Genomic DNA, 57671 nt, shown 5'->3' with positions numbered 1-57671 from the left:
GCAAACATAAGATCCGCGGATCCAAGCGCCAGAACGACAAGGAACAAGGGGGTGATCGATGTGTGGCGGTTATGGCGGTAGAAGAAACGGTCTCCAATGTATCCATCGGTCACGGGAAGAATGCGCCGGACAAACCGGACAAACGCATTCTCTTGAATTTCCTCAACTTCTTCCTCTTCATCAGATGCGCCTTCGCGCGCCTGCGAATATGCCGTCCACAGTAGCCACGCGCCGAAGAAGAAGAACATCCAGGTAAAACGGTTGACTAAGGTAACACCGACGATGATGAAAAATGCTCTAAATATCAGGGCAAGGATGATTCCTGCAAGAAGTGCTTTCTGCTGAAACTCCCTTGGCACTTTGAAGGACGCCATGATGATGACGAAGACAAAAAGGTTATCCAGCGAAAGTGACCACTCCATCATGTAGCCGCTATAGAACTGGATCGCGTAGCTTGCTCCGTAGATCGCCCAAATCGCCAGGCCAAACAGCACTGCAAGAGCAACGTAACCCAGTGTCCACGCTGTTGCTTCTTTCATAGAAGGGGCATGAGGCTTACGCACGTGTCCAATGATGTCAGTGGAAATTAGGGCGATAACAGCGACGGCCAAGCCGATCCAGCCGAGGATATGTACGTCCACGAATGACCTTTCAGGCAGAGACTTGAGGTCTCTTCCCACCCAAAATTGGGCAGCAACACCGGGTATCTGGGAGATACCGCGTTGACGATGGTGCTCTTTTTGGGATTACTCCCCTCGCGACTAGCGTAACAAACGATTCCTCTCACATTCTCTGTCAGATCACAACTCGTTAAGAGCTTCACACGCAAGTGCTTTAAACTCAACAGAGTGAGTGTTCAAAATCGTGCAGCCCAAGTGTCCCGACTGCGTCGTCTGAAGGAGACCCTTTTCGGGTCGACCCAGGCACCTTTTGAACTGTCAGTCGTCCAATCCTGTGCTTTCGATACAACAAATCTCGCGCATACTGCCGGTGTTTCCAGACTTGCCGAATTGGGACGTCGCGAGGTTCGCGAACTCACACCACAGATATTGTCGTCAACCGATGATTTTTACTCTGAAGTACGTGATGCTTTAGAGCACCGGGCTTTGATCTGGTTGATTGGCCCTATTGACACTGAGCGGCTGAAAGAACTCGCAGGTCCATTGTTCGGCCTGTTCGTGAACGTCGGTGCAGAACACTCCCAGACGCAGACTGTCTTCGGGCTACGGGTCAGCGACGTTGTTCATCAGCTACTTCCCGATGCAAGCTTCAGGGCGGCATTAGAAGGAATGAATGCAACACGAACTCCGCACGGCCTCGCCCATAAAATTGAGGCAGCGGGGGTAAAGGTTTTCAAACGTTCCCTGATCACGCGAGTTCTCAAAGACCCACGTTTCTGGGTTTACGCGGTGGTCTTCGTGTACTCATCACTTCGAGCACTTCCAGTCGTCTTTGTCCCACAATTCCACGGCTCTGTGTTGGTCTTGTGGGCAATCGACGTACTGACCGCAATCCCGTATACCTGGGGAATTCTCGCGATGCTGACGGCGTCGAGACCATTGGAACGTTACACCGGGGCAATTGTCGCATTAGCAACGTTCATGGCGCCCTACGTATATTTCTGGGTACACGGACGCGGATACCCCGGCTCAGTCATCATCATCGTAGGCCTGATGATTGCGGCCTCTCTTGCTACTGAGGTTTGGCGCGGGATTCAGAACACGCGTCTTGTCAAGCGTTACTCCGCGTCACGAAATTCTTGAGGAATTCCCTGAATCGAACGCACAGCGCTCACAACAAGAATCCAGATCCCCGCAACCCACCAAATACCTGTAAGGATAAACGGGCGCAGGGGTGCATATGCGACAAGTATGGCCGTTGCTGCAACCCATACCAGTGCTGCGACGATGTTAAGAATACGCAAACGACCGACCCTGAAGGGGTGGACAAAAGCAATCGGAGCAACCGTAAGGATTGCCAAAATTACGGTCGCAATAAAGTTAAAAAGAGCTCCGGTTTGGAAAATCCACATAATGGCTGCAACCACGTTCCATGCCGCCGGAAAACCCATAAAGTAGTGATCTGGTGTCTTCAAGGAAACATTGCAGTAACAGAATATTGAGGAGAGACAGACAATTAAAGCGGCTGCGATGCCTAGCCCGCGGGATCCGAACGGCAGATAGAAGACCATAAACAGTGCCGGAATAAAGGTCCAGGTCAGGTAATCGACAATATTGTCCAAGGTCGCTCCGTCAAAACCGGGAGCGTATTCAGTGACGCGAACAGCGCGCGCGAAACTGCCGTCAACTGCATCAACAAGAAGCGCGATTCCCAGCCACATCCACATCTGGCGAATATGTCCCTCGTACAGAGCAATTGTCGCCAAAGACGCCCACAGCACACCGGTTAGTGTGAAGAGGTGAGCAGACCAAGCAAGGGCGCGTTTGGAAAAAGGAACGGGACGCGCTTGCGTATGCGCCATCGTAGACACAGTCGACTCCCAGCATTGAGAACTTAGAACAGCACTATCTTAGTGCCTTTACTCAAAGGCACTCACCACTTTCCACAAAGATTAGTTTGCGGCTTTCATCGCACGAAGCTCTTTCTTGAGTTCAGCGAGCTCATCGCGTAGGCGAGCAGCAAGCTCAAACTGGAGGTTCTCTGCAGCTTCCATCATTCGAGAACTCAACTGGGCAATAAGATCCTCAAGGTCATTTTGCGCCATATTGGCAAGTTCTTCCCGGCTCCTCGGCACATCCTCTATAGCCTCCGAGGCCATCGCATCTGCGCGAATGTCTGTAGCCGGCCGCTCGCGGCGGTATCCGCCTTCGAGAAGTTCTGCAGTATCAACCTCTTCGCGAGCCAGCATGTCTGTGACGTCCGCGATCTTCTTACGCAGTGGTTTGGGATCAATCCCGTGCTCACGGTTATAGGCCAGCTGGATCTCGCGGCGTCGCTCGGTTTCGTCGATTGCTGCGCGCATCGAATCAGTGATGTTATCGCCATACATGTGCACTTCACCCGAAACGTTACGCGCGGCTCGCCCAATGGTCTGAATGAGCGATCGGGTTGAGCGTAGGAAGCCTTCTTTATCGGCATCCAAAATTGACACCAGTGAAACTTCAGGCAGGTCCAATCCCTCACGAAGCAGATTAATTCCTACCAAAACATCAAAGACTCCAAGGCGAAGTTCACGAAGTAACTCAACGCGCCTTAAGGTGTCGACATCAGAGTGCAGGTATTCGACCTTCACTCCCCTCTCACCCAAGTAGGTTGTCAGATCTTCAGCCATCTTCTTGGTGAGAGTCGTGACCAAAACACGCTCGTCACGTTGAGTACGCTCACGAATTTGTTCGAGCAAGTCATCAACCTGCCCTTGAGTTGGTTTAACAATAACTTGCGGATCCACGAGGCCAGTCGGCCGAATGATCTGTTCGACTACACCGTCAGAACGATCCAGCTCATACTGCCCGGGTGTTGCTGAAAGATAGACAGTTTGACCAATGCGCTGCGTAAACTCATCCCATTTCAGTGGACGATTATCCATTGCCGAAGGGAGGCGGAAACCGTAATCAACCAGAGTGCGCTTACGTGACATATCGCCTTCAAACATCGCTCCAATTTGCGGAACCGTCACGTGGGATTCATCAATCACTAGAACAAAATCATCGGGGAAATAATCGAGCAGCGTATTCGGAGGTGTTCCCGGGCCGCGCCCATCAATATGGCGTGAATAGTTCTCGACTCCGGCACACGTGCCTATTTCCTTAAGCATTTCGAGGTCGTAGGTTGTTCGCATCCGAAGACGCTGAGCTTCAAGCAGTTTTCCTTGGGATTCAAACCACTCGAGGCGTTCTTCGAGCTCTTTCTCGATGGAAGCGATCGCGCGTTTCATTCGTTCTTCGCCAGCAACGTAGTGCGAGGCCGGGAAGAGGTAGATATGATCAACTTCCTCGATGACATTGCCCGTCACGGGATGGAGTACTGCCAAGGAATCGATTTCATCACCGAACATTTCAATCCGGATTGCCAGTTCCTCATACACCGGAATGATCTCAATCGTGTCTCCACGAACCCTAAAAGTTCCGCGGGTAAATCCAATATCGTTTCGCGTGTACTGCATACCGATGAAGGCGCGCAGGAGATCGTCACGCTCAATACACATTCCGCGGCTCAGCTCTATCATCCGCGCAACGTACTCTTCGGGTGTACCCAAACCATAAATGCATGAGACAGAGGAAACAACAACCGTATCTCGACGAGTTAAAAGAGAGTTTGTTGCACTGTGGCGCAGCCTCTCGACTTCATCGTTGATCGACGAGTCCTTTTCAATGAAGGTATCGGTTTGAGGAACGTAGGCTTCAGGCTGGTAGTAGTCGTAATAAGACACGAAGTACTCAACAGCATTATTAGGCAGCAGCTGACGAAACTCCGCTGCCAGCTGCGCTGCCAAAGTTTTATTGGGCTCAAGCACCAAGGCCGGACGTTGAACTTCTTCGATCAGCCAAGCAGTCGTTGCGCTCTTACCGGTTCCTGTCGCACCGAGAAGAACAATGTCTTGTTCACCCGCGCGCAGGCGTTCTGCTAGCTCATGAATCGCCTTCGGTTGGTCACCGGATGGCGTGTATTCAGAAATAACCTCAAAGGGGTGTTCCGCACGAATGATAGGGCTTTGGCTCACCCTTTAACGCTACGTCATTTCACACACGAACGCGCCGTGAACGGGTACTTCAGTAAGTGTCGGTAACTCATTTACCTGAGCCACGCACCTCTTAGGTACACGTTCACGGCGCAAATCGCAGTAAGCGGCTTACTACCAAGGGGATCCTGGCGATTACTCCTTCACACGACGCTGCGAGGCAATCATCGCGACACCGCCAACAGCAAGCAGTCCAGCGAGAACCAACGACCAGAAGGAGCCACCTGTTTGAGCCAAAGCACGTGCAATCGCAGGCTTTTGCTCGTTTGTCTGTGCAGTGGATGCAACAGATGCAGCGTCTCCTACAGTCAAAGTATTACCAACGCTCTCAGCTTCTGTGGCACGATCACGTACCTGGTCCTGTGGATCTTCAGAGATCTGCGATGACGAATCGCTTGGAGCAGAAGACTCCGAAGTGCTCGGGGAAGCCGAAACATCATTACTCGGGATCGAGACAGCACTGGTCGGCTCCGTTGCTACCGGGCTCGGCTCCGTCTCAGTCGAACGACGAACTCGCCTGCGAGAATTGATAGTTGAGTCGGAAGTTGGCTTGGGTGCCTCGGTTGTCGTGGGCGGAGCAACGGGCTGAGGTGCGACAACATTAGTGTTCGGAACCGGTGTTGTTGCAACAGGATCCGGGGTACTTTCAGTTGGTACAACCGGCCGAGGCGCGGCAACTGTTGGTTGCGCTGTCGGTGCTACGGGCGCTTCAGAAGTGGCGCTAGGAACGACCGGTTTTGGTGTAGCAACAGGAACTTTGGGCGTTGAGGCTACAGGAGTCTCAACTGTCGCGCTAGGAGTAACCGGAGAGGGAGCCTGAGTAGTTGCCTCCGGTGTCGGTGCCGGTGTCGTCACTTCGGGTGCACTTGTCGTAGGAGTCGGTTCAGGAACGGTTGTTACCGGCCCCTTCTTCCATACACGCACGTAGTCGACAAGCATGTCAGAGCCATTTCCCTTGTAGGCATCGATGTACTTCGTTGCATCCGTATAGGTTTTATCGCCCTTGTCGGACTCAAGGAACGTGCCACCAACCATCTGGTTCAGGCGCAAGATCATACCGTTTGCGTCATTCACGAAGGGGTTGCTCCCCTTCACCTTGTCATAAGTAACGGTATGCGCCTTACGTCCGTCCAGATAGAAGGTAATCGCCTTACCGTTTTTCTCAACGCCATAGGTGTGGAACTGGCTTTGTGACGAGCCGTCGCCACCCAGCTGTCCCATATGTTGTTCGGTTTTCTGTGGGTTGCCGACGCGAGGTGTATGGACATTGGCCTGGAGGAAGTGTGGATCCCAGCCCTTTGCCTCAACTACGTCAATCTCGCCGTGTGCGGGGAAGCTCGTTGGAGCTGTACCCGTCATCCAGAACGCTGGCCATGATGCGACCGCTGTGGGAAGTTTGATTCGAGCTTCAGCGTAGAAATCGCCGTAGGCAGCCCACTTCACTCCCTTGTTATCGCGAGTTTGAACCATCGCAGAGGTAAATGGAGCCTTGTAAGAATCAGTCTGTCCATTAGAGGTTCGTTTGCATTCGCGGTCAACGGTGACCATGGAATGCGTATTACGATCCCACTTCTGCGTCTTTGGCTCATAACGTGCGGTCAGGTGAAGAACACCACCTGAAACGCTGACATTTTCCTTGGCATCGGAGTATTGCGCCTGAGAGTGAGCATTGGGATCGAAGCAACCTAGTGCCAAACCCCATTTCGAAGTGTCAAGCTCGCTCCCGTTAAATTCATCCTGAAAGGTCAGAGTGTTGTATCCCAGAGCACGCACTTCATCAGGTCCGGGCACTTCATCACCAGCCCACGCAAGCGAGAGACCGCCCAAAGTCATTCCTGCGCCAAGGGTCAGTGCACCAAGAGCGCGCACCGCCCTGTTTCCAACAAAAGTACGCTTCGTCTTCAACTGCGCCATTTATCCTCATCTCTGCGGTAAATGTCGGCTGGCCTGTTCGCTATCCGATGCAGAAGCTCTTTGTTGGCCCCACAAGGAAGACGGCTGTCATTGCCGCAAGCGGCTTTGACAATATCCGACTTCAAGCACCCCAGTCACAACCGGTCTAGTTTCTCGTTCACATCAATATTTACGTATCAAACTGGTTGTTTCTGGATGTTTTCCGGATTATTAATTGAGCGTTACCCGTTGAATTCATGTGAAAGCTGAAGAAATACTGAAGAAGTATGAATAACTACTGCACACATGTCAACCAGCACGAATAGAGCTGCTTGGAAACATTAGCAAGGTCTTCTTGATTTCCGAGGTTCTCAACCCAGATACTTGCTAATTTCCGCCGTTCGTTATCCGAAATTTGCGAGCGTATGCGAGCTCGAGCATCTTCTTCACTCAGACCTCGAGATATTAGCCGATTAACACGCAATTCCTCTGGTGCGCTGACCATAATCACTACATCAAAGAGTGAGGCATCTTCACAGGTCGTCAGAAGTGGGACATCATAGAGCGCACAACCCCCTTGGGGGGCAGATTTCAGTTGTTCCCAAGCAAGAGCTGAAATCGCAGGGTGCGTGAGCAAGTTCAGCAGCGAAGTCGATTCAGGTGAAGAGAAGGCTCTCTGCGCAAGAAGACGCCGGTCAAGTGAGCCATCTGGGAATGCAAGGTCGGCACCAAAGTTAGCCAAGACGGCCTCGTACACGGGGTGGGAAGGCGAAAGAACTTCGCGAGCCAGTTGGTCAGCGTCGACGACAAAGACTCCGAGTCCACGCAACACGTGAGAAATCGTGGACTTTCCCGCGCCGATTCCTCCACTGAGTGCAAGAAAAAGTGCCGGTCCTTGAGTACGCGCCTGCGGTATCGAGCGAAGAAGATAGGCGCTCGCGCCTCCGGATTGAATGACTGTCTTCACATCTGAAGACTAGAACAGTGAACACAGCTTGGCACAACAGGCACGAAGTGAAAGAATCGCGATAGAAAAATTACTTCTACGGCTAGAAGCAGAATAGTGACTAATACAGCAACAACGCAGGCGAAGCGTCCTCAAGGAATGGGACTGCTGATCGCAACCTCCCTCACCTTGTTTTCAATGTTTTTTGGTGCGGGAAACTTGATCTTCCCGCCCATCATGGGCGCCAATTCCGGATCACACTTTAACCCAGCCATGATCGGTTTCCTGATCGGTGGTGTGGCTCTTCCCGTCATTGCGATTGTCGCAATCGCATTGTCAGGAACTGATCTTCGGGATCTTTCTGGACGAGGTGGAAAGGCATTCGGAATCACCTTCTCATGCATGGTCTATCTGTCAATCGGCGCCTTCTACGCACTTCCACGTACGGGTGCTGTTTCCTTCTCGACCGCAATTGCACCGATTATCCATTCGACTTCATTCATGAGCTCGATGATCTTTAATGCATTCTTTTTCGGACTTGCACTGTTTCTTTCGTGGAATCCTCATCAAATCGTCAACCACCTCGGTAAAATCCTGACGCCTATCCTTCTGGTCCTCCTTGTACTTTTGGTTTTCCTGTCGCTGGCAAAACTTCCACCCTCTGATGTCGCTCCCGTCGGACAGTACGTCCACGCGCCATTAACAGCTGGCTTGCTCGACGGTTATATGACCATGGATTCGATTGCTGCACTTGCATTCGGCATCATCGTCGTCGCTTCATTTGACCAAGGAGAAGGGGGAATTAGCGGCGCAAAGCTCATCCGTCGAACCAGCGCGGCAGGCCTTATTGCGGGTATTTTGCTTGGTTTGGTCTACGTCGGTCTAGGTTTGATCGGACACGTAATTCCTGGCGGGCAAGACTACACCGATGGAGCCGCACTCCTTGCCGACGCTTCTCACATAACGATGGGAACAGCTGGACAGCTTGTATTTGGGCTCATCGTGCTTACCGCATGTATGACGACTGCTGTCGGCTTACTCGCCGCAACTTCAGAATTCTTTGAAAGGCTGCTCCCTAAGATCACCTACAAAATGTGGCTTGTCGGCTTCACGATTATCTCCTTCGTGCTCGCATCCGCTGGGCTCTCGACGGTTCTGAAGGTTGCGGTTCCAATCATTACTTTCCTCTACCCCATCGCCATTAGCATCATTTTCATTACGATCCTCACCCATCCCCTTCACTACTCAATGCAGGTTCGCTGGACCTTCCGTCTTGGTGTGTGGGTTGCAAGTATCTGGTCACTTCTCACGACCGTGGTGTCCTTTGGGGTACTGGACTTCGTTGCGCCATTGATGGCTTGGAGTCCTGGTCAAGACCTTCAAATCGGTTGGATATTACCGACCGTCACCGTAGCCTTGATCGGCTTCGTCATCGATCTGGTCTTTTCCAAACGAATCCATGCCTAGCATTTATTGCCTATGACGATGGCCCGTCTCGCAGCAGACGGGCCATCACTCTTAGCCTCGATAAGTGACGGGATGATTGCTTAGACCTAAGAGGCACGTCAGGGTGCAAAATCCAACTTATTCGATATCGACTCCGACCATTTTGTCGGAACACGAATGAGAAAAACCTGAGGCCCCGGTTTTCACCGGGGCCTCAAAACTGACTATGAGCGCTTAGACGACGCTGTGATTCAGTTGTTGGTCAGCTTCTCACGAAGTGCTGCAAGTGCCTCATCGGAGGCGAGGGTGCCTTCGGAGTCGACCGGGGTCGAGTACGAAGCCTGCTCTTCGACTGCGGGAGCTGCTTCGGCGTCCTCTTCAAGGGCCTTTGCAACCTGAGCCTTGTGGGCTTCCCAGCGAGCCTGAGCCTGTGCGTACTGAGCTTCCCAAGCCTCACGCTGAGCTTCGTAGCCTTCCTTCCATTCCTGGGTTTCAGGATCGAAGCCTTCGGGGTACTTGTAGTTGCCCTCTTCGTCGTACTCGGCAGCCATACCGTAGAGCGAAGGATCGAACTCTTCAGAGTTGGGATCAACACGCTCGTTAGCCTGCTTCAGGGACAGCGAGATACGACGACGCTCGAGGTCGATATCGATGACCTTGACGAAGACCTCGTCGCCAACCTTGACGACCTGCTCGGGCAGCTCGACGTGACGCTGAGCAAGTTCGGAGATGTGAACCAGGCCTTCAATTCCGTCTTCAACACGCACGAACGCGCCGAAGGGAACGAGTTTGGTGACCTTACCGGGCACGACCTGGCCAATGGCGTGGGTACGTGCGAAGGTCTGCCACGGATCTTCCTGGGTCGCCTTCAGCGACAGCGACACGCGCTCGCGGTCCATGTCGACATCCAGCACCTCGACGGTGACTTCCTGGCCAACCTCGACGACCTCTGAGGGGTGGTCGATGTGCTTCCAAGACAGCTCGGAGACGTGAACCAGGCCGTCGACCCCACCGAGGTCAACGAAGGCACCGAAGTTAACGATGGAGGACACGACACCGCTGCGAACCTGGCCCTTCTGGAGGGTGTGCAGGAAGTTGGTGCGAACCTCGGACTGAGTCTGTTCAAGCCATGCGCGGCGGGACAGAACAACGTTGTTACGGTTCTTATCCAGCTCAATGATCTTGGCTTCAATCTCACGACCAATGTAAGGAGCAAGATCGCGAACGCGACGCATCTCAACGAGGGATGCAGGAAGGAAGCCACGCAGACCGATATCCAAGATCAGGCCGCCCTTGACGACCTCGATGACGGTACCGGTAACAACGCCGTCTTCTTCCTTGACCTTCTCGATCTGTCCCCATGCGCGCTCGTACTGTGCACGCTTCTTGGACAGGAGCAGGCGACCTTCCTTGTCCTCCTTCTGGAGAACCAGGGCCTCGATCTGATCACCAACGGCAACCACATCATCCGGGTTGACATCGTGCTTGATGGAAAGCTCGCGAGAGAGGATGACACCCTCGGTCTTGTAGCCAATGTCAAGAAGGACCTCATCGTGGTCAACCTTGACGACAGTGCCCTCGACGATGTCGCCATCGTTGAAGTACTTGATGGTCTCGTCAATAGCGGCGAGCAGGTCCTCACGGGACCCAATGTCGTTCACTGCAACCTGGGGTGTAGAAACTGCCGGCTGCGAGTTGGTGCTGGTCATGTAGTTGTGTTCTCCGAAACGGACGTATTACTAGATATGGACAATTGCGGCTGCACAGTGCAAATGGCTATTGCACGTAGCAGTACCTTGAGCATTCTAACAGAATAGGGCTAAAAGTCCACCTCTCCTAGTGCGCAGCATCCTTCCATGTCTTACCAACACCAATCGCGACTTCTAGCGGCACCCTCAACTTCATCACGCCTTCCATTCCATCATGGACAAGTTGACGAAGTTGTTCTTCCTCACTTGGGGCAATCTCAAACAGTAATTCGTCATGGATTTGAACGAGCATCCTCGATGAAAGATCACTGTGGTCAAGACGATTTTGGACATCGAGCATCGCCATTTTGACGATGTCCGCCGCACTTCCTTGGATTGGAGCATTCAATGCTGCACGTTCAGCCATTTCACGGCGCGTCCTATTTGCCGAGTGAAGATCAGGCAGATATCTCCGACGTCCGCAGATAGTCTGAGTCCATCCATCCTTACGCGCTTGATCAACAAGGCTTTCAAGGTAGTCAAGAACTCCGCCGAAACGCTCGAAATAGCGATCACGCAAAGCCGAGGCCTCGTGAACCGGAATCTGCAGCTGCGCTGAAAGACCATAAGCTGACAGGCCATAGGCCAAACCGTATGAAGTTGCCTTAATACGCGAGCGTTCTTCTGAGGTCACATCTGCCGGATCTACACCGAAGACCATGGCTGCCATGGTGCGGTGAAGGTCCTCCCCAGAATTAAAGGCCTCGATCAGGCCTTGATCCTGCGATAGATGCGCCATGATGCGCATTTCGATCTGCGAGTAATCAGCGCTCATCAGGTCAACATAGGGCCGCTTCGCGACAAAACCAGCGCGGATACGCAAGCCATCAGCAGAACGCGCCGGAATGTTCTGTAGGTTTGGGTCCGAAGAGGCAAGACGTCCCGTAGCAGCTGCAGTCTGAGAGAAAGTGGTGTGTATGCGTTGGTCATCCCCAATGCATGCGTTGAGTCCATCAACCATCTGCTTGAGCTTAATCCGGTCACGGTGTACCAGAAGATGGCGCAGAAATTCATTCCCCGTACGCTCAAACAGATCCGTCAATGCTTCAGCATTAGTCGTGTATCCGGTCTTTGTCTTCTTTGTTTTTGGCAGGTCGAGCTCATCAAAGAGAACCGTCTGAAGTTGTTTAGGAGATGAGAGGTTTACTTCATGTCCCAAGACCTCCCATGCGCTGCGTTGTGCAGACTCAACATCTGAGGCCAACTCGTACGAGAGCGAGCGGAGGAATTCCTCATCAACACCGATTCCATATTGTTCCATCTGCGCTAACAGTCGAGCGATTGGCTGTTCCAGTTGTTCAAGGAGACGAGCTTGCTCGCTCTCTTCCAACTTCGAGATAAGGATCGCAGCAAGCGGGTGCATACGCCCTGCAGCCACTCCAAGTTCGTGTGCTCGCTCCTCAGTAATCCCCATGTCAAAGAGCGTTGTCTCACTCTTCTTCTCTTCTTCATCAATACCCAAGTAACGAGAGAACAACTGGGAAAGCTTGTAACCACGGTGCTCAGAATTCACTAAATATGCAGCGAGAAGAAGGTCGCAGTAAGGATTTCCAAGTTCCCACCCCCGCGCTCGCAACGCATGGATGCTGCCTTTGAAGTCGTAGACAATGAGCCCATCTTCTGAAATAAGCGATGTGAGTTGAGCATCCTGCTGAGCTGTAAGCAGTGTCGGATCAATGACAAGCGCCTCATCAGCAGTAGCAAAAGTAAGGGTGTTTACCTCCGCGCCATTAACTTTTAGTACACCGTCAACAAAGAGGGACAGGCTCCCAGGATGGTCCTGACGCCACTGACTGAGCTTGGTCCGATCATCTGCAACCGTCACTGATACTTCGCGCACCGCAACTTCAGATTGAGAAACACTCTGTTCCTCGCTTTGCTCCACTTTCCCAAGGCCGATACTGGCGACTGTAAGGATCTTAGAGCGGAGCGAACGAAATTCCAGCGCATCACAGAGAGCCGCAAGCGACTGCCGATCTGTCACGTTACGACGCAAATCGTCCAATTCACATTCGAGATCCATATCGGTCAGAAGGTGATTGAGTCGGCGGTTTCGACGAACATCTTCGACGTGCTCACGAAGGGCCTCTCCCCGCTTTCCTGTCACTTGATCAGCATTCTCTAAGAGATTATCGAGGCCATCGAAGCGGTTAACCCATTGAGCCGCAGTCTTGGGGCCAACCCCCGGGACGCCCGGAAGATTGTCCGAGGCCTCGCCGACCAAAGCAGCAATTTCTGGGTATCGGTACGGAGGAACACCATATTTATCCTCAATACGCTCCGGAGTCATCTCACGAAGATCCCCCGGGGTTAATCCGGGATAAAGCACTGTGACAGTATCGGTAACTGTCTGGAAGCTATCCCGGTCTCCGGAAACGACGAAAACGCGCATGTCTGCCTGCGCGCCTCGATGAGCCAGAGTTGCAAGAAAATCGTCCGCTTCGAAGCCCTCGCGAGAGAGCGAGCGAATACCCATTGCACTGAGAAGATCCCTGATTAGCTCAATCTGTCCTTTGAACTCCTCGGGGGTTGCATCACGAGTTCCCTTATATTCGGGATATTCCTCAGTCCTGAAGGAATGCCGGGAAACATCAAAGGCGACCGCAACATGGCTCGGTTGGTATTTCTCGAGAATCTTAATCAGCATCGAGGCGAAGCCATATACCGCATTCGTATGCTGTCCTTGCGCAGTCACAAATTTCTCTACCGGTAGGGCATAGAATGCACGAAAGGCCATTGAATGACCATCGATAACAAGCAGGGTCTCCTTCATAGAAGACACACTACGGCGAGAGGGCACGATGCACACCTCGAATGGCGAAATTGGTCTGCCTAAAAGCTGGCAAGACACACTGATGAATCGGATGGGCATGCGTATTCTTTCGCAGAGCCCGGAGCGCACCGTTATCGAGATGCCAATTTCTGGTAACACCCAGCCCCAGGGCCTTCTTCATGGTGGTGCCAGTGCGGCCTTGGCTGAAACCGCCGCTTCACATTCTGCGATTCTCCACGCCCACAGGCTTATGGGAGACAATGCAGTTGCAGTTGGCGTCGAACTCAATATTTCTCATTTAAAAGCTGGCCGAGGATCATTGATCCGAGCGACGGCTGAGGCACTCCATCTCGGACGAAGCTCAACAGTTCATACAGTCCGTATTACGGACGAAGATCAGCAACTCATCGCCGTTGCGCACGTATCCAACCGGATTCTCAACAAGTAAAAAGGGCGCGGGTAATACCCGCGCCCACTCGTCGATCGAAAGTTCTTAACCTTCAACCTGGTTAATAACCGCGTCTGCAACTTCACGCATGGACAGGCGACGGTCCATCGAGGTCTTTTGGATCCAACGGAACGCATCGGGTTCCGTCATTCCCATGTTCTTCATGAGAAGGCCCTTAGCACGGTCAACACGCTTACGGGTTTCAAAACGATCAGCTAGGTCGGCAACCTCTTCTTCAAGGGATTCAATCTCTTGATGACGGGAAAGCGCAATCTCCACAGCTGGGATCAGATCGGCTGGCGTAAAGGGCTTTACGACATACGCCATTGCTCCAGCATCACGAGCACGCTCAACTAGTTCTGTCTGACTGAAGGCAGTGAGCATGACAACCGCACAAGAAAGCTCCGCAAGGATCTTCTCCGCAGCAGTGATGCCATCCATCTTCGGCATCTTGACGTCCATAACACAAAGGTCAGGCTCCAACTCAAGGGCAAGCTTTACGGCTTCTTCACCGTTCGAAGCTTCACCAACAATTTCAAAGCCTGCACCGCTTAGCGTCTCAACGATATCCAGGCGGATTAATCCTTCATCCTCCGCAACAAGCACCCGTCGCGGCTCAGTAGCTTCTTCACTCATGTCGTCTTCCTTGTCCGATAGTTTGTCACAAGCGCTGGTTATATCTTATCCTTATTAGCGCACTTGTGTGCTGCCCCGATAGCCCAACTGGCAGAGGCGGTCGGCTCAAACCCGGCTTGTTGTGGGTTCGAATCCCACTCGGGGTACCAGGACGTCTAGATCTGACACTTTGCGGCTTAAAAGTTTCCAAAACTTTTAAGCCGCTTTTTCTTTGAGCTTATGCCGTTTTACACTGTGGAAATTGCAACAAAATAGACAGTTTATGAATCAACTCCGCCAACCAACATGGTTGACGGAGTTGCTTTAGAGAGACAAATCACATCTCAGGCAGCGGGGATAAGTTCCAAACCCAAGAAGCGTGCAGCTCGATCACGCATTTCAGGATGCGCCAAATTATCGAGCGCCTCTTGAATTCGCTGATCGTTCCAGTCTGAATACCAGGGGCGAACGGCATCGCTGAGTTGAGCCACTGGCAGATTCAGAGCTTGCTGGCGACCGTAAGCCGCACGGACCGAGATTTTCGTATTGAGTTGATTCATTTCTTCCTCCTCTTCATTCTTCATCTGTATCTACGGATATGCGCTCAAGGTGCGCAGGCAACCGCATGTAGATACGTTCAAGGCAAAAGCCTTATATGTCATCCAACGTGGATGAACAGATAGGTATTCCACAATGATCAGAATGTGTCTAATTATCCTGCCCCATGAGGCCGTACTCGATCATTCGCACATAGGCTTTACGACCATCTTCTGTTAGATGCTGTCCATCATCATAGAAATAGTCATCATGCCCCTCACTGAACTTATACCAATCGAGAATACCGACCTGGGGATACTTCTCAGCAAGCTTGTACATCAACGCATTATTCTCATCCTGGAAAGGATGGGGTGCTCGCACGGTAACGAAGAAGATTGGTCTCTCCCCCGCCGCCTCGATGAGCGGGACCGCAGACTCCACAGAGGTGATCGGCCCATTGCCACCAAGTGCAACAATCACCGGCATGCCATCGTGGCCTTGTGCGAGATCCTCACGATAAACTGCTATCCCCTTCTCAAAGGAGCGCCCAACCTCCGTGTCGGTAAAGGAATCGGGAAATACCGCCGGAATCCAGTAATAACTTGCACCTTCCGCTACAGAATCTCCAATTAGCACAAAGGGAACAGAACATGTGCCATGTTCATCTGAGCACTGCCATTGCGAGGGATCATAGTTATCGGGAATAACCGCGGCCTGCGGCTCGATAGCCTTGCCATTCTTCTCATGGAAACGAGGCTGCGTTGGCATTGGGGTCGTCGACGTTTCCGTTTGAGCAGTAGAAGGCTCAGCTTGCGGGGCAGAGGGAGTCGGCGAAGCAAGAGTTGACGAAACTTTCTTCGACCCAGACTCTAAAACATGACTGGGAACGCAAGCGGTCACGAGGCTCAAGGTTAAGCTGCCGACGAGTAGCGACGCACACGCTCGCACACGACGGCTCTCTTGCTTTCCTCCTCGAAGTGCTCGCCAGGTCTGTACGCTCGCCCAAGATGGCGCCTTCTCAACAAAGCGATAGGCGGCCTCGACAACGCAGAGGAAAAGTGTAAGTTCGAGAGCCCATCCCCACCAAGGAAGTGCAGAGGTTCTGCGTGCAGGGTTCATCAGAAGGATCAGAGGGTAGTGCCAGATATAGGCGCTCATCGAACGTGAAGCAATCAGCTGAATCGGGCGAAATGAGAGTAGGCGAGAGAAAGCCCCGGGAACCATCGCACCGCAGATTAACAACGCGCTCACCAAGGCCGAGAAGAAGAAACCGCCACGATAGAGCCACGTCATATAGCCGCGTGCGTAAATGGATACGAGGACAAGGAAACCTAAACCAAGCCACGACGAAAGCGAAAGAAGAGTGCGCACGCGAGGAGACGCATTCACAACATAAGAATCAACGAAAGCAAGTGCCATACCAACTAAAAGCTCAGCCAGACGCGTATCAAGACCGTAGTAGACACGAGAAGAATCGGTCCCAGGCACAAAGAGAAGCGCCATTTCAACGGCAGAAAGACATGCCAAGACGATAAGGGCGATAGATGCATGGAGACGCGAGCGGAAAAGCTCTTTGAGCAGTAAGACAATTACGGGAGCCAGCAGGTAAAACTGCATGATCACAGCGACAAACCAAAGATGAGTTAAAGGTGACGGTAATCCTGCCTGCGCAAAATACGGAACTTGCCGGAAGATGTAAAACCAGTTTGAGAAAAACGCAAGTGCCGGAATGGCATCGTCATGCATCTTCACAAGTAAGGAAGGAGAAAACACAAATGACGCAATGGCTGAAAAAGCAGTAACAACCACCATTGATGGCCATAGGCGGGAGAAGCGTCGAATAAGGTAACGGCCGAGCGCAATCTCATGTTCAACGTCCAACTCGCGAAGAAGCGAACGGGTGACTAGGAAGCCAGAAATCACAAAGAACAATGTGACCCCGATGAAACCTCCGGGAGCAGGCGAGCTCGGCCGGATATGGTAAAGAATTACCGCAATGATTCCCAGTGCCCTAAGGCCATTGACACCGGTCAGATAAGAAGTATTCTTCTGTACGGTTTCACTCGCGATATTGGTATCACTCTTGTCGTGAGATAACCGTGGCACCGTTGTCATGGCTCAATAAACTCCTCAGAGTACGAGGGTGGGTAGACCTCCCGGCCTGCCCACCCTCAGATCTACAGATACTAAGCGTCGCTACGCGATCCACCGATAGCGTAGTCGACCTCGTCTCCCAAGCGATGGACGCGCAGGAGATTGGAAGAACCGGGAGTCCCCGGCGGCATACCAGCAACGATCACCATTTCATCGCCGACCTCTGCAAGACGTGCGGATTGGGCAACCTGATCTACCTGCCAGACCATATCGTCTGTGTGTCTCACCTCAGGAACGCGATAAGCGTGGATACCCCAAGACAATGCGAGCTGTCGACGGGTGGATTCCAAGGGAGTAAAGGCAAGCATCGGGATAGGTGTGCGCAGGCGAGAAAGCAGACGCGCAGAGGTTCCCGATTGAGTGAAAGTCACAAGATAACGGGCATCCAGCTTCTCAGCAATGATCGCGGCAGCACCGCAGATTGCGGAGGCGCGATCAAGCTCGATAGGCGTCATAGGTGCAATGCGCTCTCCGCCATTTTCCTCTGTTGCCTCGATAATACGAGCCATGGTTCGTACTGCTTCGATCGGATAAGCACCAACTGAAGTTTCACCAGAAAGCATAACCGCGTCTGCACCATCAAGAATCGCGTTTGCACAGTCAGATGCTTCTGCACGGGTCGGTCGAGGATTCTTAATCATCGAGTCCATAACCTGCGTCGCGACGATCACGGGCTTAGCGGCACGGCGTGCCAACTCAATTGCGCGCTTTTGAACCAGCGGAACGTCTTCAAGCGGCATTTCCACACCGAGGTCGCCGCGCGCGACCATAATTCCGTCAAAGGCATCGACGATCTCAGAAAGAGCGTCTACAGCCTGAGGCTTTTCAATCTTAGCAATGACCGGAAGGCGCTTCCCGCACTCATCCATAATTGCATGAACAGAATCGATATCAGACGCAGACCGGACGAAAGACAAAGCAATGAAGTCCGCGTCGATCTTGATACCCCAACGTAGGTCTTCTTCATCCTTCGCACTCATCGCCGGAACCGAAACGGCGACACCCGGAAGATTCAAGCCCTTGTGGTCAGAAACATAACCGGGAACCTCCACGCGAGTAACGACATCTGTATCAGTCACCTCGACAACTCGAACTGCAACGTTACCGTCGTCAATCAGCAGGCGATCGCCGGGAGCACAGTCACCAGGCAGCCCCTTAAAGGTTGTCCCAACGAGTTCTTTGGTTCCAGGAACATCGCGGATAGTGATGGTGAAAGTATCGCCAATTTCGAGATACTGAGGTCCCTCTTCGAAAGTTTCAAGACGAATCTTGGGCCCCTGAAGGTCAACAAGAACGGCGACGCCTCGGCCTGAATTCTGTGCAGCTCGGCGAACGCGCTCAACGACTTCCTCATGCTCTTCAGCGGTACCGTGGGAACGGTTAATACGGGCGACATCCATGCCGGCATCAACCAGAGCCTGGATCTGTTCAGCAGAGGCTGTCGCGGGTCCAATAGTGCATACAATCTTTGCTCGACGCATGTCTCTATCCTAACGTGCCTCGGCCTCTTCGACAGGGCGACTTTCCGGTGATATAGGACTATCGCCCTTATCTCCATCGGTCTTCTCAGTAGCCGAATCTTCATCCTGGTGATCAGTTGGATGAGAAGTCGCGGGCAGTTCGACGGGATCAACTCGAGTAGAAGCAGAGCGTCGCCCCGCGATGATAAAAGTCATCAAACCCAGCAAAAAGACAACAATCGAAGTCCATACATTAATGCGTAGTCCCAGGAAATGATGGGCATCATCAATGCGCAGCATCTCAATCCACACTCGACCAAGCGTGTAAACCATGATGTACGAAGCAAAGAGCTGACCCGACTTCACCTTGATTTGACGATCGATCAACAGTAGAACTGCTACCCCAGCTAGATTCCATAGGCATTCATAAAGGAAGGTCGGGTGAAACAGGGTTCCTGGAGCATAACCCGAGGGAAGATGCGCATTGTCAATGCTCAGTCCCCACGGAAGAGTCGTCGGTGCTCCGAAGAGTTCTTGATTGAACCAATTCCCCCAGCGACCAAGCGCCTGCGCAGCCAGAAGGGGAACAGCAAGGGAATCTGCAATCGGGCCCAAGCGCTGGCCTCGGTGACGAACAAGCAACCAAGCAGCGAGTGCCCCGCCTGCGACCGCGCCCCAAATTCCCAAGCCGCCATTCCAGATCGCGAAAGCCATGAGCGGTTTTCCGCCCCGGCCGAAATATGCATCTGGTGAAGTGATCACGTGATAAACACGAGCGCCAAGAATGCCAGCCGGAACCGCCCACAGTGCCACATCATAAAAAAGGTCCGGGTCTCCCCCGCGTTTCTGGTAACGCCGAGCGGACCAATATACGGAAATCAGAATCGCACAGGCGATGATCAAGCCATAAGCGCGAATTGGAATCGGACCCAGATACCATACACCGTTACTCGGTGACGGCAAAGCAAGAGCGCGCATGAAAACTAGTCCTCGTGAATAACAACTATTTCCTCCTACCTTAGTAGATTATTCACGGCGAGTATCACTCCAGCTTCCATCACTACCACGATGTGCCTCACGAATACGCATCCGCCGATCAGCAAGCAGCGAAGGATGATGCCCCGCACTCACCATTTCAGCAACCAGCTCTTCAGGATTATCACTGCGCATAAGTGCTTCACCGACAAGAACTGCATCCGCTCCCGCTCTCGCGTATTCAAATACATCTTTCGGGCCACGGACACCAGATTCCGCAATAGCCAACACTCCTGTTGGAACCACATCAATCACTTCATCGATGACGTGACGATCAACGCATCCTGTTGCGAGATCGCGCGCGTTAACACCAATCATCAGCGCTCCTGCGTCAAGCGCCCTCAAGGCATCAAGACGCGAGTGTGTCTCGACGAGGACGCCCATACCAAGAGACTGAGCGCGTTCAAGAAGACCATTGAGTGCCGCTTCCGAAAGAAACTGGGCAATAAGAAGCACTACGTCAGCTCCATTACGGCGTGCTTCAAAAAGCTGATACGCCGACAAGATGATGTCTTTACAGAGGATCGGAGAGGTTGTCACCGCCTTTACCCGAGCGAGGTCTGAATACTGTCCGCGAAAGTAAGAAGATTCAGTGACGACGGAAAGCATAGCCGCTCCCCCACGCTCAAACGCCTGTGCGAGCGGTGAAGGATCAGCAATCGTGGAATACACCCCCCATGGTGATGCACGTTTAATCTCGGCAATCACTGCTGTTGCACCATCAGAGCGGAGGAACTCCTCAGGATGCCGTAGAGGATCAGGAATGTTCTCACATTCCCGTTTTAAATCATCCAAGCTGAGGTGTTCTTCGCGTACGGCACGCTGACGCTGTGTGTTTGCGATGACCTCATCAAGTTTGAGCACCGCCACCTCCTCGTGTGAACTCTCAATCTGATGCTAGTCCTCATTGAGAAAAAGAGGTAATTACACACATTTAGCTAAATGCCAATATGAAACAACAATGAAAGATCGGTGGAAACATCACGCCACAGAAGGAAGCTCAAAAGAGTGGAACCGATCATCCAGGGGCCAAAAGCAATCCGAGAACGTGTGCCAGCTTGGCCGCTAACGATTTTCCACAGCGCTGCGCAGGCGGCTGAGACAATCGAGAACAAGAGCCCAAAGAGTGCAGCATGCCAACCAAGAAGCCCAAGCAGTGAACCTAGGATCGGCGCAAGCCTAAGATCCCCCTTACCAAAGCCGCCTTTAGGAAGCGTGCCCAGCCATAAAGGCAAGGTCCAAATTAACGTCCCAAAAACTACCTGCGCAACAAGTAGATAAGGCTGCGGGTGAAAGTAGATAGTCACTCCGATGCCGCTCAATACACCACAGGCAAGCGCAAGAACGTACGGAGTGGGGAGTCTATGCGTGCGCGCATCAATATAGCCAAGCAAAGTGCCCATCATTGTCAGTGACACTACAGCAGGTGAAGCGGGTCGCGCCTGAGCCCCCACAAGCACGACTGCTCCCACAAGCACAGCTGCCCACACAACACCATTTCGTTTCAGCGGAGTAAGTGACGCCTCGACAAAGTACCGGCGTTGGATTGCCCACCCAGACAGACTAAGCCACACTGCATACGTAATCCAGACAATGACAGAAAGAAACAGGTTCCACTCTGCCACACCTAAGGACTTGTCCGAAATCCTCGAAAAAGCTGGAAAAAGTATCGGAAGCGTACCCATACTTAGTTCTTCCCAAGTAAGTCAAAGACAGCAGATACCGCATGTTCGTCGGCTTCTAAGCCCGTCATCAGCTTAAATTGCATGATGGCTTGATACACAAGCATGTCTACCCCAAAGGCAACGGGGATTGACCGATCTTGACACATAGCGATAGCAGGAGTCACTCGCGGCGCATAGCTGACATCAAGAAAACTTGACTTTTCTGGCATTGATGCAAGTTGAGGTACATGTGCATCAAGAGCGCCCGAAGGCAGGGTCGAAACGACGAGATCCGCGCTTGAACAACACCTTGAGAGCTCATCGCGCTGCATCAAATCATGACCACGGTAGCTAACGCCGAGATTAAGGGCAACACGGTGAAAATCAACAGGGACTTTCCCGTTATGGAAGGCGCGAGCCACAACATGCACCTCTGTGAAACCCAATGAAACAACAGCGGCAAGTGCTGATGCTGCAGTTGCTCCCGACCCAATGATGACCGCTCTTCCGCTGCTGTCTAGGTCGGCGTGGCTTCTACTAAGCTCAATCGCCTGGCTCATTCCGTAAACATCAGTATTGAAACCGGTCTTTAAGCTTCCGGTAGGAATCAGAGTATTGACCGAATTCAATGCTTCAGCTTGCGGATCGACGACATCAAGAAGCGAAATTACTGCCTTCTTGCACGGCATCGTAATAGAAACACCGACGCATTCATCGTCAATGGAAGAGATCCACTGAGGCAAAGAGTCTACGGTGACTTCATGCTTCAGATAGGTCCACCCATTCAGTCCCGCGTAATCCCAGAGACAGCGATGGATCAGCGGAGACAATGAATGCTCAATGGGTGATCCAATGACGCACGCCCAAGGCATCAGCACTTCCCCTGATGGCTTGAACAATATTCCTCAAGACGCTTCGTATTCTGAGTTTGCTCATCATGGGTCGCGGCAAAGAGAGTTTCTCCAGAGTCCAGATCAACAGTCACAAAGTACAGCCAATTCCCCTCGGCAGGGTGAATTGCCGCATTAATGGCCTCCCTAGACGGCTGAGAAATCGGCGATGGCGGAAGCCCCGGATTTCGATACGTGTTGTAACGATTATCAGCAGCAAGGTCCTCGGCAGTAGGAATACCACCGGTTTTCCCAACTCCATAAAGAACAGTCGAATCCATTTGTAGCAGCCCGCGGGTCTCGCCATTCGTATCGGCAAGGCGGTTGTCAATAACCCGCGACACCATCGGCAAGTATTCGGGGTTTCGAACCTCACGCTCAAGAATCGATGCTTTTGTGAGGACTTTCTCCCGATCTGCCGCAGGCACACCGAGGTCATCAAGTTGCTTCTTGGTGGCAGCCACCATTTGAGTAATTAATGACTCAGCGGTCTCTCCCTCTCCAAGTTCATAGGACCCCGGGGCCAGCCATCCTTCAACATTCCCATTTGCTTCAGCGGGCAAGCCAATAGTCGTTGCATCCGCCATCGCGGTTTTGACCTGGTCAAGTGGAATTTCTGTCACTAAAGCAATCTGTTCGGCGACTTGGTCCTTCGTTTGTCCAGGGGTAACAGTCACCGTATTATCCATACGATTCGTGTCGTCAAGGAGCGCGGCGATTGCCCCAGATGCACTCATCTCTTTCTTCAAGGTGTAACTACCTGGACGAATCCCGACAGCAGCCTTATTAGCCTCAAACGCACGAATAAAAGCGGAGAGCGACTTGACGACACCGGCATCGACAAGTCGTTGTCCAATCTGCTGGCCCGATTCACCGTCATAAATTGTCACGACAACTTGACCATTTCCTGGACCCGGAAAATCATCAGCCGCAGTACTTGAGGAGGAGGAACCTCGAAGCTGTGTGTAAGCAAGATAAATTCCACCAGCACAGAGCGTGAGAGTCAGAAGAAGAACGACGAATGTACGAATTGAACGACGGCGCCTGCGTTTGCGAACCGCACGCCGTTCTTGCGCAAGGTGTCGGCTCCGCATACCAGTCGTCTCGGACACCGCCTCTTCATGTGCTGCACGTCGAGTACGACGCGACGGAACGCCCGTGGCCACTGCCGTTTCTGGAGCAAGAGTCTCATGGCTACCCGGACGAACAATCTGATCAAAATCAGTGTCGTTCACACGTGAGGGTGCGGAGGTACGAGATGCCTCAAGGCTATCACTAGGCTGTGATTCCTCACGATGCACCTGCGGTTCTGGAGGTACAGATTCTTGCGCGCGACGTTGGTGAATGCTCGCTCGCTTGGGGAAAGGATATCCGGGCGTATTGTCGCTCATCACTGTCCTTCCTCAAGGACAAGTTCCTTTCCAGGAGCTCGTCCGTTCATTCGTTCCATTTCCAAAGCTGTTTCCAGAATAATAGACGCAGCCACCTGATCAATCATCTGACGATGTTCACGCCGTTCAACTCCAGCTTGGAGAAGACGCTCATGCCCTTCGTATGAGCTTAAGCGTTCGTCAACTAAGCACACACGACACTCAGGTAAAGCCATCTTAAGCTTTCGCGCGTAGCGACGTGCGCCCTTTGCCGAAATTCCTTCGCCGCCGCGCATATGCCTCGGTAAGCCAACGATTATTTCAATGACCTCAAGCTCATGGACATAGCGAACAATCTCGTTAATTTCTGAAGCATCGTCTTGGCGTGTCAGTGTTTCGAGAGGAAGAGCCAGGATGCCCCCCGCGTCACTACGCGCGAGGCCGACCCTGACCGTCCCAACATCGACAGCCAGACGAACTCCCGGCCGCATCACAACTCTTTAATCTGCTCGTTCACATCCGCCAATGCGTCGTCAATTGCAGCGGGGTTTGACCCACCACCCTGAGCAAGGTCATCACGACCGCCGCCACCGCCGCCGAGAATCTTTGCCGCGCGACGAACAAACTGTCCCGCGCGTGCGCTGTGCTGACGCGCTAGATCGTTCGTTGCAACAGTCACCATGGGCTTCCCGTTAATAATTGCCGCAAGAGCAACCAAAACTGGACCATCGTTACCCAGACGTTCACGCACATCGGTTGCCATTGCACGGAGCTCATCTGCCGTGCCAAGAGCACCAACGGGCGCAACAACCGCGGTGAATTTACCGATCTTACGGGCATTCTGGGCAAGAAGAGCGGCTTCGGCAAGAGCCTGTTGCTCTCGAATCTTTTGAAGCTCCTTCTCTGCGTCACGAAGACGAGTCATGACAGACTCAAGTCGTGTCGTGAGTTCGTCTGGGCGACCACCCAGCATGGAGGTCAGTTGCGAAACTAAAGCGTGTTCCTTCGCCTGGAAGGAATAGGCCCCATCACCGACAAGCGCATCGATTCGGCGAACACCCGAGCCAATGGATCCTTCACCCAAAACGGTGATGCGTCCTAGGTGACCAGTGGATGGAACGTGAGTACCACCGCAAAGCTCACGATCGAAGTTGTCACCGATAGTGACCACACGGACCTCAGAACCGTACTTCTCACCGAAGAGCGCGATCGCGCCCGAGCGCTTGGCCTCGTCAAGAGACATGACCTCAGTGGTCACAGGAAGATTTTCTGCAAGCTTTTCGTTAACAAGGCTTTCGATTTCGTTCAGCTGGCCTTCGCCAAGCGAACTTGAGTTCGTGAAATCAAAGCGCAGACGTGAAGGAGAGTTCTCGCTACCTGCTTGTTCTGCGTCTTTGTTAACAATGCGTCGCAGGCCCGCATAAACCATGTGGGTTGCTGTGTGAGCGCGGGCGATAGCGAGTCGACGTTCAGTGTCAATCTGCGCGAAGGCCTTCTCCCCCAGCGTCGCAGTCCCTTCAGTCAGGGTGCCGCGGTGTACTGAAAGGCCGCGCACAGGAGCCTGTACGTCGTGAACCTCGATCACACCGCCATCAGCAAGTCGAATGGTGCCGTGATCAGCGAGCTGACCACCCATCTCCGCATAGAAGGGGGTTCGGTCCAGGATGATTTCAACTTCAGCAGGCGCACTAACCGCAGGGGTTGGAACGCCATCGACCAGCAGGCCTGCCACTTGTGCGTCCGAGGCGCTCTCTGTGTAGCCAACAAAAGTTGAACCGCCGCCGAGTTCTTTTTCGATATCGTGGAAAATACGAACGTCAGTGTGGCCGGTCTTCTTCGCGCGAGCATCAGCACGCGCGCGTTCCTTCTGTTCCTCCATAAGCGCACGGAAAGCAGCCTCGTCAACGTGGACGCCCTGTTCCGATGCCATCTCCAGAGTCAGGTCAATCGGGAAGCCATAGGTATCGTGGAGTGAAAATGCTGCTTCGCCAGAAATCATCGGAGCACCCGGAGCGACCTTTGCCTTCTCAACTGCGGCATCAAGAATGGTGGTACCCGCAGTAAGAGTGCGACGGAAGGCGTCTTCTTCCGCATATGCCACTTCAGAAATCGTTCCCCAATTCTCCTCGAGTTCAGGGTAGGAAGCCTTCATCGCGTCCTTCGAAGCGGTCAGCAGCGTCGGCATCGTAGCCGTATCAACACCAAGCAAACGCATCGAACGGACGGCGCGTCGAATGAGGCGGCGAAGCACATAACCGCGGCCGTCATTTCCAGGACGAACGCCATCACCAATCAACATCAGCGAAGAGCGTACGTGATCAGCAACCACGCGAAGACGAACGTCATCGTCGTAGGCAGCACCGGCCTCGGGGCCTGCGGCGCCGAGACCGTATTGCTTACCGCTCATCTCTTCGGCGGCAGCGATAACGGGATAAACCTCGTCAATCTCGTACATATTCGGTTTGTCTTGCATGACGAAGGCCAAGCGTTCCAAACCGGCACCGGTATCGATCGCTTTCTGGTCAAGCTCACCCAGCAGCGGGTAATCCTTACCGCTTCCCTCGCCGCGCATGTACTGGTCAAAAACCAGATTCCACAGCTCAAGATAGCGGTCGCCACCCGGGTCAACATTGCCGCCCACGGCCTCGGGACCATAAGCAGGACCGCGATCGTAGTGCCACTCGCAGCAGGGACCCGCAGGACCGGGCTGACCGGTGTCCCAGAAGTTCTCTTCTCGGGGTAGACGCACAATGTGGCGAGGATCCATTCCGACCTCCTTGGTCAGAACATCGAATGCCTCGTCGTCCTTCTCCCAAATGGTGACCCACATGCGATCGCCGTCGAGGCCATACTTGCCTTCCGATTGCGAACCAGTAAGCAGATCCCACGCGAAGTGAATAGCGCCTTCCTTGAAGTAATCACCGAAGGAGAAATTACCGTTCATCTGGAAGAAGGTACCGTGACGGGTCGTGCGACCGACGTTGTCGATATCGTTCGTACGAATGCACTTTTGAACGGATGCAGCCCTGGGCCAAGGCGCCGGTTCAACACCGGTGATGTAAGGAATGAAGGGCACCATACCAGCGATGGTGAACAAAATAGAAGGCTCAGGAGACACCAAAGAAACAGATGGACGAATCTCGTGTCCTTGTGATGCAAAGTAGTCAAGCCAACGTTGACGAATTTCAGAAGTGCGCATAGTACCCCATAGTAGTGGACATCAATAAGAATCGTGTATTGACAAGACGACTCAACAAAAAGAACAAGACCCCGAGGGAAACCCTCGGGGTCTTGGAAGACACACTCAGCGCGAGTAGTGTTCGACGACCATCTGCACGTCGCAGGTGACGGGAACTTCAGCGCGCTTCGGGCGACGCACCAGCGTTGCCTTCAGGCGAGCAATGTCAACGTCCAGGTAATCGGGAGTTGCGGGAAGAGCTTCCTGGTTGATGCCTTCAGCTGCAATCTCGAAGGGGACGCTGGTCTGAGACTTCGGCTTGACCTGCAGGGTCTGTCCCGGCTTCACACGGAAGGAAGGACGATCGACGATCTTGCCGTCAACCATGATGTGACGGTGAACGACGAACTGACGTGCCTGCTGGATGGTGCGAGCAAAACCTGCACGCAGCACCAGAGCGTCAAGACGCATTTCAAGGAGCTCGACCAAGTTCTCACCGGTCAGGCCAGCAGTACGACGTGCTTCTTCGAAGACGTGACGCATCTGAGCCTCACGAATGCCGTACTGAGCGCGCAAACGCTGCTTTTCCTTCAGACGAACAGCGTAGTCAGATTCCTGGCGGCGACGGGTACGACCGTGTTCACCGGGACCATACGGACGCTTTTCGAAGTAACGAACAGCCTTCGGGGTGAGAGCAAAGCCCAGCGCGCGAGACTCGCGCACCTGCTTGCGTGAACGATTGTGAGCCATTAAATGACCTTTCCTGTCTCTTATGTCGCATTCGCAAAACGAATGCGGGGTCAACTCCAGGCATAACGCCGTCGGCTAAGACCCCAGGTATACGTTGCCCATAAAGGCAACCGGATCAGTTTAACGTACTTTGAGCAATTCGCGAAGCGCAGCTAAGCGTTTCGCGAGCATGGCCTCATTACCATTCGTTGTCGGACGGTAGTAGGACGTCCCACGAAGATCCTCAGGAAGATAGTGCTGAGCCGCAACATGATGAGGTGCATCGTGCGCATAAATGTAGTCAACGCCGTGTCCAAGAGCTTGAGCACCACTGTAATGAGCGTCCCTGAGGTGCGTGGGAACTGGCCCACCTTTCCCTTGACGGATATCCCTCAGCGCTTCGTCAATAGCGAGGTAAGCGCGATTAGACTTTGGGGCTGCTGCTACCGCAATTACGGCTTCACTCAGAATAATTCGCGCCTCCGGCATTCCGACCATTGCAACCGCTTGCGCTGCAGAAACAGCCGTGGTGAGCACTTCGGGTGCCGCCATTCCGACATCTTCCGCAGCGCAAATCATGATGCGTCGCGCAATAAATCGCGGATCTTCACCTGCTTCAAGCATGCGCGCAAGATAGTGGATAGCGGCATCAACATCAGATCCGCGCATCGACTTAATGAAAGCGCTTGCCACGTCGTAGTGCTGATCTTGATCCCAACGCACTAAGGCCTGATTAGCAGCATTCTCAACGTCAGCGATTTCGATTTCCCGAGGCTCGCTCCCCTCTTCCACTCCCTGGCCGTCTCCCCCGCGCTCAAGGCACGAGGCCGCGGCGGCCTCGAGAAGAGTCAGGGCCTTGCGAGCATCGGCGCCGGCCAAGCGCAACAAAGCTGAGCGGGCATCAGCAGATAGGGAAAACAGAGATTTCAATCCCGATTCACTTGTTAAGGCACGATCAAGAAGAAGGGAGAGATCTTCACTGCTCAACGCATGAAGAGTAAGAAGTAAGGAACGAGAAAGAAGCGGAGAAATCACCGAAAAGGATGGGTTCTCTGTCGTTGCAGCTACTAGGGTTACCCAACGATTTTCGACAGCTGGAAGAAGAGCGTCCTGCTGCGATTTTGAAAAACGATGAACCTCATCAACAAAGAGGATCGTTTCTTCTCCCGTTGTTGTCAGGCCTCGTCGAGCCTGCGAGATCACATCACGAAGGTCCTTTACTCCGGACGTAACTGCAGAAACTTCACAGAAACGCCGACCAGAAGCACGTGCAATCAGATAGGCAAGAGTGGTCTTTCCTGTTCCCGGAGGGCCCCATAAAAACACGGAGCTTAAACCCGCAGGGGAATCAGTAGATGGAGTGAGAAGTCTACGCAGCGGTGATCCCGGCTTAAGAAGGTGCTGCTGGCCAACGATCTCATCAGCGCTTTGCGGGCGCATTCGGACCGCGAGTGGAGCATGGTCATCAACTACCGGAGTCCCGAAATCTTCGATCCCCTGCGTATCAAAGAGATCCATTTTCACTCCCCTTTAGTAGTGGCTGATGACAACCGTCCCGTTATCCGCCCAATCATAAATCCAGTGAGCACCGTCAACCGGCATATTCACACACCCGTGAGAGCCGCCGTAACCGGACCATCCAAAAGAGGAACGCCACGGAGCACCGTGGAGCGCATACCCCGCATAGAAGTAGGTGACCCATGGAACGCCTTCTGTGCGGTAATTGGTTCCATCTGCATTTTCACCTTCCATTGTCTGAGAGGCGTATTGCAAATAGACATGGAACTTACCGGTTACGGTTGGAGTATTGGGCGCACCCGGGACCATCGGGGTTGGACCGTGAACTATTGTCCGACCTTCATACGCAGAAACCGTGTTTTTCGACAAGTCGATATCGATCCATTTTTCACCGGCCGAAGCCTGGTAAACATCATCACCGTAGCCATCGGGAATATCTTGGCGATCATACTCGGGCTGAATCTTGTCGTAATCAAAATCGCCGGAATAGGACTTCCCATTATTGAGGGCATCCTCAATTCCGGAGATTACAGACTGTGTATTGTTCGCACGATAACCAACCGTGCCGGCCTTGAGCACGCCTACAACGTCACCACGACTATTAACACCCTGAATTCCTTTTTCGGATTCAACGTTCGTCGATTTTGCGAGATCATTCACCCAAGCTGATAGTGCATCCGAATCAAGCACAGCAGCACGCTCGCCCTCTGCGCTCACCTTGACCCATTTCATCTTGTCGGCCTTCGACGCAGTGAAATCGTCAATACCGTCAGTGATCGTCACGCTAGGAGCAATCAGTGATTGCGCTTGAGTAAGCGCTTCTTCAGCTCTCTGAGTATTAATCTTCGGTTCTTGAACCTCAACATTGATTGCCCTGGGGGAAGCACCCAAATCTTGAGCGACATCCTGCTGGACTTTCGCAAGATCAGCAGTATTCAGCGCAATACCCTCATGAGAAGGAACCACCGTAAAACCTGATCCATCTTCCTTAGGTGATAGAGCTGCGTCACTCACAGGGGTCCCCACGCGCTGCGCTAAAGAAGCTCCGAACCGAGAGAGTTGGGCGTTATCAAGGTGGACGACAGGGGTAATCGATCGAGAGCGGAAGATCCCGAGGAAACGAGAGACCAAACCTGAGTTCTCTGAGAAAGCAGCATCGACTGTCGCGGGGACATCAACAGTGATCCCTAAGTCCTCCAAGGTAGCCTGTTGTGTCGTATCGCCCAACTGCAAAGTAACTTGAGCGGACTCGACGCGTTGTTTCAAAGCGTCGTTAACCTGAGCTCGCGAGGAGGAAGAGAAAGACTGACCTGCGATGGATGTGCGCGGAAGCGCATGCGCAGAATAAAACCAGCCTGAGAACACCAAACCGGCGCACAGCAGACCGCATAGACCAAGGAGTGTCCACACTTTGAGGGAAAGCTTCTTCATAGCTCTCTCATGCTACCGGTTCTTCGAGCGGAAACACGGCGAAAAAAGGGACAAGAAAGACAATAGAACCGTGATGCTGCTTACTCAGCCTTGGAGGCTACTCCCATAGACTTGTATCCCCTGCGCCGCGTCGAGCAATTCGTCCCACGCCATCCGTATAGTCGATAACCGATGTTGCTTCGTCTCCTCCTACTGGAGCCACAACAACCAAATCGACAAGTGCACCGATTTTGTCATCGACATCGAAGCCATCACTCATCACCTGATCTTCACCGGGAAGGATGAGCGATGAAGCAACTAAGGGCTGCCCCAATGCAGCAAGAAGAGACTGAACAACACGGTGGTCAGGGATCCTCACCCCGATGGTGTGTTTCTTCTTATTCAGTGTCATTCTGGGAACTTCTTTTGTCCCGGGGAGGATGAATGTATACGGACCGGGAGTTGTTGCTTTCATTGCCCGGAATTGCGAATTGTCCATGATGACCAAATCGCCCAGACGCGAGAAAGCATCACAAAGCAACGAGTAATTGTGTTTGTCATCGAGTTTGCGAATCTGTCGAATTCGATCAATTCCCGATTTGTTGCCCATAAGACAGGCAAGCGCATAGCCAGAATCTGTCGGCAGTGCAATCAAACCCCCCTCGCGAAGAACGCCAACAACGCGATCAATAAGTCGCGTCTGAGGATTCACTGGATGAAGCTCGACATAGGACATGATCTGCTCCCGATACTTTAGAGATCTGATGCAATTGCGATTTGGAAAAGCGCTTCGCGCAAATCAGGGGCAACGCCTGAAGCGCTTAAGGCAGCAAAGAAGGCACCACGACCTTCATTCCACGTAGAGTCGAGACGCGTGAGCGTCTCAACCTCACAACGCGCGTGAGTCAAAATCCGACGAATCTGCTCTGAGCGTTTAGCCTCTTCACTCATCAGCTTCGCTTCCAAGTCAAAACTGGCACCCGTGCGCGTTTCAATAAAACCAAGCTCAGTCAATTGGGTATCGATTCCATGCCCATAGGTACGAACGAGGATCTTTCGTCGCACCGGGATCGAATCCAGATCCCCATCGGCACCATGAATGGTGAGTCTATGGCGAGCATCGTCCCATTCAAAGAGCGTACGAACAAGAGAAGCATCGCTATCTTGATCTTCAACCAGCTCATAGCTTGCATCCGCTCCACAAACGAGCAGTAGCTCAATTTCCTCAGGATTACCGGTTCCAACATTAGCCTGGCGTCCAAGTACTCCCAGCGTGCCTTCACCATCGGGAGCAGCCGCACTTCCACAAAGCGGAATGATTGATCCGCTTCGCGCAAAGAGCGGGGTCCGCGACAGCTCTGACCACAGCGAAAGCTTTCGATTGCCCTGATAGGCGATATTAGTCATGAGGTCAACCCACATGCCCTCTGGTAGCCATGCTTCAGAGCGACCCCGGCATGAGGCTTCAGAGAGCTGTTCAGTCACTGGAGCAGCGATGAGTTCACGCCCAAAGCGGAAGCAATTTGGGACCTCCCAAGCCTGAGCGTGGCCATCATGCTCCCAATACATCGGACGAACGAGTGGGAGAAGCTCATCACGACCATGGAATTGTTCGGAGTGAAGATACCCGACCAATCGGTGTCGGAAACGTAGATATTCCTCTTGAATCGCGCAATGAGGTTCTTCGAAAACCCATGGTTCCTTTCGCGTGAATGGATTATTCGACGAATGCAGACGCATGATTGGGCTAAATACACCACTTTGGATCCAACGGGTCTCCAATTCTGGATCGCGTACGCCAAGCATGTGCCCACCGATATCATGACTCCACCAGCCATAGCCGATATTTGAGGCAGTGGCGGTAAACTCAGGCTGGAACTGCAACGATTCCCAAGTGATGTAGGTATCTCCCGAAAAACCCAGAGGAAAGCGCTGAGATCCTGGTCCGCAATAGCGAGAAAGCGTAAGCCCTCTACCATGTCGGTGAGCATTATCAAGATAGTGATAGTGGTTGAGAACCCACAACGGGTCAAGCCCAGGAACGCTTGTATGCTCGCCTTGTTGCCAGTCGACCCACCAGAAATCAACCCCTTGATCTTCAAGTGGGTGCAGAATCTCTTCAAAATACGCCAGCATAAAATTGGGATTCGCTGGTTCAAAGAGGATTGTCTTTTTACTTTCTGGATCTACGCCCATTCTTTGGGCTAAGCGCTCATATCCCTCTTCAAAATATCGAATGCCATCAGCGGGGTGAAGATTGAGCGAGGTGTGAAGACCATTCTCATGCAAAGCATCAAGGAACTTTCCTGGATCTGGGAAAAGCTCAGGATCCCAGGTGTACCCTGTCCAACCTGACCCAGCTCCCGCGGGAGGGTTGGTGATATGCCAATCCATATCGATAACAGCGACTGCAAGCGGAACATCGTGACGAGCAAATTCACTCATCACTTCCAAATATTCTTCATCTGAGTAGCGGTGATATCTGCTCCACCAATTTCCTAAGGCATAGCGGGGCAGAATCGCTTGAGGACCGCTTAAGCGGAAGAAGGAACGCACGGCCTCGGGAAAATCGGGACCGCAGGCGAAAACGTAAATGTCCAAGTGCTCCGGACGCACCGCAAGGAAGACTCCATCACAAGAGACCGGACAGGTGCCATCAATTAACGATGTTATGCCACGGCCATCAACAACACCTTTATCCAGTTCACAGCGTCCATCGACCGTGTCCAGTGTTCTGGTTGTCCCGCGAAGGTTTCTTCCTTGAATCCAGGGAAATTCCGCGTCAGTCCCCCAACGCCAGGTTCCACCCCAGCTATCTTCTTCCCTTACTTGAGCCCACAATCCATTGGAGCTGGGTTCCTTGCCGTCATAGTGGAAGGACATGTGTGGAGTCTCAATAACTACGCCGCCGAATTCGTCACGATCGATACGTAGATCCTTCACAGGTAGGCACTTGCGCCATGCCATCATTTGAGTCGGTCCGTCAAGGAATTCAGCGCTCGGATCCCATTCAAGGCGGATCACAGTGTCAGAGAGAATTTCGATCCTCCACTGTGGGCCTTCAATCACTTGCTCGGCGGGAGGCACCTGAATTGGTGAAGGTAGCAAATGAGGTGGAAGAAGCGCCATCACGTATCACTCCTGAGGAATCGGCATTGAACCCTGTTGACTACCAAGATTAGTCTTTCACTTCCAGATCTGCCTATTCACTGAGCAATAAAATCCGGGGTGGTTGATTCGCATCAACCACCCCGGAAACTTGCCAGAAATTAGCCGAAAAGACCTTTACTTTTCAGTGCTAGTTTCAGAGTCCTCTTCGCCGCGCTTCTTCGGCTTCGCATCAACACCAGCCTCCTTGCGCTGAGCAGGAGTAATCGGCGCAGGAGCATCGGTCAACGGATCGTATCCGCCACCCGACTTGGGGAAGGCAATGACGTCGCGAATTGATTCAGACTTGGTAAGCAACGAAACAATTCGGTCCCACCCGAAGGCAATGCCGCCGTGCGGAGGAGCTCCGAACTTGAATGCATCAAGAAGGAATCCAAACTGGGTTTGTGCTTCTTCCTCACCAATACCCATGACCTTGAAGACGCGGTTTTGGATATCGCGACGGTGAATACGGATCGAGCCACCACCGATTTCATTACCGTTGCAGACAATGTCATAGGCATAGGCCAAAGCATTTCCGGGATCCTGATCGAAAGAATCCAGCCATTCAGGCTTCGGCGAGGTAAAGGCGTGGTGGACAGCAGTCCATGCACTGTGTCCAAGAGCAACGTCACCTTCGGCCACGGCATCTCCGGTCGGCTTGAAGAGAGGTGCGTCGACAACCCAAGTAAACGCCCACGCATCAGGATCGATCAGGTTGCAGCGCTTACCGATCTCGAGGCGGGCGGCGCCGAGCAGCTCGCGCGAGGCAGTGGGCTTGCCAGCGGCGAAGAAAATACAGTCACCGGGCTTAGCGCCAGTAGCCTCCGCGAGGCCAGCGCGCTCGGCTTCAGTAATGTTCTTTGCAACCGGACCGCCAAGGGTGCCTTCCTCATCAAGAGTGACATAAGCAAGTCCCTTGGCCCCACGTGCCTTGGCCCATTCCTGCCACTTGTCGAAGGTACGGCGAGGCTGGGAGCCGCCGCCGGGCATTACGACAGCACCAACGTAGGGTGCCTGGAAGACTCGGAAAGTCGTGTCCTTGAAGTACTCGGTCAGATCAACAAGCTGGTATCCGAAACGAAGATCAGGCTTATCAGAGCCGTATTGCTCCATCGCGTCCTTGTACGTCATGCGAGGGATCGGGGTCTGGAGATCGTACCCAATGAGGGCCCAGACATTCTTCAAGATCTCTTCTGCAACGGCGATGACGTCGTCCTGATCGACGAAGCTCATCTCAATATCAAGCTGGGTGAATTCCGGCTGACGATCCGCACGGAAGTCTTCATCACGATAGCAGCGTGCAATCTGGAAGTAACGTTCCATTCCGGCAACCATCAGCATCTGCTTGAAAAGCTGCGGGGACTGCGGTAGCGCATACCAAGAACCGGGTGACAGACGAGCGGGAACAATAAAGTCGCGCGCGCCTTCAGGGGTGGAACGTGTCAGCGTCGGCGTTTCAATTTCGACGAAATCATGAGCGTAGAGAGTATCGCGAGCAGCGCGTGAAACCTTCGAACGTAGGCGCAGAGCGTACTGCTCAGGTTCACGACGCAGATCAAGATAGCGATACTTCAAACGCGTTTCTTCACCGACGTTGCCTGAATCTTCCGCGTTGGAGGACACCTGGAAAGGAAGTGGCGCAGAAGTATTGAGAATTTCAATATCGTCACCCATGACTTCAATAGCACCCGTTGCGAGATTCGGGTTCTCGTTGCCTTCAGGACGAGCACAGACCTCTCCGGTCACTTTCAAAACGAACTCGCTGCGCAATTCGTGGGCAACGCGTTCATCGCGAACAACCACCTGCGCAATTCCGGAAGCATCACGGAGATCAATGAATGCGACACCGCCGTGGTCGCGGCGTCGATCGACCCATCCGGTCAGAGTGACGGTTTGGCCGACAAGGTCGAGGCCAAGCGTTCCAATATTGTGAGTGCGAAGCACTGTTTTTCCTTTCGTTGGTACCATCCGCGAGACGAGCGGCGGCACGGACATAATACCCCCATTGCTCCCCCACACCTTGATCAACGAGTCGACACCTTGAGTTCATTCGTTTGATTTTGTTCACCAATAATTTGCTGTGCTGCACCTTTTGTAGACACTGACCAAGGTCTCAGACGAAATATGCAAGGATAATGTCATGTCCCCACATCCTCGAGCTGAGGCATGGTCAAGTGCGGAAAAAGGACTCATGCTCTCCTCCGTCGTCTTGATTACGCTTTCCGCTTTTGAATCGCTTGCAACGACCACGATCATGCCGAACGTCGTTGCCTCTTTCCATGCAGATTCCTGGTTCGCAGTTTCTTCGGGTGCTGCTCTGATTACAAACTTGATTGCAAACGTCCAGGCAGGAGGTCTCAGCGATGCATTGGGCGTGAAAAAGGTATTTGCTTGGGGATTAGGGCTTTTCTGCGTAGGACTATTAGTAAGTACTTTCGCCCCCCATATCGCAGTATTCGTTCTCGGTCGGCTCATCCAAGGACTGGGTGGTGGATTTATCATTGTCCCGCTCTACGTCCTTGTCGGAGCAATAGCCACCCCCCTGCATCGTCCACGCTACTTTGCAGCTTTCTCCCTGTCGTGGGTCTTTCCTTCCCTCGTAGGACCTGCCCTTGCCGGACTAATCGTGACGCATATCGGATGGAGAGTGGTTTTTGGTGTAGCTCCTCTCCTCGCAGTATTCGGCGTGATCCCACTTCATTCAGTTCTTAAAAAGTTCTCGGTCCCATCTCAAGGAGTTCCACCTTCTTCGCGTTTTCTCCGACTGGCACTGGGCAGCGGTATTGGTGTATTTCTTTTACAGATTTCGGGTACTTTTACTTCAATCTGGACAATGCTGCTTGTGGGCTCTGCAGGTCTTACGCTCTCCGCCATAACGCTTCCGCGCCTTCTCCCGCCTGGCTCTTTTACTCTGAAGCGTGGCATCCCAGCACTAGTCGTGACTCGTTTGCTCATGATGGGAGCGGTAACAGGCGCAGAAGTTGTACTGCCTTTACTTCTCCAACGTGTTCAGGGCTGGACTCCGAGTTCAGCCTCACTCGTCGTTACTGCTAGTGCTCTGTCGTGGGCTGCCGGTTCGGTCATCCAATCTCATATCCACGTAGGCACAAGTCGGTTAAGGCTCCCGCGAATCGGAATGGTCTTTGTTGTCATTGGCCTGGCGCCACTAACAATGCTTCTCCAGACATCCGCCCCTCACTGGCCAATCTTCATCGCCTGGCTCCTTGCTGGACTTGGTGTTGGCCTCACCCACTCGACGATTTCAGATCTCACGCTTGGCTCAACCGATCCTTCAATGCACGGACGAGCATCCTCGTGGCTTCAGGTTGCCGATTCAGCTGGCGCAGCCGTCGAGCTCGCTTTTGTTTCTCTTGCGCTGGCTCTCTGGAACGCTATCGGCTTCACAGGCCCTATTGCTTATCTCCCCGCAACCTTAATCGCGCTCGGAATTGCTATTGTCGGCGTATTTGCAGCAATGAGAACGCGCGAGGAAGATCTTCTCCCCCGCGCGTCTGCTCAGTGATCTAGTTGGCGCTCAACGTCCGAAACGGCGTCCCTTCCCCAGCTTCTTCGAGGCCGATTTCCGCTGAGGTTGGGTAGCTCTCCCACCCCTCAAGGAGGACTTTTCGCCGAACTCGCGACTGCCTCGGCGATCATCACGACGATGATCATCTCCATGGCCTAAACGGTGCCCACGTCCGCGCTCCGTGCGGGACTTCGCAGAATCTCGGGAATCTTTTCGTGAAAGCGCAGCCTTCCTCGGGGAATGAGCCTTCCCATCGGGTCCCTCATCGACACGGATTCTCAGTGCACGTCCTGAAACATGCGCCTTTGAAATCCGAGCCATGGCATCCGGACGAAGGTCTGTATGAATTTCGACTAGAGAGAAGGTCGGGTAGATATCAATATGACCGATATCTGCACCGGCGATACCACCTTCACCAGTGATGGCGCCGACAATCGCACCGGGCTTGACGCGGTCTTTCTTCCCCACCTCGATGCGGTAGCGCGTACCGGTCCCAACTGCGTGCCGAGGCGAAGCCCCCTGTTTACGCGCCTTGAGTGGGCGGTCGTTGTCGCGCCCGCCCTCAAAGTGTGCGCGTGAAAATTCGCCCGATTCATCAAGTTCTTCCTCGCGACGAATCTTTCCATTACCACGACGGTCCTCGGCAATGCGTGCAGCGGGTCCTTCATCCCCCACTGCCTGGGCAAGAAGTGCGGCCGCAATATCCTCAATATCCAATGAGGTCGTGTCATGGACCTCATCAAGAAGCTGCCGATAAAGATCAAGTCGTCCACGTTCAATACGTGCGCCAATGGCATCCAAGATTCTGCTGGCTCTGAACTGCGAGACAGCAGCGGGTGAAGGAATCTCAACCTCTTCCATGGGGGTACCGGTAAGCTTCTCGATCTTGCGAAGTCGACCATGTTCCCGAGGCGTGAAGAAGGTCAACGAGCGCCCTTCGCGCCCGGCGCGCCCAGTACGTCCAATTCGGTGTACATAAGCTTCTGCTTCACGGGGAACATCAAAGTTGACGACCAAACCAATTCGTTCAACGTCGAGGCCTCGAGCGGCAACATCGGTTGCAACCAGAACATCAAGGGAGCCGTTCTTGAGGCGTTCCACCATGCGTTCGCGTTCGGTCTGTGCGACATCACCCGAAATACCTGCGGCTTTAAACCCTCGCGAGTTCAGTTCAAGAGCAATTTCCTCAACATCCAGACGCGTGCGGACGAAGACAATTGCAGCGTCAGATTCTTGCGCGCTCTGGTGTTGAGCACGAGTAGCAAGAACACGCGAAAGCGCACCAATCTTGTGCTTGTAAGGAACAACAGCATAGGTTTGGTGAATCGTATCAACAGTTGAAGACTCTTCAGAAACAGCAATCTTCAGAGGATCCTTCAAATGCGTTTGCGCAATTTTTTCAATTGCGGCTGGCATGGTGGCAGAAAAGAGGGCGGTCAAACGATCATCAGGAACTGAGGCGGTAATTGTCTCGACGTCCTCTGCAAAGCCCATACGGAGCATTTCATCTGCTTCGTCAAGCACCAACATAACGACGTTGCTGAGATCCAACGCGCCTTTCTCAATAAGGTCGATCACGCGGCCGGGAGTGCCGACAACGACCTGTGCACCGCGCTTAAGCGCGCCGATCTGAGGACCGTAGGCGGAGCCCCCATAGACGGGCACGACGTCGATATCACGGCTCTGAGCGGCAAAGTCAGAAATCGCCTGAGCGGACTGCATGGCCAATTCGCGCGTAGGTGCAAGAACAAGTGCCTGCACATGACGTTGCTCTGAATCAATCAAAGCTAAGAGCGGCAGGCCAAAGGCCGCGGTCTTTCCAGTTCCCGTCTGAGCAATTCCAACGACATCATGGAAGTCACGAAGCGCCGGGATTGCCTCAGCCTGGATAGGGGTTGGAACCTCATAGCCCATGTTGGTGATGGCTTTGAGGAGATCATCGGGCAGTCCAAGATCTGCAAAAGTAGTTTCGGAAGTGTTTTCGGGTGCAGTGGACACAGTTTTCCTTACGATTAGCGTCGCTCAGGGTCGACTTCACGGATGAAGCGCAACCCCACACCGTTTTCACCGCCGAGGCTATGCTCGACCACCATTGGGTAGCGCCTCGTTGCCTAGCAAGGCTATCAGGTCAATGCTCCAGAAACAGTAGTGCCTTCGGTGAGATCTAACACCGAAGGCACTAAAACAACTTAGAGATCCGTTTCATCCGTAGGTCGGATCGCAGGACGCACATCATCTTCAGGAGGTTGCCAACTGTAGATGTCAGCCTCTACCTGTTCGCCTGAGCGAATGTCCTTCACAGTATCTGCGCTTCCATCCGAACCGGGGAACCATACGAAGGGGATTCCTCGTTTATCGGCGAACTTAATTTGCTTGCCGAATTTTGCGGCGCTAGGCGCCACATCGGTTGGAATACCACGCCTACGCAAAATAGTTGCCAAAGCATTGCAGTGTCGACGCTCTGACTCATCGGCAACGGCAATAACGACACAGGTCGGTACTTTCCGCGAAGCGGAAACCATATCCTGCGAAAGAATTCGCGAGACGAGACGAGAAACACCAATTGAGAGTCCTACTCCCGGGTAGGTCCGCTTCCCGTCCTTAGCAAGTGAGTCATAGCGCCCACCGGAGCAAATAGAGCCAAGATCTTCATGACCCACAATTTCGCTTTCGTAAACCGAACCGGTGTAATAGTCGAGGCCACGAGCAATCTTGAGATCAGCAATGATGACTCCCGGAATTGCAGCATTTGCCTCGTCAACAAGAGCGCAAAGCTCGCTGAGCCCTTGATCAAGAGTTTCACTGGAAACACCTAAATCAGCAACTTCCTGCTGAAGACGTGAAGCATCTTCGGTACGAATCTTCGCCATGCGTAGAAGAACGTCAATCTGCTCGGGGCTCAACCCTGCCTCGACCAGTTCTTCCCTCACACCCTCTGGGCCGATCTTGTCGAGCTTGTCCAATCCCCGAAGTGCCGATTCAACATCACTCACTCCAATGCCTTCACAAACTCCCTGAACAACCTTTCGGTTGTTCACGAGAACATGAACAGGTGGGATCGGTAAAGACATCAAGGCCTCGGCCATGACAAGAGGAAGATCAACTTCGTAGTGGAAGGGCAACTCCCCCAATCCAACGACATCGATATCAGCCTGAGTAAACTCACGGAAACGCCCATCCTGCGGGCGTTCTCCACGCCATACCTTCTGAATCTGGTAACGCTTGAAGGGGAAATCCAGCTCGTTTGCGTTCTCAATGACGTATCTCGCGAAGGGCACGGTTAAGTCAAAGTGAAGGCCCATCTGGCGTTCTTTGGAAGATCGCTGTCCCTCATCTTTCAGTGCCTGTAGGCGATCCAGAACATAGATCTCTTTCGAGGTTTCGCCCTTGGATTGAAGCTGTTCAAGTGTTTCAACCGCTCGAGTTTCGATACCCGCAAATCCATGGAGCTCAAATACAGAACGGATGTGATCAAGAATCGCTTGTTCAACAATGCGGCCCTGCGGGAGCCACTCGGGAAATCCTGAAAGTGAAGTACGTGCCATAATCCCTATTCTTTCACGGAGGAGCTCAGCTGTCGGCCCGAGCCACGGGTACGACGAGAAAGAAATTAACCGATGCTCTTCGCGCGACGTAGATAGGCATTATTCGCCAATTCGTCACCCATCGTCGTCGCTACAGAGTGCCCGGGGAAAAGAATCGTCTGCGGATCAATCACATTTGCAAGGGTTCGTAGAGTGTGCCGCATCTGGGTCTCGTCACCGCCAGGCATATCAGTTCGTCCCACCGAACCGGCAAAGATAACGTCGCCACTGAGGGCCCACGGAACAACAACCCCAGTGTCTAGAGCGCGCACGCCATTCCAATAGACAGTCAGTGCCGAGGCTCCCAAGAAAAGCGCCGAGCCCTCAGTATGCCCAGGAGCTGGGACCATACGGAGAACAAGGCCAGGAACATACTCAAAGGAGTCGACCGGGCAGTCCTTGATAACCGAGGGCTTACGCCATCCTTCACTCACTTCTTCCGGAAGCGGGAGCGAAACGTAGGATGCTGGATCATCAAGGCGGTATGCGTCCGGTCCGGGGATCCAGACAGGTGCAGGCCCCTCCGGTGCCCAAGACGCAACCTCAGCGCAGTCCCATACATGGTCAGCATGACCGTGCGTTGCTAAAACTGCGCCAACATATGCTCCGTCTTCCTCAAGTGCCCGACGAATTTCTTCACGCACACCAAAAGAAGGATCAACAACAAGCGCTCCCACCTGCCCGTCTCCCTGAGACTGCGGCGTAATCACACAGCAATTCGCACCATAGAAGGGAGTGGGGATGACGTGGATTCGAATGTTTTCGTTCACGACAGCGACGAGGAAATCTGATCGAACCAAGCCTGCTTCGTTTCCAGTGCCTGCGTCAGCTCGCGAACCTTCGCCTCATCAGCCGAGGCCTTCGCTTCTTTGAGGTCAGCGCGCAACTGGTCGAGCTGGTCTTCAAGCTGACCAAGCATTCCCGTGGCACGAGCACGAGTCTCTGGATTCGTACGGCGCCATTCAGCTTCTTCAGCCTTACGAAGCTCATCTTCAACCGCACGAAGCCGGGCTTCGATCTTACGGAAGTGCTCTGAAGGAACACGACCAATCTCAGCCCAACGATCTTGAATTGACCTCAGAGCAGACTTGGCCTCTTCGTGGTCAGTGATTGGCAGAAGCGCTTCAGCTTCCTTCAGGAGTTCTTCTTTCGCACTCAGGTTTGCTTGGTACTCAGAATCAACGGCAAGATCGTTGCGGTGACGCGCATCGAAGAATGCCTGCTGGGCGGCGCGGAAACGTGCCCACAGTGCATCATCTTCACGACGAGAAGCACGCGGTGCGCGCTTCCATTGCTCCATCAATTCACGGAAGGCATTGGAGGTTTCACCCCAGTTGGTCGAGTCCTTCAAGGCTTCTGCACGAGCAATAATCTCTTCCTTGACGCGCTTTGCCTGTCCCTGTCGCTCATCGAGCTCAGAGAAATACTGCCGACGACGACGATCAAATTGCGTGCGGGTTGCAGAGAATCGCTTCCACAGTTCGTCTTCTGCGGCCTTATCCAAGCGCGGTCCACGACGCTGAAGCTGCTTCCATTCTTCAAGCAGATCGCGCAGGACCTGACCCGATTGCTTCCAGTGAATCTTGCTGGACTCTTTAGCGAGGATTGCCTCTGCACGCTCAACAAGAGCGGTGCGCTCTTCCAGAGCGTGTTCCTTTGCGAGGCGACGCTCTTCCTTCGCTTCTTCCTTACGAGCTTGCGCCCGCTCCTCTACAGCTTGGACGCGTGTGCGCAGCGCCGGAAGATCACCAATAGCATTGGGCTGTTCGACAGCTTCCTTGAGCGTGGCAAGAGTCTGGTCGATCTCCTTCGGCCCAAGGCTCGACAAACGGTCTTCAAAGAGCTTAATCGTCGCTTCGAGATCCGCGTAGCGACGCGTGTAAAGCGCGAAAGGATCCGATGGAAGGCCCTCGGGGAAGGATCCGATCATTCGCTCAGTATCACCGTCTTGAACCCACACATTTCCCTGGGAATCAATTCGACCAAAATCGATCGAAAGCTCGGTCGATCCGGACGGTTCGACAGTACGTGCAGCGGCGACTTCAGGCTCAACGGCCTGGGTTTCAGGCGAAGTAGTCACGATATTCCTTCGAGGTTGGGACAGTTTCCCATCCGACGCGATGCATGGATTTTCCACACAGGCATACCTTCAGCGGTACATGCTCCATCCTAAAGGAAAAAACCGCCAATCTCATAAAAAATAGGGTGACGTCTCACGAGGTTGCCGCAAAATGAGACAGCGTGACTAACTCGCAGAGGTCGAAACACGTACCGCTTCGAACACCCCATCCACACGCCTCAGCGCGGCAAGCACCGCATTCAAATGGCTCATTTCAGCCAAATGGAAGCTAAATCGCGCAGTTGCAACCTGGTCTCGCGTTGAAACAGTAGACGCAGAGACGATATTGACTCGATATTCAGTCATAACTTTCGTCAGATCTGCAAGCAACCCGGGACGGTCCAGAGCTTTCGTCTGAATTTGAACGAGATACTGTGCTTGAGAATGTTCGTTACTCCACGAAACCCTGACAAAACGCTCCGGATGCAAACCTTCCAGACGGACGGCATTGGGGCATGAGCGCTGGTGGACAGAAACGCCTTGACCGCGGGTAATAAAACCGACGATGTCATCTCCGGGAACTGGTGTGCAACACCGTGCAAGTTTCACCCACACGTCATTAGCGTTCATCCCATCAACGCTCACGCCTTGTCCCTTCGCACTGAGCTCAGGGGCCGAATGGAGATGTCCTCCCGGGGTGACTGCCTCGGAGAGGGTTTCTTCGGTGCCATCTCCCCCACCGAGATTTTCAACAAGCTTAGAGACAATGTTCTGCGCAGAAATATGGCCATCGCCAACAGCTGCATACAGACCCGAAATATCTGGATACCCCAGCGATGTCGCGACTGAAAGAACTGAATCATGGTTCATCAGACGCTGCAAAGGCAAGTTTTGTTTGCGCATTGCGCGCGCAATACTTTCCTTACCCGCCTCTACTGCTTCTTCTTTTCGTTCTCGAGAAAACCATGCTTTGATCTTTGACCGAGCACGCGGCGAAGCAACAAAAGCAAGCCAGTCACGCGAAGGAGCAGCTTTATCTGATTTTGAAGTGACGACTTCAACGGTTTGCCCGGACTCAAGTCGAGTATTAAGCGGGACGAGGCGGCCGTTAACCTTTGCGCCTACAGTCCGATTTCCGACCTCTGTGTGCACTGAGTATGCAAAGTCCACGGGAGTTGCCCCGCGAGGAAGTACAACCACTTCTCCCTTAGGTGTAAAGACATAGACTTCGTCACCAGAAATCTCATATCGAAGCGAATCAAGGAATTCTTCGGGATCCCCCGTTTCGCGTTCCATATCAACCAGTGCGCGCAACCAGTTCATCTGTTCATCAGCGCTCATCCGGTCAGAATCCAAAGAGTTGGCATTCGGATTCTGCTTGTATTTCCAGTGTGCCGCGACGCCATGTTCTGCATGTTCGTGCATCTCATAGGTGCGAATCTGAATTTCAACCGGTTTGCCACCCGGGCCGATCACCGTTGTGTGCAGCGACTGATAGAAGTTGAACTTCGGCATCGCAATGTAGTCTTTGAAGCGCCCCGGGATTGGATTCCATCTTCCGTGGAGAGCCCCTAGAACCGCATAGCAGTCACGGACGGTTTCGACCAACACGCGCACTGCAACAAGATCAAAGATCTCATCAAATGCCTTATTGCGGACGATCATCTTCTGATAAATCGAATAGTGATTCTTAGGGCGCCCAGTCACCGTTCCCTGTGTACCCGAACGTCGCAAATCTTCTTCGATCTGAGAAATTACTTCGCGTAGGTAAAGATCGCGTTCAGGTGCTCGTTCCGCAACCAGATGGTCAATTTCTTCATAAATTTCGGGATAAAGGATTTTGAAAGATCGCTCTTCCAGTTCCCATTTGATCATATTCATCCCGAGGCGGTGCGCTAGGGGTGCGTAGATTTCAAGAGTTTCCCGTGCCTTCTTCTTCGCTGATTCGACAGGGACAAAACGCCAGGTACGGGCGTTGTGAAGACGATCGGCAAGCTTAATGAGAAGCACTCGAATATCGCGGCTCATCGCGATAATCATCTTGCGCAGAGTTTCGGACTGCGCACGTTCCCCGTAACGAATCTTATCGAGTTTAGTAACCCCATCAACCAGCTGAGCAATAGCCGGGCCGAAATCAGCTGTGAGCTGCTCAAGACTGTAGTCAGTGTCTTCAACCGTATCGTGAAGAAGAGCTGCAGCAAGCGTAGGTGAAGTCATCCCGACTTCAGCCAAGATTGTCGCTACTGCAACGGGATGAGTGATGTACGGTTCGCCGCTCTTACGCATCTGGCCGCGATGCGCTTTCTCGGCCGTCGCATATGCGCGCTCAATCAGAGAAACGTCAGCTTTCGGATGGTTGGCACGAAGTGCGCGAACCAAAGGTTCAATCTCAGGCGTCATCATCTTCGAACGAGCACCGAACCACACCAGGCCTGAACGCACGCGTGACCCGGCCGCAGGTGGCCGGGTCACGTTGTCATTTTGCTCACTCATCCCTCAATGATACAAGCGATCATCGGGAATGAAAGCCTCGACTTAGAAAACGACAGCAGTTTCAACCTTGACGTGAGGTTCAAGCTTGGAACGTCCGCCAAGAGCTTCAAGTTCCAAAAGGATTGCGACGGCTTCTACCTTCGCACCACACTGCTCGAGAAGCCTGACAGAAGCAGCTGCCGTTCCGCCTGTAGCCAAGACGTCGTCAACGACTAAGACACGCGCGCCTTCTTCAACGAGGCCCGGATTAAGCTCCATTCGAGCCTTACCGTATTCAAGCTCGTAATCGATACCGATTACTGGACCGGGAAGCTTCCCTCCCTTACGCACAGTGATCATTCCAATGCCGAGCGCAGTCGCCAAAGGTGCTGCAAGGATAAAACCACGAGATTCCAGTCCTGCAACCGCGTCGATACGCCCGCGGTAATGGTCAGCCAGCAAGCGAATCAATTCCGCGAAGGCGTTGCCATCCGCCAAAAGAGGGGTGATATCGCGGAAAAGCACACCTTCCTCAGGGAAGTCTTGTACTTCGCGGAGATGGGTGCGGACAAGTTCACTAACTTCTGCTCCGAGTTCTGCGCTCATCAGCGGGCCTTCTTCCTCTTGGGTTGGGCTTCATTTCCAAGGCGACGACCAGGCTGGACCGGGGCCACACGTACATCGTCACCGGTACGACCTTCACGTTCGCGTCGCTTCGCGACCAAAGCATCGTGTTCTTTGGTTGACGAGCGGCGTTCTTCCAGCATAACCAACAACGGTGAAGCAATGAAGATCGAGGAATATGTTCCAACGATCATACCGACGAACAGAGCAAGAGAAATGTCGGTCAATGTGCCCGCGCCCAGAAGAATCGAACCGATGACAAGAATTGAGCCAACCGGAAGCAACGCCACGATCGAGGTATTGAGCGAACGCACCATTGTCTGGTTCACAGCAAGGTTGACCATGTCACCGTAGGTGTAGCGATTTTGATCGTTAATCCCCTTAGTGAGTTCTCGAACCTTATCGAACACCACGACGGTGTCATAGAGCGAATAACCCAAAATCGTCAAGAAGCCGATAACTGTTGCTGGCGAAACCTCGACACGAGTAACTGCGAAGAAACCGATGGTTGTCGCAATATCGTGGAAGAGCGCGAAAATCGCTGCGACGGACATCGTCCACGATCTGAAGTATGCAGCCATCAGTACTGCGACAAGCGTCAAGAAGATCAGAAGCGATTGCGCAGCTTTAGCGGTAACATCGCGTCCCCAGGAGGGACCGATAGACGCAGACTGAACATCCTTCGCATCGACCTTGTAGGCGCTTGCAAGGGCTTCGCGAACGTCGAGTGTCTTTTGTGAATCCAAAGATTCAGTCTGAACTCGGATGCCATCAACACCCACAGAAGAGACACGAACTTCAGACGCAAGGTTTCCCTTTTGGATAGCATCGTATGCCGGCTGCTGGGAAGTCTCAGAAAGACCCGTCAGAGTGAATTGCGAACCACCGGTGAATTCAAATGACCGGTTAAGTCCAAAAATTCCAATGAGAATCGCACAAATAGCTATCACGGCCAAGGCTGCTCGGACGAAAACCCGACGCTTCAGGACAATCCGATAGGACTTCTCGCCCGAATAAAGGGCATTACCCCACTGGGCATAACTCATCATTGTTCTTCTCCTGCCTGCTCGGAAGAAGTGTGGTCCTCGGCCTCTTGACTCCCCTGTTCAGCCAGACGTGCCGCACGCTTGCGTTCTGCCAAAGAAAGCGGCTGGCCTTCAGCATTGGTCTCGGAAGTGCTGCTAGCGGAACCAACACCCGAAACCACCACGCGGCCTCGGCCGGCGTAGGTAACCGCCGAACGGGCACCGAGGTGCTCGGGATCAAGTCCGGAGAGCTTATGTCCCCCACCGAAGAACTCAGTACGGATGAGCAGCTCCATCATCGGGTGTGTGAAGAGGAAGATCACGATCAGGTCGACAACTGTTGTCACGCCGAGGGTAAATGCGAAGCCCTGAACACCACCAACAGCCAGGATGTAAAGAACCACTGCGGCAACGAGGTTGACCGCATCCGAAACCAAAATGGTTCGCTTGGCACGATCCCAACCCTCATCGACAGCGGCACTCAGCGGACGGCCATCGCGCACTTCATCTCGAATACGCTCGAAATACACGATGAAGGAGTCTGCTGTCACGCCGACTGAAACGATCAAACCGGCAATGCCGGCAAGCGACAGACGGTATCCAACCGCCCACGACAAGACCGTAATCACCAAGTAGGTCAGGCACCCCGCGACGACAAGCGAGCCAGCGGAGATGATTGCCAGGCCTCGGTACTGCCAAATCATGTAAAGGACAACAAGAACCAGACCAATCAAGCCTGCCCACAGGCCCTTCTCCAAGTGTTCGGAGCCAAGGGTTGCGGAAATCTGCTGCTCAGACTGGACCTCGAAGTTCAACGGGAGCGAACCAAAGCTCAGCTGGTTCGCAAGTGCGGCCGCACTCTTTGCAGTGAAGTGACCCGTAATCTGCGCGGTACCCGTGGGAATTTCCGCATTCATCGACGGCGCGGTAATCACTTGGCCGTCCAAAACAACGGCGAAGTGGTTCCGATCCGGCTTGCCGAAGTTGGTCCCGCTTTGGGTGTCATTGCGCAGATCGTAAAGACGCTTCGAAGCCTCGGCAAACTGCTTGGTTCCCTCAGCGTTGAAGGTGAGATCAACACCCCACTCACCAGTGGAGTGTCCCTGGGAGTTCATACCCATTCCGGCAGTGGCTTTGGAGAGCTCCGAACCTGAAACGTCAACGGGACCCAGAAGATACTTAATCTGTCCGTTCGAATCACATGCAACATAGGGCTTATCAGCAGGCGCTTCGGTGCGGCCGCCGCGGCCGGTCGTGCAATCAAGGGTGTACAGATCGAAGATAGCTTGCTCGGTCGCCCACTTCAGGTCTGAGTTGTTCTCAGGCTGTTCAGTGGGAGTATCCGAGAGCTGACCATCCTTATTCTGATCAGCCAGTTCTTTTGCACGCTCAGGACTTAGAGCGGAGCTAACAGTTGAGGGGCTTGCCGACACCGAGGGAGATGCAGATTCACTGGGCGCAGCAGACTCGGACGCTGAGGGCGTTGAGCTTGCAGAGGCCTCTGGATTGTTCACCTGCGTCTGGTTACTAGAATCGGTAGCGCTCGGGGAAGGGTCACTTTGCGCTTGGGTAACCGCAGGAAGCATCGCAAGAACCGGACGGAAATTCATCTGGGAGGACGAGCGGATCAGGTTCAGCGTTTCCTGAGAGGGAGTACCTGGAATCGATACCGAGATATTCGAGGAGCCCAGCGAAGAGATCTCGGACTCTGACACACCTGAGGCATCGATACGCTGACGAATGATATTGATCGCCTGGGTAATGTCGTTCTCAGTAACCTCGCGATCCACCCCGCCAGAAGCAACCGGAGTCAGGATCAACTGTGTACCACCCTGCAAGTCCAAAGCAAGCGAAGGAGTATACGAAGCACCTTTATTCGTCAGTTTTCCGACAACAAGAGATGCCGTACCAAGAACAAAAATAAAGATCAGAGTAAATAGAGCACGCCAAGGATGGCGCTTTTGAGTTGTCACGATGGTCTACCTTTAGTTCCCTTCGGGATCACTTCGTCTCGGTCGAATCGTCCTGCGAATCTAAGCCGAGAACCGGCTCGTCTTCAGATTCTCCAGAAGCGTCGTCTTTCTCTGCATCAGTGCCCTGGAATGGAAGTTCCTCAGCCACGTCCAGAATTGCTCGCTGATCCCAATAAGTTTCGTGACCACCGGGGGTCTCAAGAATGACGATCTCACCATCTTGATCAACGAAACGTCCCCAGAATCCAGAGCGCAAACGAACCCACGCACCGGGGACCATCATTTCCTTACGACGTTCTTCAGCCTTCTTTTCCTGTTCAGCCATACGCTTTCGAGCGCGACTATTAAAAATAAACATGACGACAAGCATCAGGCCGATGAAAATCAGGAACTGTGTACTCACGATCTATCTTTCTTCTTGGGGCAGGAATGCATGAAAGCTATCCGCATACAGTGTAATAGGAAGCAGCGCATTTGGGTGACATCCCAACGTAAAAACGAGATTACTCAAAGAGAGCAGATTCAGCCGGCGGCGTTAAACCAAGATGTTTCCACGCTTTAGCGGTTGCCATCCGACCGCGTGTCGTCCTTAGAATAAAACCTTCACGAACCAAATAGGGCTCTGCAACAGTCTCGACGGTCTCTGCTTCCTCGCCAACAGTCACTGCAAGCGTAGTAAGACCAACCGGTCCTCCCGCAAAACGGCGACACATTGCGTCAAGAACAGCACGGTCCAGACGGTCAAGTCCAAAAGCATCGACCTCGAAGAGCTCAAGAGCACCTCGCGCAGCATCAAGCGTGAGCTGACCATTGCCTCGGACTTGGGCGTAATCAACTACACGCCGCAGCAGCCTATTGGCGATTCGAGGAGTACCCCTAGAACGAGAGGCGATTTCGTGGGCGGCTTTCGCATCAATGGGAGTAGAAAGAAGCTCTGCAGAACGCCGAACAACCATTTCAAGGTCATCCGTCGAATAAAACTCGAGATGAGCGGTGAAACCAAAGCGATCACGAAGCGGTGCAGGAAGAAGGCCAGAACGAGTTGTCGCGCCAACAACAGTGAAAGGCGGTAGGGTCAGCGGAATCGACGTCGCGCCCGGACCTTTACCAACCACGACGTCAACTCGGAAGTCTTCCATTGCAAGGTAAAGCATTTCCTCAGCGGTACGGGCAAGGCGGTGAATCTCATCAATGAAGAGGACATCACCTTCCTGAAGCCCCGATAAAATTGCCGCTAAATCGCCAGCATGCTGAATCGCTGGGCCTGAAGTGAGGCGCAGAGATATCCCCATTTCAGCAGCGATGATCATTGCCAGTGTCGTCTTACCGAGTCCAGGTGGTCCCGCTAGCAGTACGTGATCGGCGCTCGCCCCACGAGCCCGCGCAGCATCCAACACTAACTGAAGCTGATCACGGACAACCTTCTGGCCAACAAATTCGCTCAAACGCTTGGGACGGAGCGCAGCCTCGGCCGCCCTCTCAAGTTCGCCCGCGTCTGGGGCAACGATATTGACGGAGGCCTCAAACTCATCGGCCATTTGCGCCTCCCAGCTTAATCAATGTTGCACGTAGGAGATCTGAGGCGTTGAGACCATTTCCGCCTAGCTCCGCCAGCGCAGCATCAGCCTTCGATTCGTTCCATCCCAAGCCAATCAACGCTGCCTTCACTTCTGCTTCAACTGCTCCCGACATCGGTGCCGAGGCCTGAGGAAGTTCAGCCGGGAGTCCGAGTTTATCGCCCAGTTCCACAAGCATGCGCGAGGCAACTTTCTTGCCAACCCCGGGAATCCTAGCCAGAGCCGCGGTATCTTGATCTGCCACGGCCCGCCGCAGGTCATTCGGAGTGAAAACAGAAAGAGCCGCCAGACCAATCCTGGGGCCGATACCGCTGACTGACATCAGAATTTCGAATACTTCGCGCTCTTCTTCAGTCTTGAACCCATAGAGTGTTAAAGAATCTTCACGAACAATCAGATGGGTATAGAGCTCGACATCATCATCTTTGTGGAGCTCACTGGCAAAAGGTGGAGTGACGAAAACCTGAAAGCCGATACCTCCGTGAACAACAACGACATCACCCACACCGATGCGCGCGATGCTGCCGAGAACTCGGGAAATCATGCTTTCTCCTCAACGATGTTCTTGATGGGACCGAACATACGTACGATACCCTAGCTACGTCGACGACGGGGGTCGACCGCGCCGGTTCGGCGCTGCGCAGCTTGAGCCTCTGCCCACATTTGTTGTGCTGGAGTCAGGCGCCCCCTGGCCGAAAGCTTTCCCGACTGAGATACGGCAACTGTAGAGTCTCCCCGAGCTCCAAGTAATCCAGTCCCTCGCCACGCATGGCAGATCGCGATAGCTAATGAGTCAGCGGCATCAGCGGGCTTCGGGGGTTTATCTAATCCCAGAATACGAGCAACCATGTGCTGTACCTGCGCCTTATCAGCATTTCCATTCCCCGTCACTGCGCTTTTTACTTCTGACGGGGTATGAATTGCCATGGGAAGTCTAGCCCGTCCCGCAGCAGCGAGTGCAACTCCCATAACCTGCATAGTCGTCGAAACCGAACGAAGATTGTCCTGAGCGAAAACCTGTTCGATAGCAACAACCTCGGGTTCGTAAAGGGAGATCACATGATCAATTGCATCAGCGATCTTGGCTAACCGAAAATGCTGGGCTAGTTCGGTTGAAGACCGGGCAACTCCAACAAAAGCCATCGAGGCACGCCGAGAGGGATCGACGTCAACAACGCCCAAGCCACAGCGTGTAATACCCGGGTCAATTCCCAAAACTCGCATGATTAAGATTCCCGCTGAACCATCCGTGTAAAGAGCTCGTGGAAGCGCCAGTCCGTGCCGATCTCCGGGTGGAAGGAAGTTGCGAGTGCTTGACCTCTGCGGACAGCAACAATAGGTCCATCGGGAGTATTTCCGGCGCGCGCGAGCACATCCACAGACTCACCCACTGACTCAACCCAAGGCGCCCTAATAAAGACGGCGGGGAAAGGCTTGCCCTCAATTCCTTTGATATCAAGCTCTTCTTCGTAAGAGTCCACCTGACGACCAAAGGCATTCCGACGCACAACCATGTCGATGGCGCCAAATGAACGCTGGTCATCCCTGCCATCAAGAATCGTCGTCGCTAGCATAATCATTCCCGCGCATGTCCCATAGACCGGCATTCCATTTAATATCTGCTCAGCTAGCTGATCAAAAATTCCGAATGAAAGCAGCAGATTGGACATTGTTGTCGATTCACCGCCAGGAATTACCAAACCGTCAACCGACGCGAGTTCCTCGCTACGTCGCACTAGGACAGCGCGGGCGCCGGATTCTTCCAGCGCCCGCACATGTTCGGCGACATCGCCCTGAAGGGCGAGAATGCCAATATTTACCATCCGCGTTCAGCCAATCGATGGTCAACAGGAAGGTCGTCAACATTAATGCCAACCATCGCTTCACCAAGCCCACGCGAAACTTCTGCAATGACCGAAGGATCATCATAGAAAGTCGTTGCCTTGACGATAGCGGCCGCACGCTTCGCAGGATCACCCGACTTGAAAATGCCGGAGCCGACAAAGACACCTTCGGCGCCAAGCTGCATCATCATGGCAGCGTCAGCGGGGGTTGCAATGCCGCCAGCCGTGAAGAGCACGACGGGGAGGCGTCCCTCCCGAGCAACCTCAGCAACGAGCTCGTAGGGTGCCTGAAGTTCCTTGGCCGCAACGTAGAGCTCGTCCTCAGGCAAGGAGGTCAGGCGGCGAATCTCGTCACGGATCTTACGCATGTGCGTGGTCGCGTTGGAGACGTCACCGGTGCCGGCCTCGCCCTTAGAACGGATCATGGCCGCACCCTCGTTGATACGACGCAGCGCCTCACCGAGGTTGGTCGCACCACAGACGAATGGAACGGTGAAGTTCCACTTGTCGATGTGGTGACTGTAGTCGGCGGGGGTCAGCACCTCGGACTCGTCGATGTAGTCGACGCCAAGGGACTGCAGAACCTGTGCCTCAACAAAGTGACCGATGCGAGCCTTTGCCATAACCGGAATGGAGACAGCATTAATAATGCCGTCAATCAGATCAGGATCTGACATGCGAGCAACACCGCCCTGGGCGCGAATATCCGCCGGGACACGTTCGAGCGCCATAACTGCAACGGCACCTGCATCTTCAGCGATCTTCGCTTGCTCAGGAGTGACGACATCCATGATGACACCACCCTTGAGCATCTGAGCCATTCCGCGCTTGACCTGCGGGGTGCCAACCTCGCGAGTTGCCGTCTGCTCAGTCATCACTCACTCCTCTTCTTCCAGCTGGGCCTGTACCTCATCGGAAAGAGACATATTGGTATAGATGTTCTGCACATCGTCAGAATCTTCAAGTGCGTCAATGAGTTTATTGACCTTAAGCGCGCCTTCGAGATCGAGTTCAACTTCGGTGGAGGCGACGAATTGAACTTCCGCCGAGTCGTAATCGATACCGGCTCCTTGCAACGCCTTGCGGACTGCAACGACATCGCTGGGCTCACACTCAATAACAAAGCCCTCACCGAGGTCTTCAACTTCTTCGGCGCCGGCATCAAGAACGGCTTCCATGATGCTGTCTTCATCCACACCGTCTGCAGCGGGCACCTCAATGACACCACGCCTTGAGAACAGGTAGGCAACCGACCCTGGATCTGCTAGCGAGCCGCCGTGACGGGTGAATCCCAGACGAACATCGGATGCCGCACGATTACGGTTGTCGGTCAAACACTCGACTAAGAAGGCGACACCATTGGGGCCGTAGCCTTCGTACATAATGGTTTCATAATTTGCGCCACCGGCTTCTGCACCCGAACCACGCTTGACGGCGCGATCGATGTTGTCTGCCGGAACAGAGTTCTTCTTTGCCTTCTGAATAGCATCAAAGAGGGTGGGATTTCCGGCGGGGTCACCACCACCGGTACGAGCAGCAACTTCAATATTCTTAATCAGTCGTGCGAAGAGCTTACCGCGCTTGGCGTCAATCGCCGCCTTCTTGTGCTTGGTAGTCGCCCACTTAGAGTGTCCCGACATTACTTCTCCCTTTTGGGCTGGATCAATACTGTGCCAGTTTACAGCTCATACCCTCACTTCCCCACCGGGCACGCATTTTATGGGACAATGCACCTCGCCAGCACGGTGGATGTTCGCCAAAAATCGAGCATTGACTTGGTTCTTCTAGGAGGGAACATGTCTTTAGGACACGGTATCGAGCACTGCGTATGCTCTGCAAGAGAATGCGAAACTTCAGCGGTTTTCATCATCGAATGGTCGAATCCGAAGATTCATACCGGTCGGACTAAGAAGTGGCTTTCATGCGAAGCGCACCGGCAATTCCTCATCGATTACCTCAAGTACCGAAACTTTCCCTATGAGGTGCGCACTTTCAATCCGCCGCAGACTGGAGGCAAGTCTCAGTCACCGCAAAGTTGATCCCCATCCCAACTAAGCGCAGAAAGAGAAGCGAAAATCCCATCACTGCTGAGGGCGCGAATCTCTTCGATATCAACGTTAAACACCACGATTCCGGTATTTGACATAAAGCAAGTAAGCGGAATTTCCCGACGAATATCCTCACTGAGATACGCAGAAATCACGCGGATCAGACCTCCATGAGCAACAAGCGCTCCAGTCCCTTCATCCCCCGCAGCACGGTAAGCGCGTTCCATCACGGCTTGAATTTCGGGGATGACCCGCCCGAGAAACTCGTAACCATCCTCAGCACCGGGCATACGATGTGAAAAATCTCCTTGCATCCACGCTGCGCAGGCTTCCACATAAATCCTGATCGCGACGGGATCACATGACATCTCAAGATCACCGGCACTCACTTCACGAATCTGTGCCGTCACTACTGGTTTTACTCCGAAAAGTTCACACAACGGTGCCGCTGTCTGTTGCGTGCGTTTCATCGCAGAGACACTGAGAGCATCCAATCGCCCTGCCACTTCACGTACAAAACGCTCTTTCAGGCTCTCGGCCTGTGAAAGCCCAAGTTCGGTCAGCGGCAAACCAGGGAGACGAGTATCCAAAGAGGCCGTGATGTTTGCTGGAGTTTGTCCATGTCTAATTAATGCAAGTTTCATGCCGCTCCCCTGCTAATATGCCTAGTTTCACGAGATATTCCAAAACAGTTTCTCAAATACCTCCCGCATTTTACGTGAGGAGGTCAGCCATTTCGTCGTCATTCCTTCACGCTCATCGCGCGAATAACCCATGAGCATAGCCATCGCAAGAAGTTGGTCACTATTTGAGGGAATAACATCGTTTTTTGAGGCCGACGGGCCTGTCGCTATAACCCGGGCCCGCCTCAGTTCTTGCCCAAATTCCCAAGTCGAGGCCGCACGTTGGTAGTCACCTTGAGTGAGTTTTCCTCTGTGGTGTAGTTCCAGCAAAGCTTGTCTTGTAGAGGAAGTACGTAGGTCGCTGTGTTCACTCCCCGACTGTAATTGCAGAAGTTCGACAAGCCATTGGATGTCGCAAAGACCTCCGGGGCCTAGTTTGATGTGCATCCGCGGGTCAATGCCCCCGGGAATTCTTTCTCGTTCGACACGGACCTTCATTAATTGAATATCACGGGTTTCGTCCTCGCTCAAAGGTGAGCGGAAACAATATGCTTGCGCAAATTGATACAGCGCATCTGCGGTCTTCCCCGTACCAAGCGGGCGCAGACGAACGAGCATTTGTTTCTCCCACACGTGCGCCCAGCGTTCGTAATACTCCGTATAGGAGTCGAGAGTACGTACTAGGGTTCCGTTTTTTCCCTCGGGACGTAGAGCAAAATCCAAAGCTACAGGCAGAGCTCGGCTTGATGTAGAAAGCAACTGCTTAAGCCGCGTGATTCGATCATGCGCACGTCGCAGAGCGCTGGCGTCACAGCTATCAGCAACGACGGCAAGAACATCCAAATCAGATGTATAGGACAGCTCCCGCGCCCCATAACTACCCAAAGCGCACAGTTCGATGTGTATATCAGGAATGAGCTCTTTACTGTCGTCAAAAATATCAAAGGTTTCGAGCGCCGAGAGTACACACGCATCAGCAACCACGCAAAGGTCCCTACCCACCCCTTCCTTTGAACCTGTGGCCTCGCGAAGTGCAATACGCAAAACTTCACGCGTGCGAATAAGGCGAATCTTCTCAATCGCCTCGTCAATGTTCCCCGCTCTTCCCGCAACCGAACGCATTTGGCGGGAAAGCACCTCGAATGAAGGTGTCGCAAGCAATTCGGCTGAATCAAGCCAAGAGACGGCCTCGGGGAAAAGACGGATTAAGGAACCAATCCAAGCGGATGCGGAAAGAACCCGACACAGCTGCGAGGCCGCATAATCACTATCGCGTAGAAGCGCCAAATACCAATGAGAATCACCGATCTCATCGGAAAGAACCCTGAAATTAAGCAAGCCCATATCGGGGTTTGCGCCATCGGCAATCCATGAGAGTAATACGGGAAGGAGATGACGCTGAATCATGGCTCGCCGGGAGGTTCCCGCGCATAGAGACTCGATATGTTTGAGGGCACTGCGCGGGTCCAAGTAACCGATCGCTCGTAGACGATCCATCGCTCCTTGGTCATCAAGATGAATAAGATCCTCATCCAGACGAGCGCTTGCAGCAATAATTGGCCGGAAGAATACCGAATGGTGAAGCTCTCGCACCCGCAAACGAAGGGCTCGAAGCTGCTCACAAAGCTGCTCAACTGTGGCAGGCATTCCGTGAAGCGAACGCAGAAGGCGTTCGAGCTGGCGAAGACCAGTGGGAAGTGTATGGGTTCGGTGCATCCTGAGCAGCTGGGAGCGATGCTCAAGGGTACGCAAGAACGCATAGGCTTCCCGAAGATGAGCCGCATCCGTACGCGCAATATATCCTCGTGCACTTAATGCCTCAAGTGCGCCAAGAGTCGATCGCTGTCTGATCTGACTATCGTTTCTCCCGTGGACCAACTGCAAGAATTGAATTGAAAATTCGATATCACGCAGCCCTCCCACGCCCAGCTTCAACTCGCTATCACGTACCTTCGGCGGCACTGAGTTTTCAACTTGAGCGCGCATCGAACGAACCTCGTCAACAAAACCTGGACGCGCAGATGCTTCCCAAATAAAAGGCGCTGCACACTCAAGAAAACGCGCCCCAACTTCCATGTTGCCAGCACAGGGACGCGCCTTGAGAAGCGCTTGAAACTCCCAGTTTTGTGCCCAGCGCTCCCAGTAGGCTCGGTAAGAATCAATGGTGCGAACAAGTGCTCCATCACGACCCTCCGGACGTAAATTTGCATCCACGCTCCACAGCGGCGCCTCTTTACCAGGACTGGAGCAGATGGATGCCACCAGGCTTGCGATACGCGTTGCACGCTCAAGGTGTAAACGAGTGAGCTCTGCGTCTTCCGTGGGTGCACTATCCGCAAGCACGTACATGACATCAACATCGGAAACATAATTGAGCTCACTTCCCCCGGTCTTTCCCATTGCGATAATGCACAAAGGCACCTCAGCATCGGGGGATTCAAGAAGGCGAGCAATATAGAGCGCTCCTTGAAGAGCCTCATCCGCAGCCTGTGAGAGACGTGCGGTAATGGATTCAACATGATCGGGTGCGTAAGGGTTCTCGGCCAGAAGATCATCCGCAATGATGTCAAAAAGCCACCGCCGATAGACCATCCGAAGGTACGAGGCCGCCTCTTCCCAGCGTGCCTCAGGAGTCTCGTCCCCAGCCGTCGCA

45 protein-coding genes and 1 tRNA gene (1 of these 46 running past the window's edge) are annotated in these 57671 nt (G+C 53.3%); 5 read left to right on the top strand and 41 right to left on the bottom strand.

Translation table 11 applies throughout. The features are described 5' to 3' along the window. Nucleotides 1-641: the 5' portion of a TerC/Alx family metal homeostasis membrane protein gene (locus KHW85_RS06255; RefSeq protein WP_291459215.1), read on the bottom strand. It extends 361 nt beyond the left edge of the window; only the first 641 of its 1002 coding nucleotides appear in the window; its start codon is at nucleotides 639-641; the stop codon falls past the left edge of the window. Nucleotides 642-848: 207 nt separating this feature from the next. Here KHW85_RS06255 and KHW85_RS06250 point away from each other — a divergent pair, with 207 nt between their 5' ends. Beyond that, nucleotides 849-1763: a hypothetical protein gene (locus KHW85_RS06250; protein ID WP_291459214.1), complete on the top strand. Its 915-nt coding sequence runs from the start codon at nucleotides 849-851 to the stop codon at nucleotides 1761-1763. Here the strand turns inward: KHW85_RS06250 and KHW85_RS06245 are convergent. The 4 genes from KHW85_RS06245 to coaE form a co-directional block, all read right to left on the bottom strand. Continuing rightward, a complete protein-coding gene (locus KHW85_RS06245; RefSeq protein ID WP_291459233.1) occupies nucleotides 1739-2482 on the bottom strand; it encodes a phosphatidylcholine synthase in 744 nt (247 codons plus the stop codon). The two genes, KHW85_RS06250 and KHW85_RS06245, sit on opposite strands and share 25 nt — an antisense overlap. Before the next feature lie 90 nt (nucleotides 2483-2572). Continuing rightward, a complete protein-coding gene (gene uvrB, locus KHW85_RS06240) occupies nucleotides 2573-4681 on the bottom strand; it encodes an excinuclease ABC subunit UvrB (protein ID WP_291459213.1) in 2109 nt (702 codons plus the stop codon). Nucleotides 4682-4834: 153 nt separating this feature from the next. Continuing rightward, entirely contained in the window at nucleotides 4835-6613 is a 1779-nt protein-coding gene (locus KHW85_RS06235) for a family 16 glycosylhydrolase (protein WP_291459212.1), read from the bottom strand. A gap of 274 nt (nucleotides 6614-6887) precedes the next feature. Then, nucleotides 6888-7559: a dephospho-CoA kinase gene (gene coaE, locus KHW85_RS06230; protein WP_291459211.1), complete on the bottom strand. Its 672-nt coding sequence runs from the start codon at nucleotides 7557-7559 to the stop codon at nucleotides 6888-6890. A gap of 138 nt (nucleotides 7560-7697) precedes the next feature. On the opposite strand from coaE, the gene brnQ reads away from it, so the two are divergent. Continuing rightward, nucleotides 7698-9005 (top strand): branched-chain amino acid transport system II carrier protein, encoded by a 1308-nt coding sequence (brnQ, locus tag KHW85_RS06225; RefSeq protein WP_291459232.1) that lies wholly within the window; start codon nucleotides 7698-7700, stop codon nucleotides 9003-9005. Between the two features lie 230 nt (nucleotides 9006-9235). Here the strand turns inward: brnQ and rpsA are convergent, their stop codons facing one another. Beyond that, nucleotides 9236-10693 carry a 30S ribosomal protein S1 gene (rpsA, locus tag KHW85_RS06220; RefSeq protein WP_291459210.1) on the bottom strand — a complete coding sequence of 486 codons (1458 nt, stop codon included), beginning with the start codon at nucleotides 10691-10693 and terminating at the stop codon, nucleotides 9236-9238. Nucleotides 10694-10820: 127 nt separating this feature from the next. Beyond that, nucleotides 10821-13505, bottom strand: coding sequence for a DNA polymerase I (gene polA / locus KHW85_RS06215; protein ID WP_291459209.1), 2685 nt, complete (start codon nucleotides 13503-13505; stop codon nucleotides 10821-10823). Between the two features lie 28 nt (nucleotides 13506-13533). Between polA and KHW85_RS06210 the strand changes: the two genes are divergently transcribed. Continuing rightward, complete coding sequence (locus KHW85_RS06210) at nucleotides 13534-13953, top strand: PaaI family thioesterase (RefSeq protein WP_291459208.1); 420 nt, start codon at nucleotides 13534-13536, stop codon at nucleotides 13951-13953. Nucleotides 13954-13998: 45 nt separating this feature from the next. On the opposite strand, the gene KHW85_RS06205 is transcribed toward KHW85_RS06210, so the two are convergent. Beyond that, complete coding sequence (locus tag KHW85_RS06205) at nucleotides 13999-14589, bottom strand: response regulator (protein ID WP_009409463.1); 591 nt, start codon at nucleotides 14587-14589, stop codon at nucleotides 13999-14001. A 72-nt stretch (nucleotides 14590-14661) separates the two neighbouring features. Between KHW85_RS06205 and KHW85_RS06200 the strand changes: the two genes are divergently transcribed. Next, nucleotides 14662-14738, top strand: a tRNA-Leu gene (locus tag KHW85_RS06200). Nucleotides 14739-14912: 174 nt separating this feature from the next. Here KHW85_RS06200 and KHW85_RS06195 read toward each other — a convergent pair. From KHW85_RS06195 to aspS, 16 genes are all read right to left on the bottom strand, one after another. Further along, complete coding sequence (locus KHW85_RS06195) at nucleotides 14913-15128, bottom strand: hypothetical protein (RefSeq protein ID WP_291459207.1); 216 nt, start codon at nucleotides 15126-15128, stop codon at nucleotides 14913-14915. Nucleotides 15129-15276: 148 nt separating this feature from the next. Further along, nucleotides 15277-17220 carry an acyltransferase family protein gene (locus tag KHW85_RS06190; protein WP_291459206.1) on the bottom strand — a complete coding sequence of 648 codons (1944 nt, stop codon included), beginning with the start codon at nucleotides 17218-17220 and terminating at the stop codon, nucleotides 15277-15279. Nucleotides 17221-17291: 71 nt separating this feature from the next. After that, the gene (gene pyk, locus KHW85_RS06185; RefSeq protein ID WP_291459205.1) at nucleotides 17292-18740 is read right to left on the bottom strand and encodes a pyruvate kinase; all 1449 of its coding nucleotides are present in this window, start codon (nucleotides 18738-18740) and stop codon (nucleotides 17292-17294) included. A gap of 9 nt (nucleotides 18741-18749) precedes the next feature. Beyond that, on the bottom strand, nucleotides 18750-19697 hold the full coding sequence (lgt, locus tag KHW85_RS06180; protein ID WP_291459204.1) for a prolipoprotein diacylglyceryl transferase: 948 nt from the start codon (nucleotides 19695-19697) through the stop codon (nucleotides 18750-18752). 48 nt (nucleotides 19698-19745) lie between these two features. Then, a complete protein-coding gene (locus KHW85_RS06175; protein WP_291459203.1) occupies nucleotides 19746-20618 on the bottom strand; it encodes an indole-3-glycerol phosphate synthase TrpC in 873 nt (290 codons plus the stop codon). 74 nt (nucleotides 20619-20692) lie between these two features. Next, nucleotides 20693-21379 (bottom strand): prepilin peptidase, encoded by a 687-nt coding sequence (locus tag KHW85_RS06170; protein WP_291459202.1) that lies wholly within the window; start codon nucleotides 21377-21379, stop codon nucleotides 20693-20695. A 62-nt stretch (nucleotides 21380-21441) separates the two neighbouring features. Then, the gene (locus KHW85_RS06165; RefSeq protein WP_291459201.1) at nucleotides 21442-22290 is read right to left on the bottom strand and encodes a shikimate dehydrogenase; all 849 of its coding nucleotides are present in this window, start codon (nucleotides 22288-22290) and stop codon (nucleotides 21442-21444) included. Continuing rightward, nucleotides 22290-23699 (bottom strand): endolytic transglycosylase MltG, encoded by a 1410-nt coding sequence (mltG, locus tag KHW85_RS06160; protein WP_291459200.1) that lies wholly within the window; start codon nucleotides 23697-23699, stop codon nucleotides 22290-22292. The genes KHW85_RS06165 and mltG overlap by 1 nt, the downstream gene beginning before the upstream one ends. Continuing rightward, the gene (ruvX, locus tag KHW85_RS06155; RefSeq protein WP_291459199.1) at nucleotides 23699-24169 is read right to left on the bottom strand and encodes a Holliday junction resolvase RuvX; all 471 of its coding nucleotides are present in this window, start codon (nucleotides 24167-24169) and stop codon (nucleotides 23699-23701) included. The genes mltG and ruvX overlap by 1 nt, the downstream gene beginning before the upstream one ends. Next, nucleotides 24169-26877: an alanine--tRNA ligase gene (gene alaS, locus KHW85_RS06150; protein ID WP_291459198.1), complete on the bottom strand. Its 2709-nt coding sequence runs from the start codon at nucleotides 26875-26877 to the stop codon at nucleotides 24169-24171. Before alaS ends, ruvX begins: the two co-directional genes overlap by 1 nt. A 105-nt stretch (nucleotides 26878-26982) precedes the next feature. Continuing rightward, nucleotides 26983-27606 (bottom strand): 30S ribosomal protein S4, encoded by a 624-nt coding sequence (gene rpsD, locus KHW85_RS06145; RefSeq protein WP_009409474.1) that lies wholly within the window; start codon nucleotides 27604-27606, stop codon nucleotides 26983-26985. A 120-nt stretch (nucleotides 27607-27726) separates the two neighbouring features. Beyond that, entirely contained in the window at nucleotides 27727-29103 is a 1377-nt protein-coding gene (locus KHW85_RS06140; RefSeq protein ID WP_291459197.1) for a replication-associated recombination protein A, read from the bottom strand. Between the two features lie 12 nt (nucleotides 29104-29115). Next, nucleotides 29116-30534 carry a L,D-transpeptidase/peptidoglycan binding protein gene (locus KHW85_RS06135; RefSeq protein ID WP_291459196.1) on the bottom strand — a complete coding sequence of 473 codons (1419 nt, stop codon included), beginning with the start codon at nucleotides 30532-30534 and terminating at the stop codon, nucleotides 29116-29118. 97 nt (nucleotides 30535-30631) lie between these two features. After that, the gene (locus KHW85_RS06130; protein ID WP_291459195.1) at nucleotides 30632-31249 is read right to left on the bottom strand and encodes an L-threonylcarbamoyladenylate synthase; all 618 of its coding nucleotides are present in this window, start codon (nucleotides 31247-31249) and stop codon (nucleotides 30632-30634) included. A gap of 17 nt (nucleotides 31250-31266) precedes the next feature. Beyond that, on the bottom strand, nucleotides 31267-33642 hold the full coding sequence (locus tag KHW85_RS06125) for a TIM-barrel domain-containing protein (protein ID WP_291459194.1): 2376 nt from the start codon (nucleotides 33640-33642) through the stop codon (nucleotides 31267-31269). A gap of 156 nt (nucleotides 33643-33798) precedes the next feature. Continuing rightward, nucleotides 33799-35607 (bottom strand): aspartate--tRNA ligase, encoded by a 1809-nt coding sequence (gene aspS / locus KHW85_RS06120; RefSeq protein ID WP_291459193.1) that lies wholly within the window; start codon nucleotides 35605-35607, stop codon nucleotides 33799-33801. Between the two features lie 196 nt (nucleotides 35608-35803). Here aspS and KHW85_RS06115 point away from each other — a divergent pair, with 196 nt between their 5' ends. Further along, nucleotides 35804-37186 (top strand): MFS transporter, encoded by a 1383-nt coding sequence (locus KHW85_RS06115; protein ID WP_291459192.1) that lies wholly within the window; start codon nucleotides 35804-35806, stop codon nucleotides 37184-37186. Between the two features lie 12 nt (nucleotides 37187-37198). Here the strand turns inward: KHW85_RS06115 and KHW85_RS06110 are convergent, their stop codons facing one another. The 17 genes from KHW85_RS06110 to KHW85_RS06025 all read right to left on the bottom strand — a co-directional run. Then, nucleotides 37199-39187 carry a DEAD/DEAH box helicase gene (locus tag KHW85_RS06110; protein WP_291459191.1) on the bottom strand — a complete coding sequence of 663 codons (1989 nt, stop codon included), beginning with the start codon at nucleotides 39185-39187 and terminating at the stop codon, nucleotides 37199-37201. 191 nt (nucleotides 39188-39378) lie between these two features. Beyond that, on the bottom strand, nucleotides 39379-40734 hold the full coding sequence (gene hisS / locus KHW85_RS06105; RefSeq protein WP_291459190.1) for a histidine--tRNA ligase: 1356 nt from the start codon (nucleotides 40732-40734) through the stop codon (nucleotides 39379-39381). A gap of 65 nt (nucleotides 40735-40799) precedes the next feature. Beyond that, nucleotides 40800-41543 carry an MBL fold metallo-hydrolase gene (locus KHW85_RS06100; RefSeq protein ID WP_291459189.1) on the bottom strand — a complete coding sequence of 248 codons (744 nt, stop codon included), beginning with the start codon at nucleotides 41541-41543 and terminating at the stop codon, nucleotides 40800-40802. Further along, nucleotides 41540-42853 (bottom strand): DUF349 domain-containing protein, encoded by a 1314-nt coding sequence (locus KHW85_RS06095; RefSeq protein WP_291459188.1) that lies wholly within the window; start codon nucleotides 42851-42853, stop codon nucleotides 41540-41542. Before KHW85_RS06095 ends, KHW85_RS06100 begins: the two co-directional genes overlap by 4 nt. A gap of 165 nt (nucleotides 42854-43018) precedes the next feature. Beyond that, entirely contained in the window at nucleotides 43019-45325 is a 2307-nt protein-coding gene (locus tag KHW85_RS06090; RefSeq protein ID WP_291459187.1) for a bifunctional (p)ppGpp synthetase/guanosine-3',5'-bis(diphosphate) 3'-pyrophosphohydrolase, read from the bottom strand. A 42-nt stretch (nucleotides 45326-45367) separates the two neighbouring features. Beyond that, nucleotides 45368-45910, bottom strand: a complete 543-nt coding sequence (locus KHW85_RS06085) for an adenine phosphoribosyltransferase (RefSeq protein WP_291459186.1) — start codon at nucleotides 45908-45910, stop codon at nucleotides 45368-45370. Next, nucleotides 45910-46977: a protein translocase subunit SecF gene (gene secF, locus KHW85_RS06080; RefSeq protein WP_291459185.1), complete on the bottom strand. Its 1068-nt coding sequence runs from the start codon at nucleotides 46975-46977 to the stop codon at nucleotides 45910-45912. The genes KHW85_RS06085 and secF overlap by 1 nt, the downstream gene beginning before the upstream one ends. Next, nucleotides 46974-48926 (bottom strand): protein translocase subunit SecD, encoded by a 1953-nt coding sequence (secD, locus tag KHW85_RS06075; protein ID WP_291459184.1) that lies wholly within the window; start codon nucleotides 48924-48926, stop codon nucleotides 46974-46976. The genes secF and secD overlap by 4 nt, the downstream gene beginning before the upstream one ends. A gap of 28 nt (nucleotides 48927-48954) precedes the next feature. After that, the gene (locus tag KHW85_RS06070) at nucleotides 48955-49329 is read right to left on the bottom strand and encodes a preprotein translocase subunit YajC (RefSeq protein WP_291459183.1); all 375 of its coding nucleotides are present in this window, start codon (nucleotides 49327-49329) and stop codon (nucleotides 48955-48957) included. A gap of 100 nt (nucleotides 49330-49429) precedes the next feature. Then, nucleotides 49430-50464 (bottom strand): Holliday junction branch migration DNA helicase RuvB, encoded by a 1035-nt coding sequence (gene ruvB, locus KHW85_RS06065; protein WP_291459182.1) that lies wholly within the window; start codon nucleotides 50462-50464, stop codon nucleotides 49430-49432. Next, the gene (gene ruvA / locus KHW85_RS06060) at nucleotides 50454-51047 is read right to left on the bottom strand and encodes a Holliday junction branch migration protein RuvA (protein ID WP_178705305.1); all 594 of its coding nucleotides are present in this window, start codon (nucleotides 51045-51047) and stop codon (nucleotides 50454-50456) included. Before ruvA ends, ruvB begins: the two co-directional genes overlap by 11 nt. Before the next feature lie 50 nt (nucleotides 51048-51097). Continuing rightward, nucleotides 51098-51727: a crossover junction endodeoxyribonuclease RuvC gene (ruvC, locus tag KHW85_RS06055; protein WP_291459181.1), complete on the bottom strand. Its 630-nt coding sequence runs from the start codon at nucleotides 51725-51727 to the stop codon at nucleotides 51098-51100. Nucleotides 51728-51729: 2 nt separating this feature from the next. Further along, nucleotides 51730-52326 carry a pyridoxal 5'-phosphate synthase glutaminase subunit PdxT gene (gene pdxT, locus KHW85_RS06050; protein ID WP_291459180.1) on the bottom strand — a complete coding sequence of 199 codons (597 nt, stop codon included), beginning with the start codon at nucleotides 52324-52326 and terminating at the stop codon, nucleotides 51730-51732. Further along, complete coding sequence (gene pdxS, locus KHW85_RS06045; RefSeq protein ID WP_009409494.1) at nucleotides 52320-53222, bottom strand: pyridoxal 5'-phosphate synthase lyase subunit PdxS; 903 nt, start codon at nucleotides 53220-53222, stop codon at nucleotides 52320-52322. The genes pdxT and pdxS overlap by 7 nt, the downstream gene beginning before the upstream one ends. A 3-nt stretch (nucleotides 53223-53225) precedes the next feature. Next, complete coding sequence (locus KHW85_RS06040) at nucleotides 53226-53987, bottom strand: YebC/PmpR family DNA-binding transcriptional regulator (protein WP_178705296.1); 762 nt, start codon at nucleotides 53985-53987, stop codon at nucleotides 53226-53228. A gap of 380 nt (nucleotides 53988-54367) precedes the next feature. After that, on the bottom strand, nucleotides 54368-55039 hold the full coding sequence (locus KHW85_RS06030) for a histidine phosphatase family protein (protein WP_291459178.1): 672 nt from the start codon (nucleotides 55037-55039) through the stop codon (nucleotides 54368-54370). Between the two features lie 27 nt (nucleotides 55040-55066). After that, the coding region (locus KHW85_RS06025) for a bifunctional [glutamine synthetase] adenylyltransferase/[glutamine synthetase]-adenylyl-L-tyrosine phosphorylase (protein ID WP_291459177.1) at nucleotides 55067-57671 on the bottom strand (2605 nt) is incomplete at its 5' end.

Origin of the sequence: Actinomyces sp. oral taxon 181 (assembly GCF_018370895.1) — a bacterium.
In the GTDB taxonomy this organism is placed as follows: domain Bacteria; phylum Actinomycetota; class Actinomycetes; order Actinomycetales; family Actinomycetaceae; genus Pauljensenia.
Note: the sequence above shows the minus strand (reverse complement) of the source record. Positions and strands in the feature narration are given on the sequence as shown.

Excerpts from the sequence above, each read along its gene's own strand:
- KHW85_RS06085 (WP_291459186.1), bottom strand. The coding sequence starts at position 45,910 with ATGAGCGCAGAACTCGGAGCAGAAGTTAGTGAACTTGTCCGCACCCAT.
- rpsA (WP_291459210.1), bottom strand. The coding sequence starts at position 10,693 with ATGACCAGCACCAACTCGCAGCCGGCAGTTTCTACACCCCAGGTTGCA.
- KHW85_RS06165 (WP_291459201.1), bottom strand. The coding sequence starts at position 22,290 with ATGCCTTGGGCGTGCGTCATTGGATCACCCATTGAGCATTCATTGTCT.
- ruvB (WP_291459182.1), bottom strand. The coding sequence starts at position 50,464 with ATGGCCGATGAGTTTGAGGCCTCCGTCAATATCGTTGCCCCAGACGCG.
- KHW85_RS06130 (WP_291459195.1), bottom strand. The coding sequence starts at position 31,249 with ATGTCCTATGTCGAGCTTCATCCAGTGAATCCTCAGACGCGACTTATT.
- KHW85_RS06030 (WP_291459178.1), bottom strand. The coding sequence starts at position 55,039 with ATGAAACTTGCATTAATTAGACATGGACAAACTCCAGCAAACATCACG.
- KHW85_RS06245 (WP_291459233.1), bottom strand. The coding sequence starts at position 2,482 with ATGGCGCATACGCAAGCGCGTCCCGTTCCTTTTTCCAAACGCGCCCTT.
- pdxS (WP_009409494.1), bottom strand. The coding sequence starts at position 53,222 with ATGACTGAGCAGACGGCAACTCGCGAGGTTGGCACCCCGCAGGTCAAG.
- mltG (WP_291459200.1), bottom strand. The coding sequence starts at position 23,699 with ATGAGCGACAATACGCCCGGATATCCTTTCCCCAAGCGAGCGAGCATT.
- polA (WP_291459209.1), bottom strand. The coding sequence starts at position 13,505 with ATGAAGGAGACCCTGCTTGTTATCGATGGTCATTCAATGGCCTTTCGT.
- KHW85_RS06205 (WP_009409463.1), bottom strand. The coding sequence starts at position 14,589 with ATGAGTGAAGAAGCTACTGAGCCGCGACGGGTGCTTGTTGCGGAGGAT.
- rpsD (WP_009409474.1), bottom strand. The coding sequence starts at position 27,606 with ATGGCTCACAATCGTTCACGCAAGCAGGTGCGCGAGTCTCGCGCGCTG.
- lgt (WP_291459204.1), bottom strand. The coding sequence starts at position 19,697 with ATGCGCGCTCTTGCTTTGCCGTCACCGAGTAACGGTGTATGGTATCTG.
- KHW85_RS06125 (WP_291459194.1), bottom strand. The coding sequence starts at position 33,642 with ATGGCGCTTCTTCCACCTCATTTGCTACCTTCACCAATTCAGGTGCCT.
- hisS (WP_291459190.1), bottom strand. The coding sequence starts at position 40,734 with ATGGCACGTACTTCACTTTCAGGATTTCCCGAGTGGCTCCCGCAGGGC.
- KHW85_RS06040 (WP_178705296.1), bottom strand. The coding sequence starts at position 53,987 with ATGTCGGGACACTCTAAGTGGGCGACTACCAAGCACAAGAAGGCGGCG.
- KHW85_RS06115 (WP_291459192.1), top strand. The coding sequence starts at position 35,804 with ATGTCCCCACATCCTCGAGCTGAGGCATGGTCAAGTGCGGAAAAAGGA.
- pdxT (WP_291459180.1), bottom strand. The coding sequence starts at position 52,326 with ATGGTAAATATTGGCATTCTCGCCCTTCAGGGCGATGTCGCCGAACAT.
- KHW85_RS06090 (WP_291459187.1), bottom strand. The coding sequence starts at position 45,325 with ATGAGTGAGCAAAATGACAACGTGACCCGGCCACCTGCGGCCGGGTCA.
- secF (WP_291459185.1), bottom strand. The coding sequence starts at position 46,977 with ATGATGAGTTATGCCCAGTGGGGTAATGCCCTTTATTCGGGCGAGAAG.
- KHW85_RS06190 (WP_291459206.1), bottom strand. The coding sequence starts at position 17,220 with ATGACAACGGTGCCACGGTTATCTCACGACAAGAGTGATACCAATATC.
- ruvX (WP_291459199.1), bottom strand. The coding sequence starts at position 24,169 with ATGCGGCCGGGAGTTCGTCTGGCTGTCGATGTTGGGACGGTCAGGGTC.
- alaS (WP_291459198.1), bottom strand. The coding sequence starts at position 26,877 with ATGCGCACTTCTGAAATTCGTCAACGTTGGCTTGACTACTTTGCATCA.
- pyk (WP_291459205.1), bottom strand. The coding sequence starts at position 18,740 with ATGCGTCGAGCAAAGATTGTATGCACTATTGGACCCGCGACAGCCTCT.
- ruvA (WP_178705305.1), bottom strand. The coding sequence starts at position 51,047 with ATGATTTCCCGAGTTCTCGGCAGCATCGCGCGCATCGGTGTGGGTGAT.
- KHW85_RS06135 (WP_291459196.1), bottom strand. The coding sequence starts at position 30,534 with ATGAAGAAGCTTTCCCTCAAAGTGTGGACACTCCTTGGTCTATGCGGT.
- KHW85_RS06210 (WP_291459208.1), top strand. The coding sequence starts at position 13,534 with ATGCACACCTCGAATGGCGAAATTGGTCTGCCTAAAAGCTGGCAAGAC.
- brnQ (WP_291459232.1), top strand. The coding sequence starts at position 7,698 with ATGGGACTGCTGATCGCAACCTCCCTCACCTTGTTTTCAATGTTTTTT.
- KHW85_RS06235 (WP_291459212.1), bottom strand. The coding sequence starts at position 6,613 with ATGGCGCAGTTGAAGACGAAGCGTACTTTTGTTGGAAACAGGGCGGTG.
- KHW85_RS06195 (WP_291459207.1), bottom strand. The coding sequence starts at position 15,128 with ATGAATCAACTCAATACGAAAATCTCGGTCCGTGCGGCTTACGGTCGC.
- KHW85_RS06140 (WP_291459197.1), bottom strand. The coding sequence starts at position 29,103 with ATGGATCTCTTTGATACGCAGGGGATCGAAGATTTCGGGACTCCGGTA.
- ruvC (WP_291459181.1), bottom strand. The coding sequence starts at position 51,727 with ATGCGAGTTTTGGGAATTGACCCGGGTATTACACGCTGTGGCTTGGGC.